This window comes from Candidatus Seongchinamella marina, assembly GCF_026262685.1.
Classification (GTDB): Bacteria; Pseudomonadota; Gammaproteobacteria; order Pseudomonadales; family Halieaceae; genus Halioglobus; species Halioglobus marinus.
In genome coordinates this window covers 115,344-173,014 of sequence record NZ_SHNP01000002.1, presented here as the reverse complement: position 1 = coordinate 173,014, position 57,671 = coordinate 115,344, and the positions used below count along the sequence as shown (strand labels likewise).

Sequence of the window (57,671 nt, the reverse complement as noted above, 5' to 3'; positions counted from 1 at the left end):
GCCAAAACGTTCATCCGGCGTCGCGACCACCAGACAGTCGAAAATCGCCGGGTTGGCCTTGAGTGCCTGCTCGACCTCTTCGGGAAATACTTTTTCGCCCCCGGTGTTAATGCAGTTAGAGCCACGACCGTAGACCGTAATGCTTCCATCTTCTTCCAGTCTTGCCTCGTCGCCCAGCAACAGCCAGGGTTTACCATCAACTTCAACAATCGTTTTTGCAGTTTTTTTAGGATCGTTGTAATAGCCCACTGGTATATGACCGCTGCGCGAAAAAATACCCATTTCACCCCGGGACACGTGCTCGTTTGGCTGCCCATCAACATCAGAGATCACCGACATGAACTCGCTCTTGGTCACGTTGCCCAAGCCCTGACCTTTTTTACCGCCGCCATCCATTCCCATATTGCCGCTCTCGGAAGAGCCAAATGAGTTAGTGATAAACACATTGGGAAAGTGTTGTTTGAACGATTCCTGCTTGGACTCCGAAAAAACAGCCCCGCCAGAACCTACGCTAAAAACAGAACTCAGATCCCAGCGTCCCTCGTTATCCTCAAGCGCATCAAGCAAAGGTACTGCCATGGCATCGCCAACAATCGAAATAGCATTCACTTTTTCGGTGGCCACCGTATCCCAAATTCGCTCGCCAACTAATGAGCGATCGGGACTGAGTACCACCGTATTACCTGCCAACAATTGGATACATGCATACCACCAACAAGCGCCGTGCATCAGTGGTGCCAAGGCCATCCCTACTATTGGAAAGTCGCCTACCCGATCGACTATCTGCTCAGGCTCGGCAATCGCACCATCGGGGTGAAACCAGCCACCGCCGCCCATAGCAGCAAAAAACACGGCCTTGTGTGGCCACATCACGCCTTTGGGCATTCCGGTGGTGCCACCGGTGTAAAGAATGAATAAATCCTCGTCCGCGCGTTCGCTAAAGTCCCTGGCATCGCTCTGGTCCTCCATCGCTTTTTCGTATTCAACAGAATCGATACTTTGGGGGTCGAAGTCGGTGCCGTCCTGAACGTGGATGAAAGTTTTTAGCTCTGTTGCTGGTTGCAAAATCTCACCAATATGGGGCGTAAACTCAAGGTTGTGAATGCACGCCACCATATTGGCGTTATCAAAAATATAAAGAAGCTCGTCTTTGACGTAGCGGTAATTGACATTAATGGGAACCGCGCGAATCTTGAAACAGGCCAACATGCCTTCCAGGTACTCGTTGCAGTTATAAAGGTAGAGACCGACGTGATCGCCCGCTTTCACTCCACGAGATGAAAGGTAATGAGCCATGCGATTGGCACGCTGCTCGAGCTCGAGGAATGTCGCCCTCTGATCACCGCAAACCAGCGCATCTCTGCCCGGCACCTTGTCGGCAACCATTTCGTACATGTCAGCAATATTAAAATGCTTTTTCATCTTCGTCTCCTAACCCTTCTCTGCGCCAACAACCCACATGGCAAAGAACTGCGCGCCACCGCCATAGGCGTGACCCATGGCAAGCTTTGCTCCTTCAACCTGATGAGCGCCGGCATCACCACGCACTTGCCTGGCAGCCTCGGCGAAGCGAATCATGCCGGATGCACCAATTGGATTTGAAGACAATACGCCGCCGGAGGGATTCCACGGGATATCACCGCCCTCGTCCAGCGACGTGGCTCCTTCCATGGTCAACTTCCAACCCTCGCCCTCAGGCGCAAAGCCCAGGTTCTCAAGCCACATTGGCTCATACCAGCTGAAAGGCACATACACTTCGGCACAGTCTAGGTCCCGACGCGGGTCAACAATACCTGCCTGCTTGTAGACATCGGCCGCACAGTCCTTACCCGCTTGCGGATTAACCTCTTCGCGTCCTGCGTACATGGTGGGCTCCGAGCGCATCGCAACACCGCGTATCCAGGCTGGAGGTTTTGTGGCCTGGTCAGCCAGTTCTTCATTGGCAATCACCATGGCACAAGCACCGTCAGAAGACGGACAGGCCTCGAGAAATCTAATCGGGTCCCACAGCATGAATGAATCCTCCACTTCCTTCATGGTGATGTCCGGCTTTTGCAGGTGTGCCAGTGGATTGCGTGCCCCATGCAGTCTGTCCTTCATAGCGACCTTGATGCCGACATCATAGGGGGCTCCGGAGCGACGCATGTATTCACGAATAATCGGTGCAAAGTAACCGCCAGCTCCCGCATTCAAGTGCGTTGAGAACGGCTGTGGCGTGGACAGGGCCCACATTGCATTGGATTCGGATTGCTTTTCGAAAGCGACCGTTAAAACTCGTTTAAAGGTTCCACTTTGAACGTGAGATGCCGCCACTAACGCCGTTGAACCGCCAACAGAGCCGGCTGTATGTACGCGCATCATAGGCTTGCCATTACAGCCCAGGGCATCTGTGAGATAAATCTCAGGCATGATGACGCCTTCGAACATATCCGGTGCCTTACCTATAATGACCGCGTCGATGTCATCCCAGGTCAGGTCTGCGTCCTGCAATGCATTCACCGCCGCCTCGCGCACCAGTCCAGCGATAGACACGTCATCGCGTTTGGTGGTGTAACTCGTCTGGCCGATACCGACCACTGCTGCCAGATTCGCCATTACGCTTTCTCCACTACGGTAACTAGATTGTGCTGCAGACAGGGACCTGAAGTGGCGTGAGCAACGCCCCGCCCCGCATCGCCCGCAATAATGCGGTTGAACACTTCCCCAATGCGCGAAAGGCCCGACGCCATCATCAGGTTACCTGCCAAAACACCACCACTAGGATTGATATTAGTTTCTTTGCCCAAGCCCATAGCCCGGGTCAGTACAATTTCCTGATGACTAAACGGTGCGTACAACTCAGCGACATCAACAGGGCCATCGCCCAAACCGGCACCCTCTGCTGCCAGGCGAGTCGAAACCGAGTCGGTAAGGTCTCGCATGCCCATATTGTGGCTTTCGATACGATGGTCAATGCCGCTGATGACCGCATAGGGCACGCCCCATGATTTCGCCTTTTCCAACGTACAAATTATCATCGCCGAAGCGCCATCTGACACCGGGGGACAATCGGCTTTGCGTAAGGGCGACACATAGCTGGGCTGGGCCAACACATCTTCAGGACTGACATCCCCCGCCAGCTGTGCATTGGGATTATTACGCGCGTTACGGCGAGAACGGGACACCACTTCCGCCATATCCCGCTCACTGATTTTTCCCTGATCTAACAACATCCTGGCCTGCATTGCCGCCAGTGCAATGGTATCCACCCAGAGCGGCGCGAGGTAATAGGGGTCTAGCTGCTGCGACAATACAATCGGCAGCTCTCCCGGAGAAGACTTGCCAAAACCATAAATCAGCGCGGAGTCTGCATGCCCCATACGGATTTTAAGCATGGATTCATAAAGCGCCCAGGCGGCGTCCATTTCAACGTGTGATTCTTTAATGGGGGGCACCGCGCCCAGTGCGTCAACACCAGCGACAAAGGCAAAGGCTGCTCCCTGCAGGTAATCGCAACTCCCTGAGCACACAAAGTCGACATCCTGTGCATTGTTGATGCCGGCCTGACTGAACACCTCTGCCAACACCGGCATAATGAGCTCGACTTCATTACAGGGTCCGACATCAGAGACGGCTTTGGACTGGTTGTAGGCAACAATGGCTATTTCTTTCATCAGCTTAACCCTCCCACCCTGCGACCGAAATTTTACCAATCCTGTCCACTGGCACATCCGGCTCATCGATAGGCTTGAAATAGCGAATATTGTCCATTGCGTAATCCCATTCCTCTGCAGGCTTCCAGACTGCTTGCACACGCTGGCCTATATGCACGTCTTCGTTAACACACTCACTCATCAAGTGGATGAAGGAAAGGTTAGCGCCATCCGCCACCAGATTAGCGATGATGTAGGGTGGTTTGATCGGGTTATTCGGAATGGGTATTGCAACAATGGTAAAGGACTCAACCGTTGCTTTGTCTGCCAGCACCACTTCTTCCTGCGTTGGCACGCCGCAAGCTGCACAGGATCCACGTGGTGGAAAATAGACCTGCTCACACAAAGGACATCGCTGACCGGTTAATACGCCTCTCTTTACCTGCGAGAGGAATCTTGCAGGCGCAGCGCCTGCAGTAAAGTTGTACTTCAGGTAAATCGGCGCTTCGATACCTGTGATGGGTTCTTGTTCACTCATAAAAATCGCCTCCTATACCAGCTCAAAGCCATTAATGTCAGTCATAAAACCAATGGTTTCATCCGCCCAGACCGCCCGCACTCTTGCCCCGGTGCTCACCTCGCTCTCACCATCGGCGCGCACCCAATGAATCATGGGCACGTCCGCACCATCGAGCTTAATCATCGCCCAGGCAAAAGGCTGCTCAGAGGGATGGGCTTCACGAGGCTCCTTAATCCAGGCCCAAGTCACGATTTCACCTTCCTGTCCAACGGAAACAAACTCGCTCAATTCCTCGGCGGTATCGGGGTCGTACTCCATGGGCGGAACAACCACCCTGCCATCGCTGGCTTTAATGCCGACGATATTGCGGTCGCGTAATTCGGTGAGGAAACGTCCCACCACCGGCCCGGTAGAGCGGGTGTAGGTATAACCCAGTTCAAATGCCTGGTTGAGAATTTCTGGCTGTGACACGTTCACTGCCCTCCATGAGAGGCTAAGTCGAGGCCTCGCAGTATCACGGAGATGACTTATTCGCTCAATGACGCATTGGATCAGCTATAAGTGACATTTCAGATCACTATGGTGAACCACAGCCGCTTAACCGAGATAAGGTGTGGCGACAATGCAGAAATCCCCCATAATGTCCGCAATCTTAATAAATCAAGCAGGAGACAATCATGTCCGTTTCAGCCTCAGGTTACTTGCGAATAGGCTCCACCGATGTAGATGCCTGGATGGATTTCGGCACAGGCGTGCTGGGAATGATGGATGCCCAACGCGAAGACACAGGCGGCGCACGATTCTTGCGCCTGGACGATCACCCCTTCCGCTTTATGGTTGAGCCGGCAGAAGCCGACGGCTTGATCGCCACTGGGCTGGAATTTCCCGATGAAGACGCGTTCATCCGCACCTGCGAGGCGCTGGTGGAGGCCGGGCATACGGTGACTGAAGGTTCGGCTGATAATGCGAAACGTCGCTGTGTTACCGCCTTTGCCACAGTCGTCGATCCATCAGGCAATACGATTGAGCTTTACTGGGGAAGAGAGCTGGACTACACGCCTCTGATTTCACCGCAGGGCGTTGCAGGCTTCGTAACGAGCTACCAGCAAACCGGAGATATGGGCTTTGGTCACCTGGTGCTGCCGGCCCCGGACTTCGATGCCACGTCTGCGTTCTACACCGAAATTATTGGCATGGGCATTACCGACATTCTTTACCCCCCAGGTATGGAGGGTGCGAAAATCCACTTCATGCATGCCAACAATCCACGCCAACACTCATTGGCTCTCTTTAACGCTCCACACCCTCTGGGTGTCGTACATATTATGATCGAAGTAGAGACTATGGACGAATTAGGTCGGGGAATGGATAGAGCCAAGGCAGCGGGCGCTCATTTTATGGCGACCCTGGGCCGCCATGTGAACGACAATATGTGTTCAGTTTACCTACTGGCGCCTGGCGGTATCGCCGTTGAATTTGGCTATGACGGAATACTGATTGACCCGCAGACGCACGTTGCCACAGTCTCCACAGAAGGCGATCTTTGGGGCCACGAATACAGTTTTCCGAGGGTTGAAGACTAAACGCTCGCAAATGACGTTTCGCGCTCCTCCCTGGAGCGCCAACAGTCCTGCCAGTTTATTTATTTCACTTCCACCGTGACTGGTATCCAGCGATTCAGAATATACTGCAGACTACCGTTAGCTCGCATTAGGCGCAGTGCACGATTGAGTTCTGACACTAGCGCATCATCATCCTTACGCACGGCCCAGGCCAGCATTTCCTCTGTCAGCGGAGAATACAGACTAATCAGGTCATCGTTCTCCATGCCGTTTGCCAACTGCCAACTGGTTGGTGCGTCATGAATATACATATCGATGGCGTCTTTGCGCAAAGCTTCAAAAGCCTGTTCACTGTTTTCGAACTCGCTGACGATGGCATCGGGTAGCTCGCGCTGAGCAAACTCTGCGCCTGTTGAGCCGGTTTTTACACCAACACGCACATTCTCGCGGTAAACCGCCCAGGGTTGAGAAAATCGACCCACTTTACTCTTATGCATAATGGCCATCTGCCCAACGCGCAAATAGGGTTCAGCGAACAATACCTGTTGGCTGCGCTCTGCCGTTACGCTGAGTCCCGACATCAATACATCGACCTTGCCGGCATGCAGCGCGGAAACCAGCCCCTCCAGAGGGATTTGAACGATTTCGATACGACGAGAGAGAATTTTGCCGACCGCTTTGGCGCTATCGGCTTCAATACCGGCAAAACGTCCATCCTGCTTGAAATGCAGGGGAGGATAATCCGCTGACATGCCCACCCGCAAAGTCCCTGCGGCGAGCACCATATTACTGGCAAACAACAGACATACTAGCAATAAAGACTTTCTTAACATGGTGGTCCTCACACTGAATTGGACAAAAACGGTAGCCATCAGACTTTAGCATCACTGGGCGGGAGTCCAAGCGAAATTTCGAAAAATCATGGTCTTGGGTCACCTCTCTTTCTCACGTAGAATGACATCCTGGTTGGAAGTGGAATTCGAGATGAGCTCCCCGGTACTGCTTAACAGGACAACGATTGAAAGCTGGCTCGATGAAGCCAGGGTGGACTATTACACTTGTGAGCGCTGTGAGGGCATGCATCTGCAGTCACTGCAGGACATGGAAGGAATTATAGACAGCCGTTTGTTTCTTGAGCCCTGGGGGCTATTGCTCACTACAGAGCTGGAAATCCGCCCGATGGCGTTATTGCCAGTAGCAGCTGACCTGGGTCGCCTGAACATGGATTATCCGACGCTGAAAATATTTCAGGATGTAGTCGACGACGCAACACCGCAACTGGTGGTCGCGGGCATGTTACTGGGAGCCGCCGGCATTACCCTGGAACAGTTCGCTACCTTCGCAGCCACCACCGTTGCGGCAACCCGAGAGGTGGGTAAGGAATGTCTACAGCTCAATTATCTGTTTGCTGAAGCCACTCCCGGCGATCAACCCGGCGCAAGTGCGCTGCATTAACCTTCTCCCGGTTGAAACCCGGCTAAACCAAAACGTTTTGCCATCAGCTGATCGAAAGCCCTGGCAGGTAGAAGCCTCTTCAACGTCACCAGCAAAAAGCTCCCCTTACCACCGCGAATCACCATTGGTGGCTTCGCTTTGAGTAATTTATCCACCACCGGCTTGATAAACTCATCCGTCGGGGTAGCGCCTTGCTGGCCAGCCTGCGCCCGCGCCTGGATTCTCGCCTGCATCGGCTCATAAACCGAACCTTCGGGCAATCGCATCCCCTCCTCCGCATGATCCCCAAAAGAGGAACGCACGCCGCCGGGTTGAATAGTAATGGTGCGAATACCAAAGGGCGCCAACTCCATTCGCAAGGCGTCTGTAATTGAGTGTACACAGGCCTTACTGGAACAATAGGCTCCGGCAAATGGCGTGGTCAGGAGACCAACAATACTGCCAACGTTAACCAGGTCTGCAGCGCCGTTCGCAGCCACCGCTTTACGCATTAAAGGCAGAGCCGCGCGAGTCACCGCCACGGGAGCAATCACGTTAGTTTCATACTGCTGCCGCAGGTCCTCTCGCTGTAAATCTACGATAGCGCCAACCTGCGAAAAGCCGGCGTTGTTCACCAACATATCAAGTTGTCCGACATCAGACTCAACCTGAGTCATTGCCGCAGCGATGCTGGCGTCGTCGTTTACATCCAGTCCCAGTATTTTCAGCCCGCGCTGTTCCAGGTCATCGAGCGTTTCTGGTCGACGGGCTGTAGCGTAAACCTTGAGTCCGCGATTATGCAACTCCAGGGCAAGACTGCGGCCAATTCCGCTGGAACAACCAGTGATCAAGACGGTACGCGTCATTGTAATGTCCTTGTATGGCGATACTTTTAATAGTCTGAGTCGGGCTGTCAGGCCACGAGGCTACAACTTGCCTGCCCAACGGATAGCGCTGGTGATCAACTGTTGAAACTCAGGAATGCTGTAGGTCGCGCCCTGGTGCCCAATAGCGCAATAAAGCACCCTGCCCTGTCCTAGTGTGTGGCGCCAGGCGATAGGATGCTCGCCCTCCATATTGTCGCGCCAGAGGAAATTGCCGCCGGTGGTTATATAACTTTCGCTGTCCATTGTTAGAAGAATTTCATAGCCCTTCTCTGCGGGGCTGTCGTCAAAGGCATACCACTCCTCGTTTGGAACAACCCAGCGGGCTGGCAAATGCGAGGTGACGTCAGCACCGGGATCCGCCACCAGCACATCGGCATCTTGAAATTGCGGTGACTGAGTATGGCCAGCAAACTGCGCGCCAATTAATGTATCCACATACCAGTCCCATTTGTAATAAACGTCGCCGCCCGATGCGTGAAGCCCTATCCAGGCGCCACCTTGCTCAATCCATTGCTTCATTGCCGAGCGCTGGTCTTCTGTTAACACGTCTCCCGACACATTATTCCAAACCACAACATCGAATTTGGCGAGATCTTCCGCATTGTGCGTTGCCGCGTTGTCGGTAGTGTAAATATCCCAGCCGTTATTGTTTGCAATATCGATAAGCATTTTTTCGCCGGCGGGAAGCGCGTCGACGTGCACGAAGCCATTGGCTTTACTCAACACGAGAATAGCGGGCTGGCTAAATTCAGATAGCGCGGGGGCATTATAATCGTAGTCTGGCCTTGGAATAATGCCTTGGGACTTCAACGCAAAATAAAAAGCCACCACAAACAGGACGAACAAAACCACAACACCGAGCAGTATTTTTTTTAACATGATTCACTCATTTCGATATCAGATATGGCCTTCGGCCATTTGCTTCACGGCATACTCACAGGCGCGAGCGGTAAATGCCATATAAGTTAAAGAGGGGTTAACGCAAGACGCCGACGTCATAAAGGATCCGTCCGTAACAAACAGATTAGGTACGTCATGCGCCTGGTTGTATTTATTCAGCACGGCCTGTTTGGGATCATCACCCATGCGCGCCGTGCCCATCTCATGAATGCTTTCACCGGGCATGGACATATTTTTACGTCCTGCTGGCACTGGCACCACTGCTCCAGCTGCTTTGAGTAATCGATCAGCCTGTTTGCGGGCATCTTCTCTCAGCTTGTACTCGTTATCCTTGAACTCAAAGTCAAAGGCGACCTGCGGAATGCCAAAGCGGTCTACCTTATTGCTGCTGAGGTACATTCGATTGTCTTCATAGGGCAGGCATTCGGTAAAGCCGGACAGTACAAATATCCAGGGCCCGGGCTTACGCAAATCCTCTTTCAGGCTGGCGCCGAAGCCCTTGGCATTAAAGCCGGTACTCCAATCCATGCGCAATGTATAGGTTTGAAAGCCATAGCCGCGTACAAAATCGGCGTCGGGGTCCTGACCATCCACGTTGCGAAAGCGAGGAATGTATAAACCGGTAGGTCGATTTCCATGGAAGTAGCTGTCCATGTTGTCGAGGAACAAACCCATCCCGCTTTCGCCGATGGTGTGGTCCATCATGTAGTGTCCCAGTACACCGCTGCTATTTGCCAAACCATTGGGAAAGCGCTCGCTGGTCGAGTTCATCAGTATCTGTGTACTGCCCACAGTAGAGGCGCACAGAAAGAATATTCTTGCCGAATAGGTTTGCCTTTCACCGGAGACTGTATCGATCACGTGAACCTTGGCAATCTTTCCTGTCTCGGGGTCATATTCCAGTTTTTCGACCAGTGAGTTAGCTCTTATCGTTAGGTTACCTGTGGCTTTGGCAGCGGGCAGTGTAGAACTTAGTGAGCTAAAGTAACTGCCCGTCGAGCAACCACGCGGACAGGGGCCGCAATAATGACAAGCGCTTCTACCGGGCAAATCTTCTGTCAGAATCGCGGTTCTCGCATTCGTTAGAGTCACGTCTGGCGCTTTCTTTTTCAGCCTGCTCTCAATAGTCTTTTCAAGTGCGTGCCATGGCATAGGCTTCTGTAACTCTCCATCAGGTAACTGTGGCAAGCCTTCGTTTCTGCCATTTACACCAATAAATTTTTCAACGTATCCATACCAGGGAGCAATTTCCTCGTAGTCTACAGGCCATGGAATACCATGCCCATCGTCCGCATTCGCCCTGAAATCCTGTGCACTGAAGCGATAGCTTTGCCTCCCCCATAGCACCGATCGTCCGCCTACCACGTCCGCCCTGGCCCACATAAACGGCTTGCCTTCGTCGTCTGCGTAGGGATTATCTTTATCGTTATTCCAGAACTGCCGGTTTGCCTCGTTCATGCTGCCAGACTTACTGCTCCACTTGTATTCCTGGGCGTATAGATCACGTGGCCTTTTACCCTGATACGGCAATTTCCAGTCGGGGGCATGCTCCCCCAAGTAGCCGGAGCCATGCTGCAAGGGTTTACCGCGCTCCAAAACAAGCACTTTGAGGCCTTTCTCCGTCAGCTCTTTGGCAGCCCAGCCCCCGGAAATCCCCGACCCTACGACCACGGCATCAAAATCAAAGTTGGTGCTTTCTATGATTGATTTTTTCATTCGAGTCGCGTCAGCCAACTGCTTTGATCTGGCGAAAGCGGGACGTCACCGTCAAAGTACATTGGCATTGCGTTATACCGCAATACTTGTGTACCGCCTTTTTCAGACGTAAAGAAGCCCCAGATCGTCAACTCCTTCAGCTGGCAAATAAAAGGCGCATCGCTGACAAAGTCTCTCCGAGTGTTGGCAAAATCGTACCAGGAAGATTCCGAAGCCTTCGCCTCCAGGTCTTCCATTAATGCCAACTGCTGTGCAGCATCAAGCTCGTCAAAGCTTGAACCATAATCAGCGGCCACACTGGCTTCCAGCTCAGCCAGACCAGCAAGAAAAATAGTCCTCTCCTCGTCGTTAAGCCAATCCGTCGCCATCAATTCAATAAATCGGGGCACGCCAGCGTCGATTGCACCTGGAGTATCTGTGCGAGGTATCACAATCTCGCACATTGCCGCGATCGTTTTGCGCTGAGCGTCATTGAGGAGGCGGGTTGCGCCTTGGTTGTAATTCGGAGCCGCGGCCAAATAGACCTGCTGTTCTTGCGTTAGCGCAACGCCCAATTGACTGGCACTGGCACCACTGACCAGTATCGCTGCACACTGCAGAAATTCACGCCTGTTCATTAGGCTTGTTCCTGCGAAAAACGGCTGGTGCCGCGCCAATAAGCAGCGCTACCAGCACACAACTTAATAGTTGATAGTCCCATGCGCCGAAATAATAACCGCCTGCTTTGAATGCAGAATAGCCCCAATACACCGGTCCAAACCCGGTCAGGTGATACAATTCATAAAATATGACTGCTGTTGCAGGCAGCAGAAAATACAAGTAAAGACCTGCGGCTATCGCTATCAGCCACCTTCTTAAAGATAAAAACATTGCCAACCTCCGTCAGCTCTATAGCCAGTCTTTTATGAAACGAATGCCTTCGCGGTAGACTTCCTCGGGCGAGGAAAATGCATTGCGCCAAACATTAGCAGCGCCTGCCAATTCAGAATCGGAAGTACCAAAAGCTTCAATGACCAGCCAACCCGAGTAATCAATTGCCTTCAGCGCAGCAAAATTTGCGGCCCAGTCCACCTGCCCAGTACCGAGGCTCCCCCGGTGACTCTCGCTAAGGTGAACATGATTCAGCTGCTCTTTTATATCATTGAGTGCTAGTTCAGGCGCGGGATCTTCGATATTCGCATGATGAGTATCGTAATGAACACCGACGTTATCTAATCCAACTTGCTCCACCATGCGTTTACAATCTGCCGAGGTGCATATCAGAAATACTTCGAACCGATTGAGAAACTCCAATCCGAGGCTCACCCCCGATTGGGCCGCATACTCACCCGCCGCATGCAGGTGCTCAGCGGACCAGTTCCATTCATCGGAGGTCGCTGCAGTGCCTGTAAAATACTTGTGTGCCTGATAGAGACCGCCAATGACCATCGTTGAGCCGATAGTATTGGCATCATCAATCGCTCGCATCAGGTTCTCCAGAGCGGCCTTCCTGATGGCAGGGTCAGAAGAAACAGGATTCGTGTCCAGGCCTACGAATGCAGAGGATGTGCGCTCAAGCCCAAGGCTATCGCATGCTGCCGCCATTTCTTTGAGCTGTTGTTCTGACTGCCCCACCAGGGGGATTTCAACGCCATCAAAACCTGCTTCCGCCAAACCCTCAAAAATGGGAATGCTACGAGGCGTCGTCTCTATGCCCCAAAGCAACATATTCATTCCAATCTTTGTATTCATGCGCCAGTTCTCAACTTGCTTCAGAGTCAGCGCTCGCCCCGCTCTGATATAAACCCTTTTTTCGATCGTACAGCCAAATGATGCCGAATACCGGCAACAACAACAGGGGCACTATGGCGACGGATTGAAAGGACTCTACCGATGCATAGCGGATGACTTCGTCCATCGCTTGCGGCGATAGTCCAGTCAGCTTGTCTGCCCCACCGGCCGCTTGCGCCTTTGCAGTATCAAAAATAGCGCCCATTTTAGGGAGCACAAACTGGATTGCCATGCCGCCTGCAAACCCCATCAGTCCCAACGCGACTGCGCCCCCTCGGGGAAAGCGTTCCGACACAATGGCCAGCATGGTAGGCCACAAGTAGCAGACGCCCATTCCCCATACAGTCGCAGCGGCAAAGGCGAGTAAGGGCGTTGTCGCGAGGCTTAACAGGTACAAGCCAACGCCCGCTGCAACGCAGCTGACAAACATCAGCCCAACGGAAGAGATACGTTTAACAATGGGGCCGGCAAAGTGCCTCATCACAAACATCAGCGCACTCACATAGACTAGTAGCAAAATTCCCTGCATACCCACAATATTGGATAGCGCGATATTCACCCATTGTCCGGGTGCGAGCTCAGCGGACGCGGTGAGAAACATGCAAGCCCAAAACACCCAGAACAGGGGACGCTTGAATAGCTCAGTAAACATTTCACCATAACTCACTCCAGAAGCAACGCGCTCGGTCTGGGGGAAGCTGGCGGTGGCTACCATGGCGGCAAGGATCAACGCGGGGATCAGTAGCACAAACATATTAATCTCCCAGGGCAAATCCGCTGCGCCGATTGAGACTCCCAGCAGCCCGCCCACTACGATACCGGCAGGCCACCATGCGTGCAGTATATTCAGGCGATGGGTTTTTTCTTCAGGATAAAGCGCTGCCACCATGGGATTAGATGCCGCCTCAACGGCGCCCCACCCCAGACCAGTGAGCAGCAAGCTGACCAGCACCACCGTTTCAACAGAGGGCCCTACGGGCATCATGGTCGCAGCAAACAAACCAACCGAGCCTGCCACGTAACCGATAGCTGACAGTAATAACATGCGCTTCATGCCTATCAGGTCAACCAGTGCACTGCCAAACAGCAAAGTCAGTGCAAAGCCCGTGAAGGTAATTCCCAGGGCTTCGCCCACCATAGACGCGGAATTGGCCAGATCGATTTTGTCGTAGATGTCAGCCTGCAGATTGGGTGCGATATTTGCCCTGACAGCAAAGCCGAGTCCAATCATAAAAATGGAAAGATTGCCTACGTAGTAAAGGCGCTTGCGGTCAATCGTTTGTTCGCTCACTTTGTTCTCCTGATTTATTTTTGCTTTTAGAGCCCCTGAGTTAAATACCAAGTATGCGTCGATTGGCAGCCTGGTCGGCTCCGCTACCAGCAAAGTCGTCAAAGGCCTTGTCGGTTGTTCGAATGATATACTGGTTAATGAAATCTACCCCTTCCCTGGCGCCGTCTTCCGGATGCTTTAAACAGCACTCCCACTCCAATACCGCCCAGCCCTCGAAATCATACTTGGCAAACTGACTGAATATTCGCGAAAAGTCGACCTGCCCATCTCCCAATGAGCGAAACCGACCAGGCCGATCTTTCCATTTCTGATAGCCTCCGTAAAGGCCCGATCTGCCGCTTGGATTGAATTCAGCATCCTTTACGTGAAACATCTTTATGTGCTCATGGTAAAAGTCGATGAACTGCACGTAGTCTAGCTGTTGCAACAGGAAATGACTGGGGTCATAAAGAATATTGCAGCGTGCGTGATTGCCGGTGGCTTCAAGAAAACGCTCAAAACTGACGCCGTCGTGCAAGTCTTCTCCCGGATGAATTTCATAGCAAAGATCAACACCAGCGTCGTCAAACGCGTTGAGAATCGGCAGCCAGCGTTCCGCCAGCTCGGCAAAGCCGGTTTCAACAAGTCCGTCAGGTCTTTGCGGCCAGGGATACATTGTGTGCCACAACAATGCCCCCGAGAACGTGGCATGGGCATCAAGGCCCAAATTTTTGCTGGCCTTTGCCGCCAGCATCAACTGCTGCACTGCCCACTCCTGACGCGCAGCAGGCTTACCCCTGCATGAATCGGGCGCAAAGCCATCAAACAGTTCGTCGTATGCTGGATGCACTGCCACCAGCTGCCCCTGCAAGTGGGTAGACAGTTCGGTAATCTCAACACCACCCTCGGCACAAACACCTTTTAGCTCATCGCAGTAATCCTGGCTTTGAGCTGCAAGATGCAGATCTATTAATCCGGTTTCCCATGTGGGAACCTGAACGCCCCTATAACCGAGATCACCCGCCCACTTCGCCATACCCGCAAGACTATTGAAGGGGGCTTGAGCGCCTACAAATTGAGCCAGAAATATTGCCGGACCTTTCATCATCGACATTGTGCATCCTCTTGCATCAGTTCAGTGCTGTTCAAATTTATGCCACTTGATATCACTGCCACTTGCAGTGACTGCCAGTTCGATAAAGTTCATTCCCCGCACCGCTTCCTCAATACCCGGGCAATCCCTGGAACGAAGATTTTTATCCGACCCGGCCTCGTGAGCCCTTATCTGCGCAGTAAAAGCCATGTACACATTGGCGAAAGCTTCAAGGTAACCCTCGGGATGCCCCATAGGGGTTCGGGTATTAACGCCCGCCAGGTCACCCAGGTAGGCACCACCAGTTCGCAGCATTTCCGTTGGCCGGTCAGCCCATTTGAGCCACAGTGTGTTGGGCTCCTGCTGCCGCCACTCTAGCCCCCCGTTTTCGCCATAAATGCGCAAGCTCAGGGCATTCTCTTCACCCACACAGACCTGGCTTGCCATCAACACGCCTTTTGCACCCCGCTCTAGCCGCAGCAGAATAGAGCCGTCATCATCAAGTTCCCGTCCTTCAACAAAGGCACTCAGATCGGCGCAAACTTCGGTAATATTCAGACCGCTGACGTACTCAGCCAGGTTTGCCGCATGCACCCCAATGTCGCCCATACAACTGCTAACACCGGCCTGGGCCGGATTGAGTCGCCACGACGCCTGTTTGTTACCAAGGTCTTCCTGACGGTCAGCCAACCACCCCTGTGTATATTCAACAACGACTTTGCGAATCTTGCCCAGTTCCCCGCGTGAAATTCGCTCACGTGCTTCTTTCACCAACGGGTAGCCTGTGTAAGTGTGGGTCAGACCGTAGAGCAGTCCTGAGTCTCTGACTCGCTCGCGCAACTGCAGCGCCTGAGCGAGGCTAAGGGTCGCGGGCTTGTCGCTCAATACGTGAAAACCGGCCCCTAATGCGGCCTCCGCAACGGGAAAGTGCAGATCATTGGGTGTCACAATAGCGACAAACTGCATGCGTTGGTCTGCCGGCAGCGCTGCTTCCGCCGACATCATCTGCCGATAATCGCCGTAGACCCGTTCCGGCTCCAAATAGAGCATCGCGCCCGACTGCGCTGAACGCTCCGGGTCACTGCTAAAAGCGCCGCAGACTAATTCGATCTCGCCATCCATCGCGGCGGCCATGCGGTGAATGCCGCCAATGAAAGCGCCCTTGCCTCCACCGACCATTCCCATTCGCACTTTAGCCACGCGTCGCTCCCAACCTATGTTGTTTTATTATTGACAGCTTACAGCAGCGTTCGCCTGTGTCTTGTTGCTCAATCATCCTATTACCGGGGCCGTATTTCTTGCAAGATTTCCGTTATAGTTAGTATAAATTCGGCGCGAGAGCCACAAAATGACAAAATTAGTGTTCAATTCCCTGTCTGGCCTTGCACAAAGCTTTGCTACGCTGGACTTGATACCCGACACCCATGCCTGGGTAAAAGACCGATCAGGGCGCTTCACTTACGGTAATAGCCTGTTCTGCCAACGTTTTGGCTTTCAAGACTCTAGCGCTCTCAACGGCAAAACAGATTATGACCTTGCTCCAGCCGATATGGCTGAGCGCTATCGGTCTGATGACGATAGTGCGTTAAAAGGTGTGGTTATCACTGATCGATTGGAACTGATTGGCGGCGCAGCATCCGTTGAATGGTTTCTCACCTCTAAATGGCCGATTTATAACAGCGCCGACGACATCATTGGCTCTTTTGCCATCAGCCGCCATTTGAATCGCTCTGAGGACAAGGCGATCCCGTTTCGAGAACTCAGTGCGCCCATTAACTACATTCGTCAACATTTTGCCGCTGAGATCTCAATGGCCGACCTTGCCAGGGCCAGCAACTTGTCCATAAGCGCACTGGAGCGGCGCTTTCGCAAGCATCTTGATAAGACGCCACACCAGTACCTCAATGAAGTACGTCTGCAACATGCTCACAAGCTGCTAGTCACCAGCGATAAAGCCATAGGCACAATTGCCATAGACACCGGCTTTTGCGACCACAGCCACTTCACTCGAGCTTACAAAAAGCACTTCGGCACAGCCCCAAGAGACAACCGAACCCGGCGCTAAACTGGCCCTTGGGCAGCGCCGCCCGCTTTTATGCTTGAGGGCTTGAAACTAATGCCTATTAGTCTATAGTAGGACCACAACCCAGCTAACAAGAGTCTTCTTCATGAGCGAATGTCCGTTTGCCAATTTTCAGAACATGATTGACCCCGATACCTACGCCAATGGTATGCCCTACGATGAATTGGCACGGATTCGTCAATCCGGCCCCATTCATTACATGGAAGACACCACCATGGGCGTGCCCTACTGGCTTGTGACCGGCCGTAAAGAGATCGACGCGATATCCAAGAACCCCACTTTATTTTCCAGTGAAGAACGGACGGCGTTGGCGGACGAACATAGCCCGGAGGACATACAAGCAATTCATAGCAACATGACTATTAACATGGACCCACCGCGACAACTTAAATCGCGAAAAATCGTGCGAGCAACATTCACTCCGCGCGCTGTAGATTCCTATGAAGCCCGATTTCGACAGCATGCAAAAAACATTGTAGACGCAGTGGCTGCTCGCGGTGAGTGCGAGTTCGTTGAAGAAGTCGCTGCAGAGCTTCCCCTGCTTGCCATTCTAGAGCTCTGCGGTATTCCAGCTGAAGACCGCAAGGACTTCTTTGAGTGGACGAACACCATGATGTTCAACCAGGACTCTTCTCTTGCCGTTGATAAGGAAGCGGCTGAAATGGCCTCGTTCAAGGTGATTGAGTACGCCATGAAGTTGTCCGCACAACACCAGGAAAACCCTAAAGACGACATTATCGGCGCCTTGCTGCGCGGCACAGAGCGAGAAGAAGGCCTCAGCGAAGACGAGTTTGTCTGGTTTTTCCTGATGCTAATTGCTGCGGGGAATGAATCTACACGCACCGTAACCACTCACGGCATGCGCATGTTAATGGAGCACCCGGACCAACTGGAATACCTGGTCGAAAATCCCGACAAAATCCCAGGCGCCTGTGAAGAAATGCTGCGCTACAACACCGCATTTATCCTGATGCGCCGAACAGCGATGGAAGACACTGAGATCAATGGTCATCAGATAAAAAAAGGCGCCAAAATTATCATGCACTATCACACAGTGAATCATGATGAAGGGGTCTTCGGTGACGATGCTATGGAATTCGATGTGCGACGCGCTGAACGCATGCCAGACCTTTACAATCAGCATCGCGCATTCGGCGTAGGACAGCATTTCTGTCTTGGCACCCACCTGGCGAGACTGGAAATGCGCGTTATGTTCGAAGAAATCATTCCCAGAATGCGTCACCCCAAGTTAGCGGGAAAAGTCGAATACACCCGGTCTAATCTTGTGGCTGGCATCAAGTGCATGCCTATTACGTTTGATCCTGAAGTAAAAAGCGGCGAACAGGCAGCTTAAGCAAAACCTTAGCCGTTTATGCAGTCGCAATCTGCGACTGTGTAAACGGCAATTACCAACACAAGCAATGCCCGCAGATCAGAGGGCGTAACGATGTTGACTCGTTAATACTTCAAAGCCAGATTTTGACGCTTGCGCTAATTCGGCCGAGCACCGCCGCAGAGCACATCGGTGGCATGTTCTGTATCCATAAATTCTTTCAACTCCAGCAACTGCCCGTCGCGCCAGGTAAATAAAAAGTGATAGTGGTTACTATAAGCCTGCCCTGATGCATGAGTGCCCGTAGACGTTGCTTCTACAGCCACCCGATCGTGTTCAGCTGTCATGTTAAGGACGGTAAAAAGCAGCCCATCTGGAAACGCCTCCAACACACCGCCAGCGAAGCCGCGAATCTCTTCCTTGCTGCGACTTCCCGAAATCAGTGTATTTCCCATGGTTACAACGCGGCCATCTTCAGCATAGGCATCAGCGATCGCATCTCCGTCTCCCCGCTGCATCGCCTCAAAAAAAATCCGCGTTAATCGCTTGTTCTCGTCTACCGATGACATAAAGACACCCCCACTCCAAATAAATTAATCGCAGCGCAAGATTACCTTGCCGGCAATCTGGGCTTTGTCGATGCGTTCATGCACGCTGCGAATCTGCGACAGAGGAACTACATCGGCAATCGCTGGATTGAGCTTGCCCGCCTTGAGCATGGCAAAAAGCGCAGAAACGTCCTGCTTAAATTCAACCGGCAGCTTTTTCCTGCGACTGTGTATATTGTAGAAGGTGCTGGCCCGCCCATCGGGAATCAGCTTCCAACCTGCCAGTAACTTGGCAAAACTCCACAGCAGCGAAGGTATACCCTCCTCGCCCGTAGTGACCTGCAGTGCGCCGAAAGCAATGAGCATACCGCCCCTATCCAGACAGCGATACGAGCGCGACCAGTTCTTACCACCTATCGTGTCAAAAACAACATCGACGCCTTTACCCCCTGTTTCAGCCATAATTCGTTGCTGGAAATCTTCCGTCTTGTAGTCAATTGGTGTCGCTTTAAAATGTCGGATTAAATCGTGCTTGCCTTGTGATGCCGTGCCATAGATGACCAGCCCCATTTCTCGGCCTAACTCCAGTAGCGCAGTCCCAACCGCACCACCAGCAGCATGCACCAGGCAAGTTGTACCGGGCTCTAACGTGCGAATGCGAGTCAGCATTTGGTAGGCGGTGGTATAGGAGAGAATCATCGCCACTGCCTGCGTCGGGTCCAGCCCATCAGGCGCCGGCACCACCTGCTCTGCGTCTGCGCACAGGTACTGGGTATAACCGCCTATCACTGGCATATCAGCAACATGCTGGCCTACTTTGAACTGCGTGACACCCTCCCCCAGTTTGTCTACAACGCCAAACCAGTCATAGCCAGGGGTGAACGGCGGTTTGTCTTTCACATCGACATATTGACCTTGGCGGATAATGGTATCGGTAAAACCGGTGCCGGCAGTCAGCACCTTGACTCTAAGCTGCCCCGCAGCAGGCTCCGGCAAATCCTTAAGCTCTTCCAGCTCAAGATTTTCTGGCCCACCGAAAGCCTTCAGCACGACTCTTTGATAACTCATCGATTATTCGCCAACTGTGTCTCTAGTTTCAGTTTCATCGGAATCACCCATTGCTGCTTCAACTGCACTGACAGCAGACCTGCATTTTCCAACTCGTCGCATAGCGTCATCTGGTGGGCCAGATCGAACATGTCGAATTGGCGACAAATTCTGGCTTCCTCATTGAGCTGGATAAAGGATACTCCCGGGGTCTGGTAATAACTTCCATCTGCACGCTTGCCGGGGCCCCTATTAAGCCAGTGAGTGACCAGGCGATTGTCGCTACCTGTGTAGACCCCCTCATAAGGGAAACTCCAGCCCTCCCATCCAACCTGCATGTCGCGGCCGTAATGGGTCGCCTTGATCTCATCGATACCGTCGGCCACCACCTCCATAACACCGGCATATTGGCAGCTGTACACACAGTCAACCGCATAGAGCTCGTCCACAAAAAACAGCCAGTTATTGTCGATGGCCGCCTGTCGATGCGCGGCGATTAATTTGTCCGCCGTCGCGCGTAACTTTTCATCACTCAAGTTTTGCATAATCCCCTCCTTGCTATCGTGCCAATTCGGGAATGACTTTCGCGTACTCATCAATCATTGGCAGCATGGCCTCCGGCTTGTCCCAGAGATCCATAGACACGCCTATTGTTGCTCGTTCAATACCCATGTCTCGATACTCTTTGAGCTTGTCCAGATTACCGGTATCCATGATCTGAATATTAATGTCTATATCGGCTGGATCGCGACCTGCCTGCTTTACTTCCTCTCTAAAAGACTCCACCGTTTTTGCCACATCACCCATTGCAACGTCCACTGGATACCAGCCATCTGCCCAGGAGGCAGCGTGCTTTCGCCCTAACGGCCCCATTGCACCCAGGAACACTTTCGGTCCGCCCTGCTGCAGCGGCTTTGGATTCGCCCACACGGGATCAAACGCTATGTATTTTCCTTTGTAACCCGCCTCTGGCTGACTCCAGAGTATGCGGGTAGCTTCCACTGTCTCGCGCAACACGGCATACCGCTTGTTAAAGGGATGGGTGTTGGCGTTTTCATACTCTTCCTGATTCCAGCCAACGCCGGTACCAACGATCACCCTACCGCCAGACAGGCGATCCAGGGTCGCTATCGTTTTTGCCTGGGCGAAAATATCGCGCTCCATCAACAAGGCAATTCCGGTACCCAGTTTCAGCGTGGTGGTGGCATTGGCGGCTGTCATCAGCGACAGATATGGATCCATCATATTTTTATAGGGGTCGGGCATATCCCCCCCAGGTGGATAGGGCGTGGCTCTTGAGCAAGGAATGTGGCTGTGTTCTCCATACCAAAGAGACTCGAATCCGCGCTCCTCCAGTAAACATGCCAGATCAGCAGGATGGGGGTCGCTTGGTGTATTCATCGAACTGAAAGCCAAGTGCATGGAATCTCCAATACCAGGTCTTATACCCGGGGCAATTGAGCAGGCAAATAACGGCTACCTGCCGAGTGGTCTGTCTGAGTTTAGGGCTCTCATATTATCCAACTAACCCGCTGTACGCCTTCGCAGAAGCCAACTATTCAAGGGTTGGTTTAACAATGCGTCTTTACTTCTGGTGCACTGAAGTAAGAAACTATTTGATCGATGTTTTCGCACCACTGCACAGAGGTCACCATGAAAGACACACCGCATCTTGCCGTTGAAGCAAACAAGAAGTCCATTCAGTACGCGATGGAAGGCAATAAAGAAGGCTGGCTAGCGCTCTACACCGACGACGCAGTGGTATCTGATCCGGTGGGCAAATCGCCCATGGACCCAGCAGGCAACGGGCATCAGGGCAAGGCAGCCATCGAACGTTTCTGGGACACGGTTATCGGCAAAGCCAATATAGAAATTCGGGCGGACAAACGGTGGACCAGCGGCGATTACCATTGCTGCGTCGCGCAGGTAGCGCGAAACGACTTGGGCGACGGCAATTTCACCGAATGTGACATGCTGGCAGTATATGAAGTCAACGAAGAAGGCTTAATCGTGCGCATGGGAGCCCACTGGGACTTCGACAATATGATGGAGCAACTTGCAAAAGTCAGCGCAGGCTAAACGCGCCCCCGTATCACCTTGATAGCTGCCCATACGCGTGGCATATAGCGTCGCTCTATTGATCCAATTTGAACACTCGCTGGGCATTATCGCGAAGAAATTTAGGCCAAACATCATCCCGCAAAGGGACGTTTGGCATATCCTCGAAAATCCGCTCTAGCGAAATCCCCATCGGAAAGTAACCCGCGTACATCACCTGGTCAGAGCCCCGCGTATTGGCAAATTCTATAATATCCTTAGGATAGTATTTAGGCGCAAACGCGCTGGTCATATAATTCAGGTTCGGGTACTTCAACATTAACTTCCAGGCCAGCTCTGTCCAAGGTTCGCCGCCATGGCGCATTACAACCTTCAGTTCCGGGAAAAACCAGCAAACCTCATCGAGGTGCTCCACTTTCTGCGGTTCCATTGGCAATCGCGGACCGGGCACACCCACGCAGGGGCAAAAGGGGATATCCAGGTCAATACAAGTGGTATAAATGGGATACCAGCGTTTGTCATTAATGGGAACCTGTGGGCAAAGACCCGATGGAAATGCCGTTACCGCCTTGATATCGAATTCTTGCTTGAGGCGCCGAATTTTACGTACTTCATCCATCGCCAGATTGGGATTCGCTTCATAGGAAGCAAAGAAGCGATCAGGGTGATCGGCTACCGCTTGCTCGTGAATCAAACCGGGATCACCGGATATGCCGACCATGGCGCGTGAAATCCCGTGCTGATCCATTTGTGCCAGGGTATACGCCCGTCCATCCTCAATATTTTTCAAATCTGGGACGTTGAACATGTATTGCGCAGGCATACTGAATACATCACGGCTATCGCTATCAAGAAACAGTGGCTTCATGTAGTCGTACCAATGACTCTGCTCTGCACTCGGGATCATCAGCATAAGATCAATAATTCCAACATCATTCGGCATTGCCATAGGTTCGCTCCAAATTAAGCGGTCTGTTCATTGGTGGACGAACACTTTAGCGGAGATTGTCGCCTAACGCAGACTCAATACCCCGCTGCTGCTTGAGAAGGCCATGGCGGGTTCAATTCCTTGTATTACGTCGCCTGCTGAACCAACCGTGGCTTTTCCGGCGAAGATTACAGCGTATAGTTGCTATACACACCATGATGTTCCAGAGGTTGAGCAAAATGTCCGTTTCAGGCAGTGCGATAAAAGCCAAAAAAGCAGAGCTTACTGCTGCAGGCGCATTTTTTGAGGTAGAAGAGCTTAGCCTTAATGGGCGTAGCTATCGCGCCTATAAGCATGCACCTAAAACAGCGATAGAGATACTGAACAATGCCCGCAATCACGGCGAGTTGGAGTTCCTGGTCTATGACGGAAAACGTTTTACCTATAATCGCCTGTTCCAGGCTGTAGACGCACTGGCCAGCCAGTTGCAAAGCGAATTCAAAATTAACAAAGGCGATCGCGTTGCTATTGCCATGCGCAACAATGTGGAGTGGATGATTACCTATAGCGCTGCGACCCTGATCGGCGCAATCGTCGTGCCAATAAACAGTTGGGGGAAAAGTGAGGAACTGGAGTATGCGATTACTGACTGCGGTGCCAAGTTGCTTATTTGCGATGAAGCGCGATTTAGGCTTATCGAGACTACGTTTGATACTTTGAACTTGGCAACGATTGTAGTGCCTGCCTCAGATGAGTTTTTAGGGTCGGCAAACGTAGTACTTTTTAAGGATATTTTGACCGCTGGCCAAGAACAGTCTTACACGCCGGTTGCAGTTGCCCCCGAAGACAGCGCGCTAATTCTGTACACCTCCGGCAGCACCGGTTTTCCCAAGGGGGTTTTGCATAAGCACGCTGCAATCGGACAGGCCTTGATGAACATGATGTTTCTCGGGCTACTGGTCGCGGAATTCGAAGGCGGCCCCCGCGAGTATCGCGGCGGCGCCGACAGGGAAACGCCGATGCTGACCGTACCGCTGTTCCACGCTACCGGTCTGCTGGGCGGCTTTTATCTCCCCATCGCAATGGGTCAAAAAGTCATCATGATGTACAAGTGGGACAGCACAGAAGCGCTTAAACTAATCGATCAGGAAAAAGTGACCGGGCTGTCTACTGTGCCTGCCATTTTGCAGGATCTGCTGAGTCACCCCGACTATCAACAGTACAATACCGAGTCATTGATGCGCATCAGCGCAGCAGGCGCAGCAACGCCAGCCGGACTGCCCGAGCTGATTCAATCTCGAGTCAGTGCGCCCAGCAGTTCAGCGGGTTATGGCATGACTGAAACCATGGCAGTTGGGGCGACAATGAGTGGCGCCCTGTTCGACTATAAACCGGATGCCGCCGGCATTCCTTCACCGATTATGGATATGCGCTTCGTGGCTGCCGACGGCACGGTATTGCCCGATGGGCAACCCGGAGAAATAGAAATGCGAGGAGTCAGTTGCACACCGGGATACTGGGAAAAGCCAGACGCCAATGCTGCAACGTTTAGCCAAGACGGCTGGATGAAGACAGGTGACATCGGCATGCTCGATGAAGATGGCTATCTCTACATCACCGGAAGAATCAAGGAGATCGTCATTCGTGGCGGGGAAAACATCTACCCAGGCGAAATTGAACAAGCTGCCTACGAGCGCCCTGAAGTGCGGGAAGTCGTCGTATTCGGTGAGCCCGATCAAGCTATGGGCGAAGAACTGGTGCTGGTCGCTTACCTGGACCCTGAGGAAAACCTCGAGGAGTCCGAATTGCGCGCCTTTCTCACTGCGCGGCTAGCGACTTACAAGGTGCCACGGGTCATCGAATTTGCTACCGAGCCTTTACCACGTAACGCCAGCGAGAAACTGCATAAGCTGAAAGTAAAAGAAGCCTTTTTGGGATTAGCCTAGGCCACACACTTTATGCCGCTCTAGATTTCTATAACGGTGCGGATACCGCGGCTTTCTTCCAGGTCTTTAAAGCCCTCGTTGATCTCCTCCAAAGGGCGCCGCCCGGTAATCATGCCTTCCATATCCAGTAGTCCCTGACGCCAGAGACGCAGCAACCGCGGGATCTCAAACAGGGAATTACTAGACCCCAGCAGGCAGCCACAAAGCTTCTTTTCCAGGGCCTGAAACAACACGACATTGGGAATAGTCAGATTTTCTTCGATGGCGGGCGAGCCAACAATGACCGTGGTTCCTCCCATTCGAGTCATTTGAATCCCCTGCTCAATCAATGCCGCCTTACCCGCGGCTTCAAACGCATAGTCCACGCCAATGGCAGCCGTAAGTGTCATTACCAGCGCATTGATATCTTCGTTAACCGGGTCGACCACATGAGTCGCTCCAAACCCAATGGCTTTGTCTCGTCGCTCGGCTACCGGGTCGGAGGCGATAATGACAGAAGCTCCGGCAATGCGTGCCCCCTGTATCGCAGCCATTCCGATGCCGCCCAACCCCAGCACAACGCAGGTGGCCCCCGCTTCCATCTCGGCGGTATTGAGAACCGCGCCTACGCCAGTTTGCAGCGCACACCCGATCACACAGGCCACATCCAGGGGGATGTCTTTATCAATTTTGATCGCGCCCGTCGCAGGCAATGTGACGTACTCGGCAAGAGCACCAATACCACAACCCCTGAACACCTGTTCGCCATTCAATGATAGACCCGTGCTACCGTCGGGCAGCGTTCCCGTAAGTATGCCCATCGCGTTAGTGCATAAATTTTGCTGGTCTCGCTGACAGTAATAGCACTGGCCGCAAGGGGGAGCCGGCGTCAGCACCACATGATCACCGACTTCCAGGTGAGTAACACCCGGGCCCAGCGACTCCACCACACCCGATGCTTCATGCCCCGGCACCTGTAACCCCATCAATGGGGCCTTACCGGTCACAAAACCTAAATCCGAGTTGCACAGGCCACAATACTTCACGTTGACCCTGACCTCTCCAGCTCGGGGGTCTATGATTTCGATATCATTGCGAACCTTTAACGGTTTTCGGGCTTCTTCGAGCAGAGCTGCGCGCATGGTTTTTCCTGTATTCAAACGTGTACAAAACATCCAGAGTAGCTGGGGATGTAAAGCTGGACAAGCACCAACCCCCACTTGAACAACCATATAGTTGAACGGCAAGCGATTTTTTCATTCCGCCAGCCGTTCGACCACTGATCTGCGACCACCCTTTCGATATACTTTAGAAAAGTAACTACTGGGACAGGGTGCCATGAAACTGAAACTGGAGCGCAATGAGGATCGTTTATTTGGAAAAATCCTCATGGAGCAGGCCAAAGATTGTCCGCACAGACCCTTTCTTGTCACCGAGTCCAGTTCCACCAGCTTTGCAGAAGCTGAAGAGCAAACTAACAGGCTAGCTGCAGGGCTCGCCGAACTCGGTGTCACCAGGGGCGACAGAGTCGTGCTGTTGTTAGCCAATCGTCCGGAACTCGTACTTCTGACGCTTGCGACTAATAAACTGTCCGCCGTTTGGGTGCCCATCAATGCAGATTATCGGGGCGAATGGCTACTGGAAGCAATTTCTGGCAGCAAGCCAACAGTAATCGTCACTGAACAGAAGTTCGTGCCAAGACTGCAGGAGATACAAGACCGCCTGCCATCGGCACAGATTGTATTGATTGGCGACAGCGAGGACACCGCGTTGCCAATAGCAGCGACCTATCAACAATTACTTGCTAAACAGCCCCTGACCCCTGACTACAGCAACCAGAATTATGGGGATACCAGTGCCATTCTCTGGACATCGGGCACCACGGGTAAGTCCAAGGGCGTGTTGCAGAGTTACAACGCCTGGATTCGTGCGATCGTCGATGGTGCATCAATACAATACGACTCAGCAGAAGACGATATCTGCTACTGCGCGCTGCCTCTTTACAATGCAGGCGCATGGATTACCTGTGTATACCGCGCGTTGATCGATGGCATCACTTTGGTGATCGAAGATAAATTTTCAGTGTCAGAATATTGGCATCGGATCAATCGCTTTGGCGCTACCCAGACCTTTGGCATCGGCGCTATGGGATCCTTCCTTATGAACGCTCCCGAAAGCCCTGAAGACGCTAACAACACTCTTCGCAAGGCTTTCATCGTTCCGATAGCGCCAGACATCTGGAAGAGCTTCGAACAGCGCTTTAACCTCGAGCTAATTTCTTCTGGCATGGGAATGAGCGAATGCATGATGATCATGAATCAACTTGAGTGCCCCGCGAGCACGCCTACATATGCACTGGGCCGTCCCGTTGCAGACATTGACGTGAAGCTCTGTGATGACGATGGTAATGAAGTGACGGCCGGAGAGCCCGGGGAAATATGTATTCGCCCCAAGAAACCGCACACCATTTTCAGCGGTTATTTTGATAATCCCGAGGGTACTGCCGCAGCGTTCAGAGGTGACTGGTTTCTAAGCGGTGACATGGCGCGAATGGATCCAGAAACCGGCATTTACTTTTTCACCGATCGCAAAAAGGATGCGGTGCGTTTTGCCGGGCGTAACATTTCCACTCTGGAAGTTGAGAGTGTGGCTCGCCGTCATCCGGAGGTTGCCGATGTCGCTGCCTTTGGCATTCCCAGCAAAGAAATCGACAGTGAAGACGAGTTGAAGCTGAACGTCATAAGAGCCACTGGCAGTGACCTGAGTGCCGAACAAATCTGTCAGTTCATCAACGACAGAGCACCCTATTTCTTTGTTCCCAGATATCTCGACTTCGTCGAGGAACTGCCCTATACGCCGACCCAAAAAGTGCAAAAGTTTGAACTGCGCAAGCGAGGCAACTCAGACAATACCTGGGACTTGCAGGCATCGGACTTTAAAGTAAAGCGTTAGTGCTGGTCTGGCTGAGAGAAAATCACTTTTCTAAAATACGAATATTTCTGTACCAGACTTTGTCAAAATGATCCTGAAAGCCTATATGCCCTTGCAGCAAAGACCCGTAGCGAGGGCGACTGGTAAACTTGCTCTGGGCGTACATGGCCTTCCATTCGGGACTACCCTGACTGAAGCTTGCCGTTTGCCGCCCGTTTAACCAAAATTCCACATTCGGCCCAGCAGCAATGATATGTACCTGATTCCAGTAGCCTACGGGCTTGCTGGTATCGTGATCGGGAATGAACATATCGTATAGGGCGCCCGCTCTGTGCGAAGGGTCTTTTGAATCACTATGCCCTGCGTTGTCCAACACCTGCATTTCGTATCCCGTGTGATGAATAGAACTCTCGCTTTCATCCCCGCGAATAAAGATGCCGCTATTTCCGGAGTCACTGATACGCCAATCAAGCTTCAATTCAAAATCAGCAAATTGCTCGCGACTAATAATATCGCCGCCCCAGGCGACCCGCGTCAGGCAGCCGTTCTCGTTAGCCCAGCCATCGTTGACTTCATCCTCATCATAGCTGCGCCACTGCTCAAGTGAATCGCCAGCAAACAGCAAGCGCCAGCCTTCGGCCTGTTCCTGGGCACTCAAGGCATTGACGCATTCTGAAGCGTCAACGACAGCGTCTGTGGTGCAGCCGTGAAGCGTAAACAGAAGGGGCAAGACAAGTAGTTTTGCAGTCATTTCATCGTACTCTTATGTTCGGCATTTGAATTATACGCCGTAATGCAAGCCAAAGCGGATACTTCTCCCTGGCGCGGGGAAACCAATTGAGTTCTCGTAGTCCTCGTTAAACAGATTATCGACCGTCAGGCGAAGCTGCCACTGGGGTACTACCGACCATTGCAAACTCCAGTCCAGACGATGAAATGCATCGAGCAGACGCGACTCCTCACTACCGGCATAACGGGAAGTAGACCACTGTTCTCCACTATAACGATAGTCGAGGACGGTGTCCCAGCGCTCGGCAAATTGCCAGTTTGCAGTTGCCGACGCAACCCACTCCGGTCGACCGGTAAGTATGCTGTCCTCACCCTTCACTTCGATATCGGTATAGGTCAGCTGCCCTCGCACCCTCAATTGCGGCTTGGCCTGCCACCCAAACTCCAGCTCAACGCCACTGGTCTTCACGTTTTTTCGATTGACGTTGCGAAAGGTCTCACTGTCAAAATCCACCAGGTTTTCGAAGTCATTGAAGAAGCCTGTTGCCGCCAGTCGTAACTCAGTATTGACCGACCAGGCAAGCCCAATATCCCAGTTAGCTGCAGTCTCGGGTCTAAGCTCAGGGTTACCAACCAAGGGGTTTCCCAGCGCAGAGAAACTTGGGAGCTTGAATGCCTCGCCCCAGTTCGCGCTGGCTGACACCGTATCGCTAAGGCGGTAACGCGCACCAAGACTCACGGTCGTTTGAGCATCGTAACCATCTGGGTCGTCATAACGCGCCGTACCCTGCAAAAGCCATATCTTGTTAGTCGGAGTCGTTACATTGGCGAACAAGCCTGCAGTATTGCGCTGGAGTGTAAAATCAGCGGGCAGCAGGACACCAAAGTATTCAAGATAGCCATCACTTTCGGCATCTTCATCCCTGTAGTCAGCCCCCAGGTTAAGTTCAATTCCGTTTGTGACAGACAGCGTATTTACCCAGCGCAGGCGGTCCTGCTGAAAGTCGCTATCCGCACCATTGGGAGGCACCTCTAAATAGGGAGATATTCCCGGAGATGCATAGTCATCTTCATGAGAGAACCGGTCCATGGTGACGCTGCTTTGCCACGCCTTGTTTAGCTGGGCTTTCCACGCCAGGGCAAACACCTGATCACGATACTCGCTACTATCAAGAGCATCTGACACTGCATACTCAGGGCCGCCGCTCTGCTCGGGATAACTGCTTCGCTGGCCGTCCAGGTAACGATAGCCAAATTCCAGTCGGTGACCGGGAGCAGGATTCCAGCCTAACCTGAGGTTGGCGTTATCGCTGTCGCGGGTACTGCCTGGAACGGGTTCACCATCGTCCCGGGAGGCAAAACCGATAGAGTAATCCCAGCTATTACCTGCGCCCCTGGCGCCAACAGTATAGTTTTCAAACCCGTCTTCGCCTAACTCGGCACCAAGATCGGCGCTATGCCCGGCCGTCGGTTGACGAGTCAGTATATTAATAACGCCCGCCAATGCATCCGAGCCATAAATGGCTGACTGCGAACCTCTAATCACTTCAATTCGCTCTACCAGAGACGGATTGAGGTTGGCAAAATCAAAACCGCCACCGCGGGTATTTGTTGGGTCATTAACCGGCACACCGTCAAGCAGCACCAGCGTAAAATTGGATTCCGCTCCGCGTATGGATACGGCGGTCAGACCACCCGGCCCGCCCTGCCGCTCGACCAGTAGCCCCGGAATAGTTTGCAGAATCTCCGCTATCGATCGTTTGTTAAGCTTTTGAATATCTGCCTGTTCTATCACCGACACTGATGCCGTGAGCTCCGCAAGCGGCGCATACGTACCGGTAACTAAGGTGTGCTCTAAGGCCTGCGCACCTGCTTGACTGGCCGCAAGCAAAAAAGTGATCGCTACTAAAATATTTCTGTGCATGGTCTGTTACTTGTATTTTCCGATTTGAATTTGCATATTGGTCAGTGTTAGCAGGCACAGCCATGCAACGCCTAACGATTTACCGCAGCCGAGGGGCTGCATTGCGCCGCAAACAGAGCAGCCTTAATGATTTACAGCGTCCTCAATGCCTTTTTCCTACTCTCCTACCTGGCATCCACCCTGGTTCAGTACAACGATCCTGACCCCTGGAGTTGGATAGCAATCTATCTAGCAGCTGCAGGCATGTGTGTCGCCTGGTTTAGCAGGCGCCTTCCCATCTGGTGCCCGGCCTTGCTGCTGGTTACCAGCCTGCTTTGGATCGGCGCTTTGTTGCCCTCCGTCGTGGGTAAAGTTTCCCCCGAAGCCATCGTGGAGTCGATCAGCATGAAAACCCAATCGGTGGAAGAAGCCCGTGAAATAGGCGGACTGGCATTGGTTGCCATATGGTCTGCTGTGTTGTTACTGCATAAACGCCAGTCTTAGCTTCGGCCTGTCACTGTTTTCGCTTAAAAACAATTTTTTGCCCATCTTTAAGAAGGGTGAAACTACTCGCGGGACCATCGTCTTCCAGTACAAAATCCAGGTTTATATTTTCACTGCCTGCGCTCCCTGTAAAACTGGTTGCATTAACCTGCGTGAGTAACCCCTCTCCATAGAGCGGCACGGAGAGATACAAGCCCTCCGGCGTTTCGTCGATTGTCATGGTGACAAAGCTCACGCTGTACTGGCCTACGAACCGACCGAACCCGCGATCAAAAGGCACACTCTCAAGTTCCTTAACTGTCCATGGCTGCTTGCGATCAGCACTCGCCAGGCGTATCTGTGCAACTTGTTCAACACTGACGGGGTCCGCTTTATTACCCCAACTGCGACGCAGGTAAAGCATCAAACCCGCCAAAGTTTCGTCATTCAATGCTGCAAGGTGACCGTGCGGCGGCATGATACCGTTCCACTGCACTGCGTTCACCTCCATGGGCCCGTTAACACCTTGGAGAATAATTCTCGCCAACCACTCGGGAGGACCCGTCACCCAACTGGCACCTGCCAGGGCGGGGGCAAGGCCGGCAATACCTGCGCCGTTTGCCCCATGACAGTTAGCGCAGGTCGGATAATAGTTTTTTCCGACCTCCATGAGCGCTATTTGCTCTGGACTCAATGGTTTAATGCCCAGTGCCAACTCATCGCCCGGCCAGGTAAATACCACACGTGCATTGAGACGGGCATCCCACAGTGGATCTTTTTCGCTAATGTCTGTCGCAGAAAAAATCGGCGGCGCCGACCCTAACCCGGCAGGTATAAAACCATCAGTCCTGGCCAGTGCAGAGAAACCAGACAACAAGGCCAACTGCTGCCAGGCGCCGTCCCCTCGGCGGTCTTCGATCAGGGATAAGAGATCCAACATTGCAGGAGCGATGGCATTATCAGAGCTCATGTCCGGGCGAATAGTTCGGTAGGCATTCGCCGCCAAGGCCGCCAGGGCTTTTTCCGCGCCGTCACTCTGGGCAGGTAGCCCGCCTGTTGCGACCATCTCCTGCAGGAAGATGAGTTCCCTGTTGCGCAGTGCCCTTACCGCCGCCTGACGGACGTAAACGCTATCTGCTGTGCTATTGAGAATCAGACCCAGTGTGTCGCGTGCGGCCGTGTGCCCGGCTTGTGTGCCCAGTGCAAATGCATACTGCATCACCAACTGCTCAGGCCCAGCCAGCAGATTCTCACTGACAGCGACCAGTTGCGGCGCAGTCAGCAGGCCAGCACCCGCCCTAAGCGCATGAATTTGCCGCTGCGGATCTTCCGAGCGCAAAAGTTTAGCGACCAGAGACGAGGTAAGTTCATTGCGACCATGAAGCGTCCAGATCGCATGGAGTGCTGGCACTGTTTCACTGGCCAGAGCCAGGGCCTCAAGCGCTTGCACCTGTCCGACTGGCTGCTTGAGTAACAGGCGCTGGGCGGTATCCCTTGTCCAGCCATTACTGGCAGACAAAGCACTGATTAATTGCTCAGGCGCGGCTTCTGCCAGTGCAGGTGTTGCCCGTTGCTCGCGCCCTGCAGAATGGCGAATCCTCCATATACGCCCTTTGCCGACAGGTTTATCAAGCCCGCGCTCGAGAATCTGTTCCCGCAACTCATCCGTTAAAAAATGATCGTCTTGAATGATGCCGCGATACATGTCGATCAAATAGAGACTGCCATCGGGCCCGTTAGCAGCATCGACAGGCCGGAAACGTTCGTCAGTTGACCCCAGAAAATCCCGCTGGCCCCACTGCTCGTCAGGGTATAATTGCTGTTGCGCAGAGACACCGATTTCCAGCTCCTCAAGGGCGAACTGGGCTACCACGTTCCCTGCAGATTCGGGCACAAAAGCATGACCACGATACTCATCTGGGAACTGGTCTCCACGATAAATTGCTAGCCCGCTGGCTCCCGTTGCTCGGTTAAGGCGTCCATCCTTACGCAAAGTACCTTCGAGGTATGCACGATTAACACCGGGATTGACCCGCACCGAATAAACCAGTGAAGGGTCCGTAAGATTGACGCCGATACCTGCTGGATAAGAGTCAATGCCAGGTTCTACGATATCATCGCCCTGAAAGAAGTCAGCCTGTAGCCAGCTTGAATTGTTGTTGTAGTAGAGGCGCCCGTAGTCGTCTTTACTGATGCCCCACTGCCCGCGGGAGGGCCCTTGTGACTCTTGCAGCTCACCATCCACCAATCGCATACGGCGCTTTGACTTGGAGTTATAAAGCCAGTTGTCCAGACCGGGCAGCAAGCGGTTTTCCATGTGCTCCACGTTGGCCGCATCCGGCGCATAACCCCCGACGCTGCGCTTTTGCTCACAGAGCACATCTTTCGAGGGTGTAGCGCAAAGCCACAAATTGGGGGGCTCGCCGACTAACACACCTTCATTAACGACGGCAACGGCCCTGGGGTTGACTAACCCGCCAAGAAAGACCTCGCTGGTGTCCATGCGCCCATCGCCGTCAACATCTTCCAGGCGCACAACCTGACCTACAGGCTCTTCACTGCCGGTACCGTAGGCATCGGGCATGTATCCACGCATTTCGACTACGTAAAGCCTGCCGTACTCATCCCAGGCCATGGCCACCGGATCCTCTACCAGTGGTTCCGCGGCAACCAACTCAATTTCAAAGCCCGGGGCGATTCGAAAAGCAGCCAGCGATTCCTCTGGACTCAGTACGGGTGCAGGCGCGTTATCAAGCGTCTTATAAAAAGCAACTTCCTCACGGTTTTCCTGCAGATTTGTCCAGGAGAACTCGCCGATCTCGAAGCGATCCGCGCAGTTGGCCGGTTTAATCTGCAGTTTTCCTCGGCTGGCAAGGTCAGACCCAACGTTCGCTATCCGCAGGACATCGTCGCTATCGACACTGAGCGTGGCTGAATCACCAATAGTGATACCTCTAAAGCGATGACGACTGGCTGGTGTCAGACTCACTTCTTCCATTTCAGTGACTTTATCGGGTGTGACATGGCGACCCGTGGCCCGATCAGCATAGATACTGGCCTCAACAAAAGATTCGCCATCACTCATCTCCCCGCCGTCATAGCGCATACGCACGATCGTCGGCGCGTCACAGGCAGGCACTGAAAATTCCACACTCGCATCTGCAAAGCGGCGGCGGGGACTTAGCCAACCGCCATCCTCCTGCAAACCACCACTGATGCCGACTCCCTGAATGTTGATATCGTTCAATCTATCCAGCACCCAGTCATCCGCCACTAACTCATTACCTGCCTGGGCAATGGGTTCCAGCTCTTTAATCCGAATGTGGCGCCATCGCATAATACCAACATCGCCCGCGTGAACCTGCAGGGCGATAAAACCTTCGGCGTCAAATGCATCGATAATAGTCGCCGCTGCGATACCGTTTATCCAGGTTTGCAGCTTGCCACCGCGAGCACTGATTTCTAGATCGTTCCAATCATCCAGCTTCACTGCCTCACTGACAGCCTGCTTGCCTGCAAGGTCGTACAACCACCCTCTTCTCGCCTCGTCGTAAATTCCTGCACTCCAGGCGCGGTCCGAATGATCGAGTTCGTACTGGTAGCCAAAGGCCCGACCGTCACCCTCGCGCTGTTGGGCACGGAACAGAACGCCAGAATTTCCTAACTCATCCCAACGCATCTGCATACGCAGATTAAAATCCCCAAAAGTTTTCTCGGTGCGTAAGAAAGTATTATCGCCGGGGCCATGAATACCTTTGATAGAATCGCCGTCCGCCTCAAAGGTCGACTCCCCACCGATCACCCGCCATCCGTCTAGAGATTTCCCGTCGTAGAGCAGGACATAATCGTCCTCCAACTCGAACGTACTCTCGGATGGTTTAAGAAACGCTATGTAAACTGCGACACCTATGGCTGCAATCAACAGCACGGAGAAAATTCTTTTCATTGTGGTTCCATACTTTTCGTCATCATTTTTCGCAGCGCTGGTTCTATCGCCCGCTACGCATTCAACTATCTAAATCGAAACAAGTGCCAAAATCCCGCCCTGCGCCAATTTGTCTATTTTCTGTTCAATCTGTCGACACAGCGAGTCGAGAGACGTCACTGTGCGTTGGGTCACTCGAGCACAAGCAAGCAATTCGCGCAGCCGCGAGTCATCTCGCCGGGTACGCAGCTGCAGTAGCTGAGCCTCTTTGGGATCACTGATCGCAATATCGGTATACAGCACCAGATAGCACCACGCAGCCAACGCCACGATGAGCTTGCTGTTTTCGCCACTGCCCTGCAGCACGGGCAACCATCGGTGACCGATTTTTTCGCTGCCATCCATGGCGATTTGTTCACAACGGTGACCCAGGCAAGGGTTCCGAAATCTAGCGAGCAGCTGCGATTTGTATGCCCCTAAGTCAAAGTCCGATGGCACATTAAGCGCTGGCATTAGATCGTCGTTCATTAGGGTTTCAACGAATTCGCCGAGCTGCCTATCGGTCACTACCTGATCGACGAACTCCTTACCCGCCAGCAATCCGCAGTAAGCAATTGCCGAGTGACTGGCGTTGAGCAATCGAAGTTTTATTTCCTCGTAGGGCGCAATATTATCGACATATTGCACGCCTGCTGCTCGCCAGTCTGGGCGCGGTGAACAAAAATTATCTTCAATGATCCACTGGCTGAAACGTTCTGTTGCGATCGCGCTACAGTCTGTTAAACCCAGCATTTGAGACTGCCTCAATTGCTGGGCCTCTGTGCTGGCTGGCACGATACGATCGACCATGCTGGAGGGACAACTGGTATTGTTTTGCAACCAGGCGCTGAGCTCTGGAAAAGCCAGTTCAGTATATTCTTTCAGTACGCAAGCTATGACCTGCCCGTTCGCCGCCACGTTGTCGCAGCTGATAACAGTGACCGGACTGTTTCCAAGTGACTGCCGCCTGCGTAAGCCCAGTGCCAACAAACCGATAGCCGAACGAGGTGCCTCGGGCGCAGCAAGGTCGGCCTCTATCAGTGGATTTGATCGATCAAGCGAGTGCCCGTCGGGCCCGGTGCAATATCCCTTCTCGGTAATTGTCAGGGTAATAATCGCTGTCGCTTCTGCAGCGATGGCGCTCACTACTTCGTCGAGCTGGGTCGGCGCAACCAAGACCTGGGTAACAGAGCCGACAAGACGCAGCGACTGTTCAACTCCATCTTCGCTGAGCACCGAATACAAACAGTCCTGGGGCAACAGCTGCCGGGCTACGGTATCACTGCGCAAAGAAACGCCGATGATTCCCCAGTTTCCGCCACTAAGGCTCATTGCCTGGTCGGTGTAAACGGCCTGATGAGCACGCTGAAACGCGCCAATCCCAAGATGCACTATGCCCGCTTCAATACTGTCACGGTCATAGGTTGGCAACTCCACTGACACGCTTAGTTCGCCCAGACTGGCTTCTGTCAGCCGCGGCATCACAATTTATACGCAGCTCTGGCAAGATTCCCGGCAAGGTCGACAGCCAATTCTGACGCTTCTGGCATTGTCATACGGTGCTCTGCTACCAACTGGGCTAAAAAACGACAGTCGATACGCCGGGCAACGTCGTGCCTTGCAGGAATTGATAAAAAGGCGCGAGTGTCATCGTTAAAACCAACCGTATTATAGAAGCCGGCTGTTTCCGTCACCTGTTGTCGGTAGCGCAGCATTCCCTCGGGACTATCGTGAAACCACCAGGCTGGCCCCAATTTCAGGCACGGATAATGACCTGCAAGAGGCGCTAATTCTCGAGCGTATGTGGTCTCGTCCAGTGTAAACAGGATCAGCGTAAAACTCGCTTCGTTACCCACTTTCTCCAACAGCGGCTTGAGTCCCCGCACAAACTCTCCGGGCAGCGGTATATCCGCGCCTTTGTCCCGCCCGAACTCCCGAAAAAGTTGTGAATTATGGTTGCGAGAAACACCCGGATGGAGCTGCATAACCAGGCCATCGTCCAAACTCATCAACGCCATTTCCAGCAACATCTGCCCACGGAAAAGCTCCGCTTGATCGGCGTTGAGCGAGCCTCTTAAGGCCTCTTGATAAAGCCGCTCGCAAGTTGACTCGGGCAAGTCAGCCGTCAATGCGCTAGGGTGCCCATGATCAGTAGCAGTAGCGCCCATTGATTTGAAAAAGGTACGGCGTTCTCGCAGCGCAGCAAGATAACCCGAAAAGTGATCGCAGCTTTCACCACTTGCCAGCGCCAGTTGCGCAATATTATCGGCAAAGCCCTCAAACTCAGGATCGACCACCGGGTCAGGTCGAAACGCCGTTATGACGCGTCCTGGCCAGGGGTCGGCTTGCAGCCGGCGATGCGCGTCCAGCGGGTCTAGCGGTGACTCCGTGGTCGCGATGACCTCTATATTAAAGCGCTGGAATAACGCCCTTGGAAGGCATTCAGGCTGGGAGAGCTGACGATTGATCTCCGCGTAAATGCGCGGCCCGTTGTTCTCAGTCAACAATTCATCAATGCCAAAAACTTCTACGAAAACATGATCCATCCACAACCGGGTCGGCGTGCCACGAAACAGATGGTAGTTGCCTGCGAACAACTGCCAAACAGCCTCAGGGTCTGTTTTAGCAGCAGCGGAACCGCCATGCCTAACGCCGAGTTCATCCAAGCCAATGCCCTGACTGTAAAGCATACGCAGCAGGTAATGATCAGGCTGCAACAAGAGCTCAGTCGCGTTAGCAAACGCTCGATTGTCAGCAAACCATCGAGGGTCAGTATGGCCATGAGGACTGACAATCGGCAAGTGAGCAACCTGTTGATACAGCTCTCGTGCTATGTCTCGCTGCCTGGGGCAGCTCGCGAATAATCGATCCGGGTGTAAAACGCTCATTCTTCGCTGTCCAGTAAACTGTCGATGACTCGCTGCAAGTGGTCAGACATGGCCTGGCTGGCAGCCGCCGGATCAGAGGATTCCAGTGCTGCAAAAATACGCTGGTGATCAGACACAATAGGGCGACTGCCCTCCTCTCTAATTCGCTGGTGAAAACGCGTACTGATTTCGGACTCGTTACGCAGCCGCCACAGCCATTCAACGGTAACGCTTAAAGCGCCATTGCCTGAGGCTTCAGCTATCGTGCAGTGAAACTGCTCATCAATTACTTCCGCTTCTTCCACCGATTGTTCCTGCCCCTCCATAGCCGATAATAGTGATTTGAGCTCGGTGAGCTGCTGGGCATTAATATGCCGGGCCGCCAGCGCACAGGTTTCACTTTCGATAAGTTTGCGCGCTTCGAGAATTTCAAATGGACCCGGTGCCTGCGTCTGGGGCAGCTGGGCACTCGTCGCGCGATCCAGTACGTAAACGCCCGAACCAGAACGGACTTCCACCAGGCCAGCAATCTCCAACGCGATCATCGCCTCCCTAATGGTGGGTCGACTCACTGCAAACTGCCCGGCAAGGTCGCGCTCCGCAGGAAGACGACTACCTACACTGAAACTGCCATTGTCTATAAGCTGCTGCAATTGCTCCGCAACCTGCAAATAGAGCCGACGCACTTTGACAGCCTGAATAGGAGAATTCACCTTAACCACACCTCCTGCCATCAGCAGTATTTTGCGCCAACATGCTAATCTCGGCGGCCTTGAATGCATGATCCTGGGACATTGCGTTCTCCGTCCGCTGAATGCAGTCGACAATTAACTGACCAAAGAAAGGAAAGCCTGTTTTATTGAGGCACTCCTCAGTGCTTTCACCGGCGCCATTAACCAGAATCAACGTTGAAGATGGCGCTTGACCGGTCACATCGAGGTACTTGCGCAGCTCAATGGTTCCTTCAGTGCCAACAATAAACGTGCGACCGTCGCCCCATGTCCGCAACCCGTCGGGCGTATACCAGTCGACCCGAGTGTAGAAAGATGCACCGTTGTCTCCCGTTAAGGACATTTCACCAAAGTCTTCGAGATCCGGTTTATCAGGATGGCCAAAGTTCTCTACCCTGGCAAAGTTCACGGTGGCAGTACTGCAGTCGGCGTAGGTGAGGAACTGCTCTACCTGGTGTGAACCAATGTCTGTGAGAATCCCGCCGTAACACTGCTTGTTAAAAAACCAGTCGGGACGGGTGTTTTTCGCCAGACGGTGTGGGGCGAGATTGAGCACCTGCAACACACGACCGATGGCACCGCCGGCAATAAGTTCTCCCGCGCGCCAGGCCGCATCGTTGTGCACCCTTTCGGCGTAGTAAACCGCATACTTTTGCCCACTGCTAACAACCGCCTCTTTGACAATCGCTAATTGTTCCAGGCTTGTAAACGGCGACTTGTCAGTAAAATAGTCTTTGCCTGACTCCATCACTTGTACGCCAATGCCGGCCCGTTCATTAGGCACCGCTGCGGCATTGACCAGCTTCAACGCCGGGTCATCCAGAATTTGTTGGAAACTATGCGCTACCGTGACCGATGGATAAGCCTCTACAAACCTCGCCACTTTATAGGGGTCCGGATCGTATACATATTTAAGGGTGGCCCCGGCGTCAACCAGCCCGTTGGTCTGCCCATAAATATGCCCGTGATCCAAGAAAGCAGCGGCAAATAAAAACTCGCCGGGGGCGACCACTTTTTCAGCCTCGCCGGTGGGCGCGTAATTAGCGCCGTCCTTGATATTAACCACCACTGGCTCTCCCTTATATCCAGTCCATCGCTACGGCCGTGCTATAGCTCACACTGGCTAATACCGTCACAATACAAAGCAACATGGCGGCATTAAACAGCAGCCTTTTGCCGCCACTCGGGCAGTCATCGCCAAGGTAGGCCCGATTGTTATTAAGGAACAGCCATCCCAAGTAGGCGATGGGCAGCAAGAAGCCACAGATGGCTGATGTTGGCAAAATCACATAAGCCCCCATGCTCGACCAGAGGAAAACACCCAGCACCGCTGGCGTAGGCAGCAACAATGCCAGTCGGTAATTGCGCGTGTGTGGCTCCCAATTAAACATGGCGCCTGCCGCTGCACCACAACACAGCATGTGCATGACAAGAGACCCTATCGCCATGCCCAATATCCCCAGAGCGAAAATCAAGCGTCCGGTGACCGGACCCATGCCTGCCTCTGCAAACATGGCACCCGCCTGAGTAGGACTTAACTTGCCCTGAATACTCATGTCGCTGCCGTAGAAAGCACCTGCCGCGGTGATCGAAATAAGGCCGGTAACCAAGATGTAGGGGATTACTAGACCCATTACAATATCCCAGCGAGACAACACCCTGTGCTCCCTGCCCCAGCCTCTGTCCAGCAAGGTATAGCCATACACAAAAGTCATGTTAATTCCCACTGCCGTTCCCAGCGCAGCCATCACAGTCGTTACTCCTGCAGCGTCACTCGGGAGGCTACTGGGAATGTAACCTGCTGCAACTGCAGACCAATTGACCTGACCGCTGGCCGAGGCATTGATCACCACCCACAGGAACGCCACAACGATCATTGCGCTCAAATACTTGATCGCGGTTTCGAAAATTTTCACTGCGCGACCCCCAGCGCCATAGTGCCAGGCTGTATACGCGCAAAGCATCCACACCAGAACCGCGAGGAAAAACAAAAAAGCCTCTCTGGAGGCTCCCTCTTTTTGTTGCAAACTGAAGCCCGTGCTGACCGCGATGACCTCCTCCAGCATTCCCGCGCTCAGCGGATAATGAGAAAAGCCCCAAATGATACTTGAGGCCAGGGCTGCAATCGCCCAAAGCCACGCCAGCGAAGGGTGCAGATGGTCGCGCATGGCGGCGAAAGGACTGGCACCAGTGCTCAATGTCTGGTGTGACAGTGCAAACAGCATGATGCAGCCGATAAGCATAGCCAGGGGTTGGACCCAGAGCAGCTCATAACCGTAAACCGCACCTATGGTAAGCGACGTAATAGCACTACCACCGCCCAGCGTCATCGCACCCTGCAACCAACCTGGCCCGCTCAGGCGTAAATAGGTCGGCGCTCTTGCCCATGAAGGTTTGTCGGACAGGGCTGCCAACTGTATCAATTCGTTATCGGAAATTGGCTTACTCATCGGTAGGACGCACTCATATCGACATGGACTTCGGTATTGGTTTTTTCACGCAAGCTCGATGCAGATATTCGCTGATCAAGCGCACCTTGATAGGCCTTACTTTGCAGGGGGAAAGTGATCTCTCGCGACTCCCAGGTTGAGAGCAGCATGGCGTTCGCCAGTGCCAGCGAATGAAGCCCGTCTGCAGCGGGCGCGATCAAAGCAGCGCCGTCGAGAATAGCATCAGCGAAATTGGCCAAAACCAAACCATGCTGATTCACCTTCCGGTCTGGCGTGATATCGGTCACTTCTGCGCAAGGCATGCCGAACATTTCCCGGGTACTGCGGCTGTAATGACTGGTTGAGGGTGTATTGAGCGTAAGCAGCAGGCGTTCGCCATCGTATGATAGTGCGCCCTGATCGCCGACAATATCGAGCTGATTAACACCCGGCGCTTCGCCAGTGGAGCCGATAAATACACCGGAGGCTCCGTTTTCATACTGCAAATATGCAGTGGCCTCATCTTCCACTTCTATATCGTGATAGCGACCAAACTGGCAAAAGCCACGCAGAGTGGCAGGCATACCACAAAGCCATTGGAAAATATCCAGATTGTGAATGCATTGGTTCAACAGCAGCCCACCACCCTCGCCTTTCCATGTGGCTCTCCAGTCGCTGGCCTGAAAGTAAATTTCTGGCCGGAACCAATTAGTCATGGTCCAGTGCGTGCGGGTGATATCGCCCAGCGTCTCGCGGTGAACGCAATCACGCATCGCCTTGAACAGGGGATCAGTGCGCTGATTGAGCATCAAGCCGAAGACTTGTGAGGGTTGCTGATTTTCCAGCAGCTGTTCACCTTCGGCAATAGACAGCCCGAGTGGCTTTTCCATCATCAAATGCAACCCAGCATCCAGGACCTGCAGCCCGACCTCACAGTGGTTAAAGGTAGGGGTAGCCACCAGCACTGCGTCGCAGAGGCCACTTCGGATCAGTTCCATTGGCTTTGCAAAATGTTGCACGCCGTATTTTTGCGCGAGCTCGCCGGGCTGGCGGGAGCAAATAGCGGTAAGATGGCAGCGCCCGGCATCTCCAGACCTGAGGTTGTCGATATGTTGCTGCGCTATATTCCCGAGACCGATGACGCCGAGCCTGACGACTGCTGCCTGATTCATGCCTGTTAGCCCCGGCAAGTATTGCCAAATAGATAGACCTAAGGCAAAATTGCCTTCGGTAAATTGGTCAGGCCAATTTAAGTAATTGCCACCCCACTGTCAAGCTCAGCAAGGACCTGCGGGTCCAAGAACGCAATTTAGATTAGAGGCTCAAATGCAACAAACCTGGCGCTGGTTTGGCCCCGAAGACCCGGTCACTCTGCAGAACATTGTTCAGGCAGGAGCCTCCGGCGTGGTGACGTCTCTGCAGCATATACCGACGGGAGAACCATGGCCTCTTGACGAATTGAATTTGCGTAGAGCTGAAATAGAGTCCCACGGACTGAGCTGGGACGTCATTGAAAGCATTCCCCTGCACAATGATATAAAGACCCGCACGGGAGACTACCAGCGCTGTATCAACAACTATAAAACGTCTATTCGCAATGCAGGCAGCGCCGGTGTATCGGTTGTGTGTTACAACTTTATGCCGGTCGTCGACTGGACCCGTACTAATCTAAACTACCAACTGCCCAACGCTTCTGAGGCATTGCGTTTCGAAATGACGGACTTTGCGGCCTACGACGTTTATCTATTGGAGAGAGAAAACGCGAAGGCTGACTATCCACCCGAAGTGCTTCAGGCTGCCAAAGGCAGGCTCGAACAGATGACAGACCAGGAAAAGGCACTGCTCGAACAGAACATTATCGCCGGCTTACCCGGTGGCGAAGGCTCTTACGGCCGGCAGGAAATTCGCACCGCCATCGCCCAATTTATTGCCCTGGGCAATGCCGGCATGCGCGCAAACTTGATTACATTTCTCGAAGAAATCATACCCGTGGCTGAAGACAGCGGAGTGCGCATGTGCATACATCCCGACGATCCACCCTTCTCCCTGTTTGGCCTTCCCCGAGTAGTTTCAACTGCGGACGATGCACGGCTGTTAATGAATGCGGTGCCCAGTACCAGCAATGGCCTTACGCTGTGCGCTGGCTCTTTTGGTGCCAGAGCGGACAATGACCTGATCGCCATGGTTCGCGAGTTTGGTCCGCAAATACACTTTGTGCACCTGCGGAATATCAAGCGCGAAGACGACGGATCATTTTATGAATCTGAGCATCTTGACGGCGATAACGATATGGTGGGACTGATCAATGCCCTGCTGGATGAAGAGCAAGCCCGTCGGCGGCAGGGGCGCTTCGATAACATTCCCATGCGCCCGGATCACGGCCACTTACTGGGTGAGGAGATCGGCCAGTCCAATGTTAATCCAGGCTACTCCTTCAGCGGTCGCCTGAAAGGTCTCGCTGAACTCAGGGGAGTCATTCATGCACTCGAGCAGATTCGCACCCAATAGAGTGGCAGGGCTATTCAAGCGACATCATTAACGCTACATTCAAAGCGCTCGTTGCCGGCATGAAAGTTTGGGCACGATAAACAGCCACCAGCCAGGTTACAGTAATGACTCAAATAATCGCATTTAGTGCTGCCATGGCAGTGTTTGCAGTGTTCGTAGCCACAGGCTTGGGCCCTGTCGCCGGCTAACCAGCATCAGCACCTCATCAGGGGCGCTGAGTCTTGCAAGCGAAATGCTTGCCCTCTTTGCACAGCGAGGCGATCAGTACATGCTAACAAATGTTGGGCACCTGCTTACGAAGCGTGCCGCTATTACGCCCCATCGGGAAGCGTTTGTTGAATGGGAGCGTAATCGCCGCTTTACATTCAGTGAACTGAATACGCGCAGTAATCAGATCGCCAGTGTGCTGTTGACTCAAGGCATCAAACCTGGAGACCGAGTAGCTACCCTGTTAAAAAATGGCATTGAGTTTGTCGAAAGTTATTTCGCTATCGCCAAGATTGGAGCTGTGATGGTCCCGGTGAATTGGCGATTGGTTTCCGTGGAAATCAGCTACATTCTCAAAGACTCAGCCGCCAGCACCCTGCTCTTCGATGCAGAGTTTGATAACACTGTGGATGAACTGCAGTCTGGCAAACGCGGTGAGCTGCCCTGTCAACATTGGATGCGATGCTCCAGGGGCGAAGCCGAGACCCCCGATTGGGCGCAGGACTACGACGAATTGACCGCCACGGGTGACATAAGTGAGCCCACAACAGGCGCCTCTGGCGATGACAATCTATTTATCATGTACACCTCTGGTACGACGGGCCATCCCAAAGGCGCTGTTCATAGTCATGACGGTATGTTGTGGTCACAGCTGACCAGCATGTCTACCTCAGATATGCGCGGCGATGATCGTTTCCTGTTGGCACTGCCGATGTTCCACGTCGGCTGTCTGAATCCTACCTCGCTGCTAGTTCACCGCGGTGCCACCGGTGTGATAATGCGAGATCTGGACATGCCGGGCATGTTTAACTGCATAGACGCGGAGAAAATCAGCATATTCATGGCGGTGCCTGCCCTGCTGCAGTTTATGCTGCATGCCCCCGAACGAGAGCAATGCGATATTTCCTCGGTTCGTTGGATTGCAACAGGAGCCGCGCCGGTGCCCGTCTCCCTGCTTGATGCCTGGGCGAAACTGGGAGTCAGCATTCATCAAGCCTATGGCCTCACCGAATCCTGCGGTCCAGGCACTTTACTGCTACCCGAAGACGCTACAAGTAAAGTCGGCTCCTGTGGACGACCACAAATGCACACCGAATTGAAAATCATTGACGCCAGGGGCAAGACCATTCCCATGGGCAGCGACGAGCCAGGAGAGTTACTGCTAGCAGGTCGCCATATGATGAAAGAATACTGGAACAACCCCAAAGCTACTGCCGAAGCCCTGATCGATGGCTGGCTGCACACGGGAGACATCTGCACCTGGGACGTCGAGGGTTTTATTACTATTTGTGACCGTAAAAAAGACATGGTCATCTCTGGTGGTGAAAATATTTACCCTGCTGAGTTGGAGAATGTACTCGCCGCCTGCCCGGATGTGCAGGAAGCCGCCGTTATTGGTATACCCTCAGTAAAGTGGGGCGAAACTCCGCTCGCCCTCGTTGTTGCTGCAACGGGAGCATCACCTACTAACGAAACCCTGAAGCAATGGTGCAAAGATCACCTGGCGGGTTACAAGGTGCCCCAACTCTACAAAATCGTAGACCATCTGCCCCGTAATCCTTCGGGGAAGTTATTGAAACCCAAATTGCGCGAACAATACCCGGGGCCGGCCCCGTTCTAACGAGCGAGCACTCTGTCCAGAGTTCCGGGCTCTATGCCAACTAAAGTGCGATAGAGAACACCAAAAGCAATCACCATCGCCGGCACCGTCCAGATAAGGGGTATGCCCAGCAGCGCTGACGATAAAACGATCACTACCATGGCCACAACATCGAAGCCCAGGACCATAAACCATTTATGGCTAATGACTTTACGCGATGTTTCTAGTGCCTCCCAAGGCCCTAGCTTTTTATCGACAGCAAGTGGCAGCGCTATCTGGTAGCTAACCATCAGGTATATCCCTGGCAAAACGAACAACAGCAAACCCAGTAAAATCATCAGGTTCATGAGCAAGGCGGTCAGGAGTATCTTCAGAGTATTGTCGTACCAACCGAACAGGCTTTTAGGGTTGGGGGACTCACCCATCGCAAGCGCGGTGGCAACAAATGCGAGGCCAACTGCCATCGGCATTAACACCACGGCTGACAGCAGGTTACCAATGACTTCGATCAAAGTGGGCGGTTGAATTTCCTGCGGATCGACCGGGCCGGCACTGAGCATGCCGAAAAACATAGCAATCAGGAATGCAAGCCCAATATAAAACAACATTGCCATCCAGACCGTACCCTTGTTACCAGGCACTTTTCCCCAGGCCTCAGACAACAAGGAACTGAGGGTCAGCGCATATTCGCCGGTTAAACCCGTTTCTAATGAACCCTTCTGCAAACCGCCGCTTCGCTCGATATCCATTGTGACGCCCTCTTTAAGTCTACGGGTATATCTACAATATAGCAGCTGCTCACCGGATAGATATAAAATACCCTAAGCCAATTACAGTACGATCAGGGGCACTGCGCACTGCTTGGCTGAGGCTTCGCAACCCAACCTCGCCAAAGCTGCGAATCTGGTGCAAACTATTGGCTTTTTTCAGCGCCCAAAGATGAAGCAGCAGCTTCTAGCCCACGAAATTTTGCAGCCTCAGCATAGGAAAAAATCATGGCCAGTACCCACACCTATCAGCAGGACCCGCGCAATGCTGATATAAAGATCAACATTAACGACGAGCTGCTGCATCGAGACCAAGCTGTTATTTCCGTTTTTGATTCCGGCTTCATACTGGGCGACGGCATATGGGAAGGCTTACGTATGCACAACGGGGTGATACCGTTTCTCGACAAGCATATGAAACGGCTGTGGGAAGGTGCAAAGGCACTGGATCTGGACCTGGGGCTAGAGAAAGATCAACTCAAGCGGCGACTCTACGGCACTCTTGACGCCAACAACATGGATGACAATGTCCATATTCGACTGATGGTGAGCCGGGGCATTAAAGCCACGCCCTACCAGGATCCTGCAGTGACGATTTCTGGCCCTACCATCGTAATCATCCCGGAATACAAGAACCCTGATCCAACACTCAATGATAGAGGAATTAAACTTTATACCGTCTATGTGCGCCGCGGTTATGCCGATGTGCAAGACCCGCGAATTAACAGCCACTCCAAACTGAACTGTATTTTCGGCTGTATTCAGGCTGCAAAAGCCGGAGCGGATGAAGCATTAATGCTGGACCCTCATGGCCATGTTGCGACCTGCAACTCCACCCACTTCTTCATTGTTCGCGACGGCGAGGTTTGGACGTCATCCGGGGATTACTGCCTGGATGGTATTACCCGGCGTAACGTCATCGACCTGTGCAAGGCCAACGACATTCCCGTGTTTGAAAAAAACTTCTCCGTCATGCAGGCCTACGGTGCCGATGAGGCTTTTGTTACTGGCACTTTCGCGGGCCTGACGCCGGTGTTCGACATTGATGGCCGCACAATTGGCGAAGGGGAACGCGGCCCCATGGTAGATCGACTACAAGCGCTTTACCTGGAAATGATTACGAAGGAATGTAGCGGCAACAAACGATGACAACCCGTATCGCCATGTGGTCAGGACCCCGCAATATATCGACTGCGCTAATGCGAAGCTGGGAGAACAGGAACGATTGCTCGGTGGTCGACGAACCCTTTTACGCTGCCTATCTTGCTGATACGGGGCTTAATCACCCTTGTCGTGAGCAGATACTGCTGACTCAAACTACCGACTATGCGAAAGTCATAGAGGAATTGACCTGCAACCCGGTGAGCGCCCCGCTGCAATACCAGAAGCAAATGACTCACCACATTCCCAGGGGAATGAGTATGAGGTGGTCAGCTACGTTCAAACACTGCTTTCTGATTCGTGACCCTGCACAGGTTATCGCTTCCTACCTGCAAAAGATGCCGTCTATAGACGAGGACGCTATTGGCATCAGCAGACAGGCAGCACTGTTTGATCAAATCACTGAAATCAGCGGCAGTCCGCCAGCCGTGATCGACTCCAACGATGTTCTGCAAAACCCAAAGCAATTGCTTAAAAATCTCTGCCTTGCGCTAGACGTAGAATTTCCCGAGGAGCAAATGCTGAGCTGGCCCACCGGACGCCGTTCTTCAGACGGCATATGGGCAGACCACTGGTATCACAACGTCGAGCAATCGACTGGCTTTGGCCTATATCAGCCCACCCGCCCAAACCTTACCGGGGAGCACCTGGCTTTGGCGGAAGCGATGCAAGCGCCCTATCAGAAACTGGCCAAACTGCGAATCCGTCCATGATGGCCGCTGGCCGCGCCAGACAGCATCAATTGCAGTGAACCCGAACGCTTTAGGGCAACAGTCTCACCCTGCCGAAGATATGCTGTTCACCCGATCCAGGGCGTCTGCGTATTCGGTCAGCAAATCGTACATGATGTCCCGACAGGAGCTTTCTTCGTTCATTTGACCCACAACCTGCCCAACCGGGTTAAAAGCAATTTTCTGGCAATCGCCAGAACCTGCATATCGATGGGTACGGCGCACCGCGTCAAACGTAAGATAACCCTGCAAAGGCATGGGCAATGGATCGGGTGTGTCCTCGCGCTCCCAAGCATCAGTCCAGTCGTTTTTGAGCATGCGCGCGGTCTTGCCAGTAAAAGAACAAGAACGAATCGTGTCTTCAGAGGTCGCTGATTTATAAGAATCACGCTGCGCGGGTTCAGCCTGCGCCTCGTTAGAGATAAGCCAGCGAGAGCCCATCCACACGCCCTGTGCACCCATGGACATGGCGGCCAACATCTGGCGGCCGTTGCCTATGCCACCGGCAGCCAATACTGGCAGCGGCGCAATCGCATCAATCATTTGCGGCCAAAGCACCATAGAGGAAACTTCGCCTGCGTGACCGCCCCCCTCACCGCCCTGGCACACCACGAAATCCAGGCCAGCATTTTTGTGGGCGATGCCATGCTTGAGCCGGCCGGCAAGAGCGCCGATCAATCGTCCGGAGTCCTGTACCTGCTTGATTACGTCCTCTGGCGGAGTGCCCAACGCATTCACAATCATCCGGCATTTAGGCCGCGTCAGCGCTTCATCCACAAGGGCCTGTGCCTGGATAGCAGAAAAGCTGAGGGTAACCTCGTCATCACCCTCTGGCCATGCGGGCACACCTGCATCAGTGAGCATTTTCTCGGCAAATTTTCGGTGCTGCTCGGGAATGGCGTCCTGCAGCATGGCAACCAGTTCCTCTGGAGACGTTTTATCCATTCCTTCATATTTTTGCGGGATAGCGGTGTCCACACCGTAGATGTGATCACCAATATGGGCATCGATCCAGTCCAGCTCTTCTTTCAACTGCTCGGCGGTAAAACCAACCGCGCCCAGAACCCCTATGCCGCCAGCCTTGGAGACCTCAACAACGACATCACGACAATGAGTGAAGGCAAAAATAGGGGCTTCAACACCAAGCTGCTTACAAAATTCGGTTTGCATGAGAATCCTCTGCTCACTATTAGATCGCTACACATTGGAGTATTCAGGGGGCATAGAGAATGACCGAAAAGGCCGAATGGTCTTGCAGATTTGTCAATTCCCTGTGAGACGAGGGCGCAGGGTTAGACCCGATGCCGACAATGTACAAATACTTAGCAGCGTCTCTGCGGCCATGGACTCATCGGCGTGGGTATTCTGCCGGATGTCGTTCCTGACCTGGGGCAGTAGTTCAGACACGCAGTCTCCCTCTGTCATAGCGGTTTCGAATGAAACCTCGAAATTAGTCTAGCTGATTTTTAGCCTTAAGATAGCGGCCTGGAGAAACATTGGGCAGCAGTTTCGCATCACTGATGACTGGTATTCCAGCGACAACTACGTGCTCAATTCCAAGTGCCGTCTGATAGGGATCACGATAACTAGCACGGTCTTCTATCAGTTCGGGATCGAAGATAACCAGATCAGCATCCATGCCTGGCTGTACGCGTCCTTTGCGGGCAAATGCGGGTGCGTAGTTTTGCAGACGGCGCGCAGGCAGTACCGTCATCTTACCCAGGGCATCCATCAAATCCAGAGCGTTTTGCTCACGCACATATCGGGCCAAAATTTTACTGAATGCGCCGTTATGCGGCGGAACTTTTTCTTCCAGTGACTTCATCGGAATCAAGTCACTGACCACAATGCTGCCCGATTCCAGCAGCGCACGCCTTGTCCACTCCTCTTGTAAATAATGATGGATCACTGCGCCGCTGGGCTGCTCCTCTCTATACGTCTCCCACATGACCTTGTCGAAACGTTCTCCTGTGGCTGCCCACTCAACGTCCTCGTAACTGATATCAAAAATAGTCTGCCAATCTCGACTGAATACCGCGGCACCAATCGCCGTTGATCCGGCATTGTAGGGTAGGACACCAACTGTGACATCGACACCCCGACCCTGCGCCTCACGCACCTCTCGTAAGAACAATTCGACATTGCCCATGGCATTGTGTGTGATATGACAGATATGTACTGGGGCGCTCGCTTGCTCTGCAAGGAAAAGCACCTCCCGCAAGCCAGCAGGATCACCATTAACACCGCGACGCACGTGAACAAACAAGGGGGCTTGACGCTCCCCCGCCACGCTGAAAATCATCTTTAGTTCCGCATCATTAACCGCTTCGCTGATGTAGTCCAACGCCAGGCCAATACCAATAGCCCCTTCATCGAGGTCCAATTCAAGCAGCTGCCGCATCCGCGCTATTTCTGCTGAGTTCGCCTGCTCGCTAAATGTAGGGGCAAGTACTGTCTGAAAATCCTGGAATATGAATTTGAAATAGGTCCACCAGCCAGCTAGCCCATCGGGGGTCGGATTCTCGCTTGGACTACTCATGCGCAGGCTATTCTTTACCAGCAACCTGATGCCAATGTAACCGGCTGAGGCACCGTAGTTAATTAACGCTCCATCACGCACCTCTGCACCGTAGTCACTCGCAGGATACATTCCCGCTTCCAGTTCCAATGCAGTAGTTACCCCGTCAAATAGCTGATAATACTGTCCGAGTGGGGTAGGCGAATGGGTATGAAGATCGATAAAGCCGGGAGCAACCACCAGACCAGTCGCATCGATATGCCTGTCTCCTTCCAGGCCTTCGGCTGATAACGCGCTGATAGTACCGTCTTCAATCGCGACATTAAGCATGGCGTCCAGCCCGGTCTCCGGGTCAATGACCCTGCCGTTACTGATGACCAGGTCATAGGCGGAAGTTTGTGCACTGCAAAGGAGCAGCAGAAAAAACAATCGAATCATGAACACATACTACCTGACTATTATTAACATGAGAGACAGTTATCTGACAGCGGGTTGCCCGGACGAAAATTCCAATACCGCGCGGCGAATCACGTCAAGATAACTGGTGGCGATGGCCTTGTCGTACCCCTCATAAAAACCACGTTTCAGTAACAATCGGTGCAGGGACTTCAATTGATGCGCAGGCACACTTGCCAGAAGGTGATGTTCGATATGGTAGTTCACCTGATTGGGGCAAAAAATTAGCCGCTCAAGAGGGTTAGCGTGAGTGGTACGGGTGTTCTTGCGTGGGTCAGGGTCATACAGGTCTGTCACATTCCCATGCTCTGCTACCTGGCGTATTCGTGCTACCAGTGGATATGTTGTCAGATAGGCAATCGGCCACAGCAGATAATAAACACCAAAGCCAGACGTCCACAGCACGATGAATACAAAAAGATTCACCAGCAGCCCTTTGCGTTCGGAATGGCTGGCTTCTCCCTCTCGTAACATGAGGTTTCGACCGGAGCCTCCGAAAACGCTACGCACCAGTAACATCCCTGTCTGCCCCGTCAGGTCACGTTTGATCTTGCGGCCAAAGCTCGCCCTGGAAACCGGGTAGTTACGATAGTTAGGTAGATCCGGGTCCTGATCGGTGCCCGCAAAACGGTGATGTATACGATGCGACGCACCGTAAATACTGACGTCTCCCAGCACGGGGAAGGCGCAAAATAATTGCCCTACAATGATGTTTAACCGATCTGTTTTAAACAGGGTTTGGTGACCGGCCTCATGCATTAGCACAGCGAGCCCCAACTGCCTGCCGCCCAGCAACACAACCGCAACGACCCAGGTCAGAGGATTCGACCAGTAAATTGCGCCTGCGAATATCGCGGCAATCAACAGCCAGTTAAGGAACACCGCCCAGGCGCCAGCCATGTCGCTGCGCTGCGTGAAGGACTGTATCTCTTCCTTGCTTAAGAAGTCGCCAGCTTTCATTTAGGTTCACACCGTCGCGAATAGATCACCAAATATATAACACACTACGGCACTGTGAACCCTATTTAAGCCATGGGGTGTTTCCAGCAAGCTTTGAGTTGCGAAAGTCTGCCCTCTCAAACCCTCACACGGCTTGCGGGGCTGTTAAGCTTAAGCCCTTAGTGCCCAGCCGATAGATTGGCGCTCCCTTGGCGACCATCACTTCTTCAATATCCCGGAACAAGCGCTGGTACTGGTAAAAAGGAACCCGTGGAAACAGATGATGAATAGAATGGTAATTCTGGAATACCCAAACCCAGTTCAGTAAAGGCTGCAGTCGCGCCGGTGCCAGAACAGTAGATGTATCGACATAGCGACCCTGGTCCACGTGAGGCCGATGAACCAGGTAGGCAAATAAATAAAGCACGATAACCACCCCCAGCAGCCAGCCAACACCCAGCAACATTGCTCCTTCTAACCAAAAGCCGGCAGCAAGCAGAGCAATTCTGGGCACAACTGTGACAACAATCTCCGCACAAAAGTAGAGATTCTGTCGCGCCGGCGCCTTGTTCCAGCGATGCTGAAGATAGTGACTGAGCTGAATATGGACTATATGCAGGGCCGACCTGAACGACTCGATGGGAGAATTACCGATTTGGGCAATATGATAATCGGGATCCTCATGTTTATCATTGGTATTGCGGTGATGCGCCAAATGCTCATGACGATGCGCGGTCAAAGGGGTCATCAATATCCAGCCGGCAATGTAGCCCAGTGCCTCATTGATCCATCGTAAAGATTGTTGGCCTCCAGTAATGGTGCCGTGAACAGCCTCATGAAGGACCGTATAGCTAAGATACGTCAGGGTTATTACCATGGGGGTCGCGATCCATAATGACAGTACTCCGGCCAGCGCAGATGCCAGCACCAAGCCATAAGAAAAAAATACGACCAGCGCGTAGCACACGGTTGGCCAGGCGACGCCGCCCATATACTGTTTTGCACTGGCCAATGCTTGCTGTTCTAAACTGTCAGCATTACTCATAAACAAATCCAATTCATCTCAAGTGGGCGTACTTTGCGCCAAATGTATTATGCAGTTCAGTGCATTTGTCGCCAGAATGGTGTCATAATTCGCCAAAATATAGGAACACGACCCAATGGATAGCATTATCCCTGTTTATGCGCGTTTAGTGCTCCGAGAAATGGAGCGCCGTAACATCGATATCGCCGCACTATTTGCGAACAGTTCACTCACTCGTGAAGCGCTCTTGGATGGCGGCGATATCAATATCGTCGATTTTCTCCGAATACTGGACGTTGGCCATGATCGCCTTAAGGGAGAACATTTAGGCTTGATACTGGGCCGCAATATGCGAGTGTTTGCTTTGGGGCCAGTAGGCGCGGGCATGGTCGTGTCTCCCACCGTGAGAGAGGGGTTACGATTAACAGAAAGCTATACTCGCCTGCACACCAGCTATATTGTCATGCAGGCGAGTTCCACCCTTGATGGAATCAGGATTCAGCTTTTGTATCAATACGAGATGGGCACGCTGAAGCATTTCCACACCGAAACAGCCGCTTTGTTGCTACAGCAATACGTGGAAGACATAACCGGCCAACCGCTAAACGACGCGCACTATCGCTTGTCTGTCCCTAAACCGGCAGACACATCAGCTTATGACGAGGCTTTTCATGGCCACCTCAGCTTCGATGGGCAAAAGGATGAAATTGAAATACCCAGGCACTGGCTGGATCAGCCGTCCCCTTATTTTCACGCGGAGTTATGGCAACAATCACAGCTAAGCCTGTCTAAAAGGTTGCAGGAACTGGGGGAAACTCGAACGCAAAGCTATTCGCAACACGTCAGGGCCCTGCTTCGTACCAGCGAGCCTCCATTACCAGACTTAGGACAAGTCGCCTGCAACTTGCATGTGTCCGAACGTACGCTGAATCGTCGCTTACAGGCAGAAAGCAGTAGTTTCCGGCAGTTGAAGTCTGAAGCGCTGGCAAACTGGGCGAAAATATATCTGGATCAGACTGAGCACAGTGTGGAGTCGATTGCAGCCACCCTGGGCTATAAAGATACAGCCAATTTTCGCCGAGCGTTTCGCAAGAGCACACACTCCTCTCCCAACGAGTACCGTTTAACCAGCACGAGACTATAAGCATGCAGGACTATGAGGCGATTCCCCTCCCCGATCGCGAGAAATATCCGGTCGAAGAAATGCTGCAAAGAGCCGATGACTACTACCAGTTCATCAAGCGCCGTCATTCCGTGCGCCACTTTTCTACTGAAGCGGTTCCGAGACAAGTCATTGAGAGTTGCATTATGGCAGCGGGTACAGCTCCCAGCGGCGCGAATCATCAGCCTTGGCACTTTGTTTGCGTTGGAGATGCAGAGCTAAAACGCAAGATTCGCATTGCAGCGGAACATGAGGAAGAAGAGTTTTACGGCGGGCGCGCCGGAGAGAGTTGGCTGGAAGACCTGGATAAGCTTGGAACCGATGCAAACAAGCCATTTCTGGAAACTGCACCCTGGCTGATCGCTATATTTTTACAACGCAGCGGCACAGACGGGTTGGGCAAGAAACAAAAGAATTATTACATGTCAGAGTCTGTTGGAATTGCAACCGGATTTCTGTTGAACGCACTGCATAACGCAGGGCTTGCAACTTTGACTCACACGCCCAACCCGATGAAGTTTCTCAATGAGATACTAGAGCGGCCCAACACTGAGCGGCCCTATATCCTGCTAGTCGTGGGCCATGCAGCAGAGGAAGCGACCGTCCCTGCGAAGGCAATGAATAAAAAGCCCCTGGCAGAAATATCAAGTTTCGTGGATTAAGGCTGGCTCGACCCGTTCACCCGTAACGATGAACAGGTAACACCGCATCCTCTTTTACCGCTAATAAGCTAAAGTTCGACTCAATGTTACGCACGCCAGAAAATTTGAGAATGCGCTGCATTGAGAGCTCTGAAAAATGATCCATATTTCTGGCAACGACTTTTAACAAGTAGTCATGGGATCCACTCATTGCATGACACTCTACGATATGTTGTTCCGCCTCCACTTGAGCAAGAAACGCGAGCTGCTTCTTGTCATCCTGCTTATCAAGGGTGATAAGGACAAACGCGGTCACCTGCAAGCCGACGGATCTGGGGTTCACCCTGGCACGGTAGCCTTCAATGACGCCAGACTCTTCCAGACCACGGACTCTCCGGAAACAAGGCGATTCAGACAAGCCAACCCTCTCGGCCAGGTCGACGTTAGAGATCCTGCCGTCTGTCTGTAGCGTCCGGAGAATTTCCAGTTCTGCTCGATCAAGCCCCATAGACGCATTCCTTCTGATTAGATGTAAAATTAGGCAGATTCTTTCGAAATATATCGATTTATCAGCAATTATAGAACAATAACGCCTCTTTATTATCAATATCATTACCTCTGCTATTAAGAAATTGACGAGGCATTTGACGATGACTGATCTCTTCGAAAACCCAATGGGCCTGGACGGCTTTGAATTTGTAGAATATTCCGCCGCTGAACGTGGGATTCTGGAACCTGTTTTTACATCTCTGGGGTTCTCCCACGTTGCCAGGCACCGATCCAAAGACGTTGACCTCTGGCGCCAGGGCCAGATCAACTTCATCATCAATTACGAGAAGCAATCTCCAGCCTACTACTACTGTGAAGAACATGGCCCATCGGCCTGCGGCATGGCATTTCGAGTTAAAAACGCGAAGCAGGCTTACCAGCGCGCTTTAGAGTTAGGTGCCCAGCCTATCGACATACCCGCAGGCCCCATGGAACTCAAACTCCCCGCAATCCGCGGAATCGGCGGCGCCATACTCTATCTTATCGACCGCTATGAAGAAGGCGTGTCTATCTATGATATTGATTTTGAATATCTTGAAAATATCGACTCCCATCCAGCAGGTTGCGGCTTTGAGCTTATTGACCACCTGACCCACAATGTCTATCGGGGCCGCATGGACTACTGGGCCAACTACTACGAGAAACTGTTTAACTTCCGAGAGATTCGCTATTTCGATATCAAAGGTGAGCACACAGGACTGCGCTCACGAGCCATGACAGCACCCGATGGCAAGATTCGTATCCCGCTGAACGAGGAAGGCGGCGCAAGTGGCGGCGGTCAAATCGAGGAGTACCTGCTCGAATATAACGGTGAAGGTATTCAACATATCGCGTTTTCCTGCGATGACCTGCCCGCCTGCCTTGACCGGCTGAAGTCGATGGGCATGAAGTTTATGACGCCTCCACCCGACACCTACTACGAGATGCTGGAAGAGCGTCTTCCGGGGCATGGTGAGCCTCTAGATGAGCTGCAGTCCAGGGGAATACTCTTGGATGGTACAACCGAAAACGGTGAGCCGAGACTACTGCTGCAGATCTTTTCCGAAACGTTAATTGGTCCGATCTTTTTTGAGTTTATTCAACGCAAACAGGATGAAGGCTTTGGCGAAGGCAACTTTCAGGCTCTTTTCGAATCAATTGAACGAGATCAAGTCGCCAGAGGTTCTCTGGAACATAATTCGGCAGCATGAAGATGAAAGCTATCAACCTTAAGCGAATACATCACGTGGCCTATCGCTGTCGTGACGCCAAGCAAACCGTAGAATTTTATCAGCGAGTGCTTGGAATGGACTTTGTGCTGGCCATCGCTGAAGACCAGGTGCCTTCAACCAAGGCGCCTGACCCCTACATGCACGTATTTCTCGATGCTGGAATGGGGAACGTGCTCGCGTTTTTTGAACTACCCAATTCTCCGGCGATGGGATTCGATGATAATACGCCTGACTGGGTACAGCACATTGCGTTCGAGCTTGAATCCGTGGACGCCTTGCTGTCTGCCAAAGCAGTCATCGAAGCCGAAGGTCTCGACGTCATTGGGCCAACCAATCATGGGATCTTCCAGTCCATATACTTTCGCGACCCCAACGGCCACAGGCTCGAACTGGTCGCCAATAGCTGCAACGAAGAGGAAATGACCGAGTTGCACAGAGTAGCGCCCGCTATGCTGGATGAGTGGAGTCAAACCGGGAAAGCCCCAAAACATGCCGCGTGGCTCCACCAGAAAGAATTCAACGGAGAAAATACATGAAACTTGCAAGCCATAAATCCGGACGCGATGGTCAACTGCTGGTCGTATCGCGCGACATGTCCAGGGCGATTATTGCCGCAGAGATTGCTCCTACCTTACAGGCGGCGCTGGATGACTGGGCAAGCACTGCGCCTGCACTGGAACAACTCTACGCGTCACTCAACGAAGGCAGCGCTGAAAACAGTTTTCCTTTTGACCCCGCCCAGTGCGCCGCGCCTCTGCCCAGGGCTTATCATTGGGCCGACGGTAGCGCCTACGTCACACATGTCGAACTGGTTCGTAAGGCCCGAGGTGCAGAGTTGCCAGACTCGTTCTGGACGGATCCTCTTATCTACATGGGTGCGTCGGATGCGTTTATTGGACCCCGCGACGATATAGAAGTTGAAAGCGAGGACTGGGGTATCGATTTTGAGGCGGAGGTCGTAGTCATCACGGATGACGTGCCTGCTGGTGTCAGCGTTGAAGACGCCAGCGACTATATTCGTTTAGTAGGTCTGGTAAACGACGTCTCTCTGCGCAACCTGATTCCCGCAGAGTTGGGGAAGCAATTCGGTTTCTACCAATCCAAACCGTGGACCAGTTTCACACCGGTATTAGTCACACCGGATGAACTGGGTAGCGCATGGAATGGCGCAAAACTCAGTCTGCCACTGCGTGCCACTTTAAACGACACACTGATCGGCAAACCCAATGCCGGCGTTGATATGACCTTCGACTTCCCCACCTTGATATCACATTGCGCCAAATCACGGTCGCTGATGACAGGTACCGTCATCGGCTCCGGCACAGTATCAAACGTTGGCAGCGAAGAGGGTTCCTGCTGCCTGGCGGAAGTCCGGTGCCTGGAAATTATCGCCAATGGCGCCCCGTCTACTCCTTTTATGTCATTTGGCGACCGCATAAAAATTGAAATGATCG

At 52.8% G+C, this 57,671-nt stretch carries 54 protein-coding genes (2 of these 54 cut by a window edge); 17 read left to right on the top strand and 37 right to left on the bottom strand.

Annotated elements, in window-relative coordinates; all coding sequences use genetic code 11:
• The 5 genes in view from EYC87_RS05805 to EYC87_RS05785 are tightly spaced (at most 12 nt apart) and all read right to left on the bottom strand, a layout consistent with a single transcriptional unit that may run on beyond the window.
• On the bottom strand, positions 1–1,422 hold the 5' portion of the coding sequence (locus EYC87_RS05805; protein WP_279252054.1) for an acyl-CoA synthetase. Its footprint begins 207 nt before the window's first position; the window shows 1,422 of its 1,629 coding nt (coding positions 1–1,422); the start codon lies at positions 1,420–1,422; its stop codon lies off the left edge, out of view.
• Between the two features lie 9 nt (positions 1,423–1,431).
• A complete protein-coding gene (locus tag EYC87_RS05800; protein ID WP_279252053.1) occupies positions 1,432–2,595 on the bottom strand; it encodes a thiolase domain-containing protein in 1,164 nt (387 codons plus the stop codon).
• A complete protein-coding gene (locus EYC87_RS05795) occupies positions 2,595–3,653 on the bottom strand; it encodes a lipid-transfer protein (protein WP_279252052.1) in 1,059 nt (352 codons plus the stop codon). Before EYC87_RS05795 ends, EYC87_RS05800 begins: the two co-directional genes overlap by 1 nt.
• Positions 3,654–3,657: 4 nt before the next feature.
• Positions 3,658–4,170, bottom strand: coding sequence for a Zn-ribbon domain-containing OB-fold protein (locus tag EYC87_RS05790; RefSeq protein WP_007229326.1), 513 nt, complete (start codon positions 4,168–4,170; stop codon positions 3,658–3,660).
• A 12-nt stretch (positions 4,171–4,182) separates the two neighbouring features.
• Positions 4,183–4,623: a Zn-ribbon domain-containing OB-fold protein gene (locus EYC87_RS05785; RefSeq protein WP_279252051.1), complete on the bottom strand. Its 441-nt coding sequence runs from the start codon at positions 4,621–4,623 to the stop codon at positions 4,183–4,185.
• Positions 4,624–4,829: 206 nt separating this feature from the next.
• Here EYC87_RS05785 and EYC87_RS05780 point away from each other — a divergent pair, with 206 nt between their 5' ends.
• Positions 4,830–5,735 (top strand): VOC family protein, encoded by a 906-nt coding sequence (locus EYC87_RS05780; RefSeq protein WP_279252050.1) that lies wholly within the window; start codon positions 4,830–4,832, stop codon positions 5,733–5,735.
• 59 nt (positions 5,736–5,794) lie between these two features.
• On the opposite strand, the gene EYC87_RS05775 is transcribed toward EYC87_RS05780, so the two are convergent.
• Complete coding sequence (locus tag EYC87_RS05775) at positions 5,795–6,547, bottom strand: transporter substrate-binding domain-containing protein (protein WP_279252049.1); 753 nt, start codon at positions 6,545–6,547, stop codon at positions 5,795–5,797.
• A 151-nt stretch (positions 6,548–6,698) separates the two neighbouring features.
• Here EYC87_RS05775 and EYC87_RS05770 point away from each other — a divergent pair, with 151 nt between their 5' ends.
• The gene (locus EYC87_RS05770; protein WP_279252048.1) at positions 6,699–7,169 is read left to right on the top strand and encodes a YbjN domain-containing protein; all 471 of its coding nucleotides are present in this window, start codon (positions 6,699–6,701) and stop codon (positions 7,167–7,169) included.
• Here the strand turns inward: EYC87_RS05770 and EYC87_RS05765 are convergent.
• From EYC87_RS05765 to EYC87_RS05725, 9 genes are all read right to left on the bottom strand, one after another.
• Positions 7,166–8,014 carry an SDR family NAD(P)-dependent oxidoreductase gene (locus EYC87_RS05765; RefSeq protein WP_279252047.1) on the bottom strand — a complete coding sequence of 283 codons (849 nt, stop codon included), beginning with the start codon at positions 8,012–8,014 and terminating at the stop codon, positions 7,166–7,168. The two genes, EYC87_RS05770 and EYC87_RS05765, sit on opposite strands and share 4 nt — an antisense overlap.
• Positions 8,015–8,074: 60 nt before the next feature.
• The gene (locus EYC87_RS05760) at positions 8,075–8,914 is read right to left on the bottom strand and encodes a ThuA domain-containing protein (protein WP_279252046.1); all 840 of its coding nucleotides are present in this window, start codon (positions 8,912–8,914) and stop codon (positions 8,075–8,077) included.
• Between the two features lie 18 nt (positions 8,915–8,932).
• A complete protein-coding gene (locus tag EYC87_RS05755) occupies positions 8,933–10,651 on the bottom strand; it encodes a GMC oxidoreductase (RefSeq protein ID WP_279252045.1) in 1,719 nt (572 codons plus the stop codon).
• Positions 10,648–11,268: a gluconate 2-dehydrogenase subunit 3 family protein gene (locus tag EYC87_RS05750; protein WP_279252044.1), complete on the bottom strand. Its 621-nt coding sequence runs from the start codon at positions 11,266–11,268 to the stop codon at positions 10,648–10,650. Before EYC87_RS05750 ends, EYC87_RS05755 begins: the two co-directional genes overlap by 4 nt.
• Positions 11,255–11,470: a hypothetical protein gene (locus EYC87_RS05745; RefSeq protein WP_279252043.1), complete on the bottom strand. Its 216-nt coding sequence runs from the start codon at positions 11,468–11,470 to the stop codon at positions 11,255–11,257. The genes EYC87_RS05750 and EYC87_RS05745 overlap by 14 nt, the downstream gene beginning before the upstream one ends.
• 69 nt (positions 11,471–11,539) lie before the next feature.
• Positions 11,540–12,382: a sugar phosphate isomerase/epimerase family protein gene (locus EYC87_RS05740; protein WP_279252042.1), complete on the bottom strand. Its 843-nt coding sequence runs from the start codon at positions 12,380–12,382 to the stop codon at positions 11,540–11,542.
• A gap of 10 nt (positions 12,383–12,392) precedes the next feature.
• Positions 12,393–13,712, bottom strand: coding sequence for an MFS transporter (locus tag EYC87_RS05735; protein WP_279252041.1), 1,320 nt, complete (start codon positions 13,710–13,712; stop codon positions 12,393–12,395).
• Between the two features lie 40 nt (positions 13,713–13,752).
• Positions 13,753–14,805 (bottom strand): sugar phosphate isomerase/epimerase family protein, encoded by a 1,053-nt coding sequence (locus EYC87_RS05730; protein WP_279252040.1) that lies wholly within the window; start codon positions 14,803–14,805, stop codon positions 13,753–13,755.
• Positions 14,806–14,826: 21 nt separating this feature from the next.
• On the bottom strand, positions 14,827–15,984 hold the full coding sequence (locus tag EYC87_RS05725) for a Gfo/Idh/MocA family protein (RefSeq protein ID WP_279252039.1): 1,158 nt from the start codon (positions 15,982–15,984) through the stop codon (positions 14,827–14,829).
• 148 nt (positions 15,985–16,132) lie between these two features.
• On the opposite strand from EYC87_RS05725, the gene EYC87_RS05720 reads away from it, so the two are divergent.
• Both EYC87_RS05720 and EYC87_RS05715 read left to right on the top strand, forming a co-directional pair.
• Positions 16,133–16,849: an AraC family transcriptional regulator gene (locus EYC87_RS05720; protein WP_279252038.1), complete on the top strand. Its 717-nt coding sequence runs from the start codon at positions 16,133–16,135 to the stop codon at positions 16,847–16,849.
• A 103-nt stretch (positions 16,850–16,952) separates the two neighbouring features.
• The gene (locus tag EYC87_RS05715; protein WP_279252037.1) at positions 16,953–18,221 is read left to right on the top strand and encodes a cytochrome P450; all 1,269 of its coding nucleotides are present in this window, start codon (positions 16,953–16,955) and stop codon (positions 18,219–18,221) included.
• Positions 18,222–18,358: 137 nt separating this feature from the next.
• Here EYC87_RS05715 and EYC87_RS05710 read toward each other — a convergent pair whose 3' ends face one another.
• The 4 genes from EYC87_RS05710 to EYC87_RS05695 are packed head-to-tail and all read right to left on the bottom strand — an operon-like array spanning position 18,359 to position 21,196.
• Positions 18,359–18,769 (bottom strand): nuclear transport factor 2 family protein, encoded by a 411-nt coding sequence (locus EYC87_RS05710; protein ID WP_279252036.1) that lies wholly within the window; start codon positions 18,767–18,769, stop codon positions 18,359–18,361.
• 24 nt (positions 18,770–18,793) lie between these two features.
• Positions 18,794–19,816 carry a medium chain dehydrogenase/reductase family protein gene (locus EYC87_RS05705; RefSeq protein WP_279252035.1) on the bottom strand — a complete coding sequence of 341 codons (1,023 nt, stop codon included), beginning with the start codon at positions 19,814–19,816 and terminating at the stop codon, positions 18,794–18,796.
• Complete coding sequence (locus EYC87_RS05700) at positions 19,813–20,340, bottom strand: nuclear transport factor 2 family protein (RefSeq protein ID WP_279252034.1); 528 nt, start codon at positions 20,338–20,340, stop codon at positions 19,813–19,815. The genes EYC87_RS05705 and EYC87_RS05700 overlap by 4 nt, the downstream gene beginning before the upstream one ends.
• A 13-nt stretch (positions 20,341–20,353) precedes the next feature.
• On the bottom strand, positions 20,354–21,196 hold the full coding sequence (locus tag EYC87_RS05695) for an LLM class F420-dependent oxidoreductase (protein ID WP_279252033.1): 843 nt from the start codon (positions 21,194–21,196) through the stop codon (positions 20,354–20,356).
• Between the two features lie 252 nt (positions 21,197–21,448).
• Between EYC87_RS05695 and EYC87_RS05690 the strand changes: the two genes are divergently transcribed.
• Positions 21,449–21,874, top strand: coding sequence for a nuclear transport factor 2 family protein (locus EYC87_RS05690; protein WP_279252032.1), 426 nt, complete (start codon positions 21,449–21,451; stop codon positions 21,872–21,874).
• Between the two features lie 55 nt (positions 21,875–21,929).
• Here the strand turns inward: EYC87_RS05690 and EYC87_RS05685 are convergent, their stop codons facing one another.
• Positions 21,930–22,802, bottom strand: a complete 873-nt coding sequence (locus tag EYC87_RS05685) for an amidohydrolase family protein (protein WP_279252031.1) — start codon at positions 22,800–22,802, stop codon at positions 21,930–21,932.
• Between the two features lie 218 nt (positions 22,803–23,020).
• Here EYC87_RS05685 and EYC87_RS05680 point away from each other — a divergent pair, with 218 nt between their 5' ends.
• Complete coding sequence (locus tag EYC87_RS05680) at positions 23,021–24,727, top strand: class I adenylate-forming enzyme family protein (RefSeq protein ID WP_279252030.1); 1,707 nt, start codon at positions 23,021–23,023, stop codon at positions 24,725–24,727.
• A gap of 20 nt (positions 24,728–24,747) precedes the next feature.
• Here the strand turns inward: EYC87_RS05680 and EYC87_RS05675 are convergent, their stop codons facing one another.
• Complete coding sequence (locus EYC87_RS05675) at positions 24,748–25,848, bottom strand: Zn-dependent alcohol dehydrogenase (protein WP_279252029.1); 1,101 nt, start codon at positions 25,846–25,848, stop codon at positions 24,748–24,750.
• A 196-nt stretch (positions 25,849–26,044) separates the two neighbouring features.
• Between EYC87_RS05675 and EYC87_RS05670 the strand changes: the two genes are divergently transcribed.
• On the top strand, positions 26,045–27,658 hold the full coding sequence (locus tag EYC87_RS05670) for an AMP-binding protein (protein WP_279252028.1): 1,614 nt from the start codon (positions 26,045–26,047) through the stop codon (positions 27,656–27,658).
• Between the two features lie 22 nt (positions 27,659–27,680).
• Here EYC87_RS05670 and EYC87_RS05665 read toward each other — a convergent pair whose 3' ends face one another.
• Positions 27,681–28,388 (bottom strand): 3-keto-disaccharide hydrolase, encoded by a 708-nt coding sequence (locus EYC87_RS05665; protein WP_279252027.1) that lies wholly within the window; start codon positions 28,386–28,388, stop codon positions 27,681–27,683.
• A 30-nt stretch (positions 28,389–28,418) separates the two neighbouring features.
• Positions 28,419–30,290: a TonB-dependent receptor plug domain-containing protein gene (locus EYC87_RS05660; RefSeq protein WP_279252026.1), complete on the bottom strand. Its 1,872-nt coding sequence runs from the start codon at positions 30,288–30,290 to the stop codon at positions 28,419–28,421.
• A gap of 126 nt (positions 30,291–30,416) precedes the next feature.
• Between EYC87_RS05660 and EYC87_RS05655 the strand changes: the two genes are divergently transcribed.
• A complete protein-coding gene (locus tag EYC87_RS05655) occupies positions 30,417–30,773 on the top strand; it encodes a transmembrane 220 family protein (RefSeq protein WP_279252025.1) in 357 nt (118 codons plus the stop codon).
• 10 nt (positions 30,774–30,783) lie between these two features.
• Here EYC87_RS05655 and EYC87_RS05650 read toward each other — a convergent pair whose 3' ends face one another.
• The 7 genes from EYC87_RS05650 to EYC87_RS05620 all read right to left on the bottom strand — a co-directional run bounded on the left by EYC87_RS05650 (position 30,784) and on the right by EYC87_RS05620 (position 41,915).
• Positions 30,784–34,698 carry a DUF7133 domain-containing protein gene (locus tag EYC87_RS05650; protein ID WP_279252024.1) on the bottom strand — a complete coding sequence of 1,305 codons (3,915 nt, stop codon included), beginning with the start codon at positions 34,696–34,698 and terminating at the stop codon, positions 30,784–30,786.
• 69 nt (positions 34,699–34,767) lie between these two features.
• Positions 34,768–36,198 (bottom strand): mannitol dehydrogenase family protein, encoded by a 1,431-nt coding sequence (locus tag EYC87_RS05645; protein WP_279252023.1) that lies wholly within the window; start codon positions 36,196–36,198, stop codon positions 34,768–34,770.
• Positions 36,198–37,604, bottom strand: a complete 1,407-nt coding sequence (uxaC, locus tag EYC87_RS05640; protein WP_279252022.1) for a glucuronate isomerase — start codon at positions 37,602–37,604, stop codon at positions 36,198–36,200. The genes EYC87_RS05645 and uxaC overlap by 1 nt, the downstream gene beginning before the upstream one ends.
• On the bottom strand, positions 37,601–38,296 hold the full coding sequence (locus tag EYC87_RS05635; protein WP_279252021.1) for a FadR/GntR family transcriptional regulator: 696 nt from the start codon (positions 38,294–38,296) through the stop codon (positions 37,601–37,603). Before EYC87_RS05635 ends, uxaC begins: the two co-directional genes overlap by 4 nt.
• Before the next feature lies 1 nt (position 38,297).
• Positions 38,298–39,380, bottom strand: a complete 1,083-nt coding sequence (locus tag EYC87_RS05630) for a Gfo/Idh/MocA family protein (RefSeq protein WP_279252020.1) — start codon at positions 39,378–39,380, stop codon at positions 38,298–38,300.
• Between the two features lie 13 nt (positions 39,381–39,393).
• A complete protein-coding gene (locus EYC87_RS05625) occupies positions 39,394–40,764 on the bottom strand; it encodes a divalent metal cation transporter (RefSeq protein ID WP_279252019.1) in 1,371 nt (456 codons plus the stop codon).
• On the bottom strand, positions 40,761–41,915 hold the full coding sequence (locus EYC87_RS05620; RefSeq protein ID WP_279252018.1) for a Gfo/Idh/MocA family protein: 1,155 nt from the start codon (positions 41,913–41,915) through the stop codon (positions 40,761–40,763). Before EYC87_RS05620 ends, EYC87_RS05625 begins: the two co-directional genes overlap by 4 nt.
• Positions 41,916–42,069: 154 nt before the next feature.
• On the opposite strand from EYC87_RS05620, the gene uxuA reads away from it, so the two are divergent.
• The gene (gene uxuA / locus EYC87_RS05615) at positions 42,070–43,251 is read left to right on the top strand and encodes a mannonate dehydratase (RefSeq protein ID WP_279252017.1); all 1,182 of its coding nucleotides are present in this window, start codon (positions 42,070–42,072) and stop codon (positions 43,249–43,251) included.
• A gap of 268 nt (positions 43,252–43,519) precedes the next feature.
• On the top strand, positions 43,520–45,079 hold the full coding sequence (locus EYC87_RS05610) for a long-chain-fatty-acid--CoA ligase (RefSeq protein ID WP_279252016.1): 1,560 nt from the start codon (positions 43,520–43,522) through the stop codon (positions 45,077–45,079).
• On the opposite strand, the gene EYC87_RS05605 is transcribed toward EYC87_RS05610, so the two are convergent.
• Positions 45,076–45,807 carry a hypothetical protein gene (locus EYC87_RS05605; RefSeq protein WP_279252015.1) on the bottom strand — a complete coding sequence of 244 codons (732 nt, stop codon included), beginning with the start codon at positions 45,805–45,807 and terminating at the stop codon, positions 45,076–45,078. The two genes, EYC87_RS05610 and EYC87_RS05605, sit on opposite strands and share 4 nt — an antisense overlap.
• A 246-nt stretch (positions 45,808–46,053) precedes the next feature.
• Between EYC87_RS05605 and EYC87_RS05600 the strand changes: the two genes are divergently transcribed.
• Positions 46,054–46,974, top strand: a complete 921-nt coding sequence (locus EYC87_RS05600; protein WP_279252014.1) for an aminotransferase class IV — start codon at positions 46,054–46,056, stop codon at positions 46,972–46,974.
• A complete protein-coding gene (locus tag EYC87_RS05595) occupies positions 46,971–47,699 on the top strand; it encodes a sulfotransferase-like domain-containing protein (RefSeq protein WP_279252013.1) in 729 nt (242 codons plus the stop codon). The genes EYC87_RS05600 and EYC87_RS05595 overlap by 4 nt, the downstream gene beginning before the upstream one ends.
• 63 nt (positions 47,700–47,762) lie before the next feature.
• On the opposite strand, the gene EYC87_RS05590 is transcribed toward EYC87_RS05595, so the two are convergent.
• The 5 genes from EYC87_RS05590 to EYC87_RS05570 form a co-directional block, all read right to left on the bottom strand.
• The gene (locus tag EYC87_RS05590; protein ID WP_279252012.1) at positions 47,763–48,887 is read right to left on the bottom strand and encodes an NAD(P)H-dependent flavin oxidoreductase; all 1,125 of its coding nucleotides are present in this window, start codon (positions 48,885–48,887) and stop codon (positions 47,763–47,765) included.
• Between the two features lie 93 nt (positions 48,888–48,980).
• A complete protein-coding gene (locus EYC87_RS05585) occupies positions 48,981–49,124 on the bottom strand; it encodes a hypothetical protein (protein WP_279252011.1) in 144 nt (47 codons plus the stop codon).
• Positions 49,125–49,167: 43 nt separating this feature from the next.
• On the bottom strand, positions 49,168–50,673 hold the full coding sequence (locus EYC87_RS05580; RefSeq protein WP_279252010.1) for an amidohydrolase family protein: 1,506 nt from the start codon (positions 50,671–50,673) through the stop codon (positions 49,168–49,170).
• Positions 50,674–50,712: 39 nt separating this feature from the next.
• Positions 50,713–51,651: a fatty acid desaturase family protein gene (locus tag EYC87_RS05575; protein WP_279252009.1), complete on the bottom strand. Its 939-nt coding sequence runs from the start codon at positions 51,649–51,651 to the stop codon at positions 50,713–50,715.
• A gap of 124 nt (positions 51,652–51,775) precedes the next feature.
• A complete protein-coding gene (locus EYC87_RS05570) occupies positions 51,776–52,675 on the bottom strand; it encodes a fatty acid desaturase family protein (RefSeq protein WP_279252008.1) in 900 nt (299 codons plus the stop codon).
• 115 nt (positions 52,676–52,790) lie between these two features.
• On the opposite strand from EYC87_RS05570, the gene EYC87_RS05565 reads away from it, so the two are divergent.
• Positions 52,791–53,798 (top strand): AraC family transcriptional regulator, encoded by a 1,008-nt coding sequence (locus tag EYC87_RS05565; protein WP_279252007.1) that lies wholly within the window; start codon positions 52,791–52,793, stop codon positions 53,796–53,798.
• Between the two features lie 2 nt (positions 53,799–53,800).
• Positions 53,801–54,478: a nitroreductase family protein gene (locus EYC87_RS05560; protein WP_279252006.1), complete on the top strand. Its 678-nt coding sequence runs from the start codon at positions 53,801–53,803 to the stop codon at positions 54,476–54,478.
• Between the two features lie 16 nt (positions 54,479–54,494).
• On the opposite strand, the gene EYC87_RS05555 is transcribed toward EYC87_RS05560, so the two are convergent.
• Positions 54,495–54,965 carry an Lrp/AsnC family transcriptional regulator gene (locus EYC87_RS05555; RefSeq protein WP_279252005.1) on the bottom strand — a complete coding sequence of 157 codons (471 nt, stop codon included), beginning with the start codon at positions 54,963–54,965 and terminating at the stop codon, positions 54,495–54,497.
• Positions 54,966–55,107: 142 nt separating this feature from the next.
• On the opposite strand from EYC87_RS05555, the gene hppD reads away from it, so the two are divergent.
• The 3 genes in view from hppD to EYC87_RS05540 are tightly spaced (each overlapping or abutting the next) and all read left to right on the top strand, a layout consistent with a single transcriptional unit that may run on beyond the window.
• The gene (hppD, locus tag EYC87_RS05550) at positions 55,108–56,196 is read left to right on the top strand and encodes a 4-hydroxyphenylpyruvate dioxygenase (RefSeq protein WP_279252004.1); all 1,089 of its coding nucleotides are present in this window, start codon (positions 55,108–55,110) and stop codon (positions 56,194–56,196) included.
• Positions 56,193–56,753, top strand: a complete 561-nt coding sequence (locus tag EYC87_RS05545) for a VOC family protein (RefSeq protein ID WP_007229391.1) — start codon at positions 56,193–56,195, stop codon at positions 56,751–56,753. Before hppD ends, EYC87_RS05545 begins: the two co-directional genes overlap by 4 nt.
• Positions 56,750–57,671 carry the 5' portion of a fumarylacetoacetate hydrolase family protein gene (locus EYC87_RS05540; protein ID WP_007229223.1) on the top strand. It continues 68 nt past the right edge of the window, so 922 of the gene's 990 nt are visible here — the first part of the coding sequence; its start codon is at positions 56,750–56,752; the stop codon falls past the right edge of the window. The genes EYC87_RS05545 and EYC87_RS05540 overlap by 4 nt, the downstream gene beginning before the upstream one ends.

Bases quoted from the DNA above. Each gene is read 5' to 3' on its own strand.
- EYC87_RS05755 (WP_279252045.1), bottom strand. From the start codon at position 10,651: ATGAAAAAATCAATCATAGAAAGCACCAACTTTGATTTTGATGCCGTG.
- EYC87_RS05720 (WP_279252038.1), top strand. From the start codon at position 16,133: ATGACAAAATTAGTGTTCAATTCCCTGTCTGGCCTTGCACAAAGCTTT.
- EYC87_RS05605 (WP_279252015.1), bottom strand. From the start codon at position 45,807: ATGGATATCGAGCGAAGCGGCGGTTTGCAGAAGGGTTCATTAGAAACG.
- EYC87_RS05545 (WP_007229391.1), top strand. From the start codon at position 56,193: ATGAAGATGAAAGCTATCAACCTTAAGCGAATACATCACGTGGCCTAT.
- hppD (WP_279252004.1), top strand. From the start codon at position 55,108: ATGACTGATCTCTTCGAAAACCCAATGGGCCTGGACGGCTTTGAATTT.
- EYC87_RS05555 (WP_279252005.1), bottom strand. From the start codon at position 54,965: ATGGGGCTTGATCGAGCAGAACTGGAAATTCTCCGGACGCTACAGACA.
- EYC87_RS05770 (WP_279252048.1), top strand. From the start codon at position 6,699: ATGAGCTCCCCGGTACTGCTTAACAGGACAACGATTGAAAGCTGGCTC.
- EYC87_RS05710 (WP_279252036.1), bottom strand. From the start codon at position 18,769: ATGTCATCGGTAGACGAGAACAAGCGATTAACGCGGATTTTTTTTGAG.
- EYC87_RS05685 (WP_279252031.1), bottom strand. From the start codon at position 22,802: ATGGCAATGCCGAATGATGTTGGAATTATTGATCTTATGCTGATGATC.
- EYC87_RS05715 (WP_279252037.1), top strand. From the start codon at position 16,953: ATGAGCGAATGTCCGTTTGCCAATTTTCAGAACATGATTGACCCCGAT.
- EYC87_RS05595 (WP_279252013.1), top strand. From the start codon at position 46,971: ATGACAACCCGTATCGCCATGTGGTCAGGACCCCGCAATATATCGACT.
- EYC87_RS05705 (WP_279252035.1), bottom strand. From the start codon at position 19,816: ATGAGTTATCAAAGAGTCGTGCTGAAGGCTTTCGGTGGGCCAGAAAAT.
- EYC87_RS05650 (WP_279252024.1), bottom strand. From the start codon at position 34,698: ATGAAAAGAATTTTCTCCGTGCTGTTGATTGCAGCCATAGGTGTCGCA.
- EYC87_RS05680 (WP_279252030.1), top strand. From the start codon at position 23,021: ATGTCCGTTTCAGGCAGTGCGATAAAAGCCAAAAAAGCAGAGCTTACT.
- EYC87_RS05760 (WP_279252046.1), bottom strand. From the start codon at position 8,914: ATGTTAAAAAAAATACTGCTCGGTGTTGTGGTTTTGTTCGTCCTGTTT.
- EYC87_RS05780 (WP_279252050.1), top strand. From the start codon at position 4,830: ATGTCCGTTTCAGCCTCAGGTTACTTGCGAATAGGCTCCACCGATGTA.
- EYC87_RS05795 (WP_279252052.1), bottom strand. From the start codon at position 3,653: ATGAAAGAAATAGCCATTGTTGCCTACAACCAGTCCAAAGCCGTCTCT.
- EYC87_RS05690 (WP_279252032.1), top strand. From the start codon at position 21,449: ATGAAAGACACACCGCATCTTGCCGTTGAAGCAAACAAGAAGTCCATT.
- EYC87_RS05610 (WP_279252016.1), top strand. From the start codon at position 43,520: ATGCTAACAAATGTTGGGCACCTGCTTACGAAGCGTGCCGCTATTACG.
- EYC87_RS05575 (WP_279252009.1), bottom strand. From the start codon at position 51,651: ATGAAAGCTGGCGACTTCTTAAGCAAGGAAGAGATACAGTCCTTCACG.
- EYC87_RS05730 (WP_279252040.1), bottom strand. From the start codon at position 14,805: ATGTCGATGATGAAAGGTCCGGCAATATTTCTGGCTCAATTTGTAGGC.
- EYC87_RS05790 (WP_007229326.1), bottom strand. From the start codon at position 4,170: ATGAGTGAACAAGAACCCATCACAGGTATCGAAGCGCCGATTTACCTG.
- EYC87_RS05655 (WP_279252025.1), top strand. From the start codon at position 30,417: ATGATTTACAGCGTCCTCAATGCCTTTTTCCTACTCTCCTACCTGGCA.
- EYC87_RS05695 (WP_279252033.1), bottom strand. From the start codon at position 21,196: ATGAATACACCAAGCGACCCCCATCCTGCTGATCTGGCATGTTTACTG.
- EYC87_RS05565 (WP_279252007.1), top strand. From the start codon at position 52,791: ATGGATAGCATTATCCCTGTTTATGCGCGTTTAGTGCTCCGAGAAATG.
- EYC87_RS05645 (WP_279252023.1), bottom strand. From the start codon at position 36,198: ATGCCGCGGCTGACAGAAGCCAGTCTGGGCGAACTAAGCGTGTCAGTG.
- EYC87_RS05700 (WP_279252034.1), bottom strand. From the start codon at position 20,340: ATGCAAAACTTGAGTGATGAAAAGTTACGCGCGACGGCGGACAAATTA.
- EYC87_RS05580 (WP_279252010.1), bottom strand. From the start codon at position 50,673: ATGATTCGATTGTTTTTTCTGCTGCTCCTTTGCAGTGCACAAACTTCC.
- EYC87_RS05600 (WP_279252014.1), top strand. From the start codon at position 46,054: ATGGCCAGTACCCACACCTATCAGCAGGACCCGCGCAATGCTGATATA.
- EYC87_RS05560 (WP_279252006.1), top strand. From the start codon at position 53,801: ATGCAGGACTATGAGGCGATTCCCCTCCCCGATCGCGAGAAATATCCG.
- EYC87_RS05670 (WP_279252028.1), top strand. From the start codon at position 26,045: ATGAAACTGAAACTGGAGCGCAATGAGGATCGTTTATTTGGAAAAATC.
- EYC87_RS05570 (WP_279252008.1), bottom strand. From the start codon at position 52,675: ATGAGTAATGCTGACAGTTTAGAACAGCAAGCATTGGCCAGTGCAAAA.
- EYC87_RS05675 (WP_279252029.1), bottom strand. From the start codon at position 25,848: ATGCGCGCAGCTCTGCTCGAAGAAGCCCGAAAACCGTTAAAGGTTCGC.
- EYC87_RS05660 (WP_279252026.1), bottom strand. From the start codon at position 30,290: ATGCACAGAAATATTTTAGTAGCGATCACTTTTTTGCTTGCGGCCAGT.
- uxaC (WP_279252022.1), bottom strand. From the start codon at position 37,604: ATGAGCGTTTTACACCCGGATCGATTATTCGCGAGCTGCCCCAGGCAG.
- EYC87_RS05620 (WP_279252018.1), bottom strand. From the start codon at position 41,915: ATGAATCAGGCAGCAGTCGTCAGGCTCGGCGTCATCGGTCTCGGGAAT.
- EYC87_RS05800 (WP_279252053.1), bottom strand. From the start codon at position 2,595: ATGGCGAATCTGGCAGCAGTGGTCGGTATCGGCCAGACGAGTTACACC.
- uxuA (WP_279252017.1), top strand. From the start codon at position 42,070: ATGCAACAAACCTGGCGCTGGTTTGGCCCCGAAGACCCGGTCACTCTG.
- EYC87_RS05775 (WP_279252049.1), bottom strand. From the start codon at position 6,547: ATGTTAAGAAAGTCTTTATTGCTAGTATGTCTGTTGTTTGCCAGTAAT.
- EYC87_RS05590 (WP_279252012.1), bottom strand. From the start codon at position 48,887: ATGCAAACCGAATTTTGTAAGCAGCTTGGTGTTGAAGCCCCTATTTTT.
- EYC87_RS05665 (WP_279252027.1), bottom strand. From the start codon at position 28,388: ATGACTGCAAAACTACTTGTCTTGCCCCTTCTGTTTACGCTTCACGGC.
- EYC87_RS05750 (WP_279252044.1), bottom strand. From the start codon at position 11,268: ATGAACAGGCGTGAATTTCTGCAGTGTGCAGCGATACTGGTCAGTGGT.
- EYC87_RS05740 (WP_279252042.1), bottom strand. From the start codon at position 12,382: ATGAATACAAAGATTGGAATGAATATGTTGCTTTGGGGCATAGAGACG.
- EYC87_RS05625 (WP_279252019.1), bottom strand. From the start codon at position 40,764: ATGAGTAAGCCAATTTCCGATAACGAATTGATACAGTTGGCAGCCCTG.
- EYC87_RS05765 (WP_279252047.1), bottom strand. From the start codon at position 8,014: ATGACGCGTACCGTCTTGATCACTGGTTGTTCCAGCGGAATTGGCCGC.